General features: G+C 49.0%; 47 protein-coding genes and 2 pseudogenes (2 of these 49 cut by a window edge). 27 read left to right on the plus strand and 22 right to left on the minus strand.

Features of this window, described 5'->3' with window-relative positions:
- The 5 genes and pseudogenes from EYB48_RS07595 to EYB48_RS07615 all read right to left on the minus strand — a co-directional run.
- Positions 1-1025 carry the 5' portion of a DUF1800 domain-containing protein gene (locus tag EYB48_RS07595; protein WP_162019726.1) on the minus strand. 490 nt of this gene lie to the left of the window's left edge, so only the first 1025 of its 1515 coding nucleotides appear in the window; its start codon is at positions 1023-1025; its stop codon lies beyond the left edge, outside the window.
- 309 nt (positions 1026-1334) lie between these two features.
- Complete coding sequence (locus EYB48_RS07600) at positions 1335-2045, minus strand: DUF2076 family protein (RefSeq protein WP_162019727.1); 711 nt, start codon at positions 2043-2045, stop codon at positions 1335-1337.
- A 55-nt stretch (positions 2046-2100) separates the two neighbouring features.
- Positions 2101-2757: pseudogene (locus EYB48_RS07605) on the minus strand (ATP-binding protein); the annotation flags it as partial.
- Positions 2758-3251: 494 nt separating this feature from the next.
- Positions 3252-5573 carry an ATP-binding protein gene (locus EYB48_RS07610; RefSeq protein ID WP_162019728.1) on the minus strand — a complete coding sequence of 774 codons (2322 nt, stop codon included), beginning with the start codon at positions 5571-5573 and terminating at the stop codon, positions 3252-3254.
- Entirely contained in the window at positions 5570-7042 is a 1473-nt protein-coding gene (locus EYB48_RS07615; protein ID WP_162019729.1) for a metallophosphoesterase family protein, read from the minus strand. Before EYB48_RS07615 ends, EYB48_RS07610 begins: the two co-directional genes overlap by 4 nt.
- A 329-nt stretch (positions 7043-7371) precedes the next feature.
- On the opposite strand from EYB48_RS07615, the gene EYB48_RS07620 reads away from it, so the two are divergent.
- The 8 genes from EYB48_RS07620 (at position 7372) to EYB48_RS07655 (ending at position 17603) form a co-directional block, all read left to right on the plus strand.
- On the plus strand, positions 7372-8079 hold the full coding sequence (locus EYB48_RS07620) for a TnsA endonuclease N-terminal domain-containing protein (protein WP_162019730.1): 708 nt from the start codon (positions 7372-7374) through the stop codon (positions 8077-8079).
- Positions 8051-10075 carry a Mu transposase C-terminal domain-containing protein gene (locus EYB48_RS07625; RefSeq protein WP_162019731.1) on the plus strand — a complete coding sequence of 675 codons (2025 nt, stop codon included), beginning with the start codon at positions 8051-8053 and terminating at the stop codon, positions 10073-10075. The genes EYB48_RS07620 and EYB48_RS07625 overlap by 29 nt, the downstream gene beginning before the upstream one ends.
- On the plus strand, positions 10065-10952 hold the full coding sequence (locus EYB48_RS07630; protein WP_162019732.1) for a TniB family NTP-binding protein: 888 nt from the start codon (positions 10065-10067) through the stop codon (positions 10950-10952). Before EYB48_RS07625 ends, EYB48_RS07630 begins: the two co-directional genes overlap by 11 nt.
- Before the next feature lie 7 nt (positions 10953-10959).
- The gene (locus EYB48_RS07635) at positions 10960-11976 is read left to right on the plus strand and encodes a TniQ family protein (RefSeq protein ID WP_162019733.1); all 1017 of its coding nucleotides are present in this window, start codon (positions 10960-10962) and stop codon (positions 11974-11976) included.
- Positions 11977-12095: 119 nt separating this feature from the next.
- Positions 12096-13769, plus strand: a complete 1674-nt coding sequence (locus EYB48_RS07640) for a hypothetical protein (protein ID WP_162019734.1) — start codon at positions 12096-12098, stop codon at positions 13767-13769.
- A gap of 266 nt (positions 13770-14035) precedes the next feature.
- Complete coding sequence (locus EYB48_RS07645; RefSeq protein ID WP_162019735.1) at positions 14036-15172, plus strand: caspase family protein; 1137 nt, start codon at positions 14036-14038, stop codon at positions 15170-15172.
- On the plus strand, positions 15169-16554 hold the full coding sequence (locus tag EYB48_RS07650) for a hypothetical protein (protein WP_162019736.1): 1386 nt from the start codon (positions 15169-15171) through the stop codon (positions 16552-16554). Before EYB48_RS07645 ends, EYB48_RS07650 begins: the two co-directional genes overlap by 4 nt.
- Positions 16551-17603: a ComEC/Rec2 family competence protein gene (locus tag EYB48_RS07655; RefSeq protein WP_162019737.1), complete on the plus strand. Its 1053-nt coding sequence runs from the start codon at positions 16551-16553 to the stop codon at positions 17601-17603. Before EYB48_RS07650 ends, EYB48_RS07655 begins: the two co-directional genes overlap by 4 nt.
- Before the next feature lies 1 nt (position 17604).
- Here EYB48_RS07655 and dcd read toward each other — a convergent pair whose 3' ends face one another.
- The 5 genes from dcd to EYB48_RS07680 all read right to left on the minus strand — a co-directional run bounded on the left by dcd (position 17605) and on the right by EYB48_RS07680 (position 23420).
- Entirely contained in the window at positions 17605-18228 is a 624-nt protein-coding gene (gene dcd, locus EYB48_RS07660) for a dCTP deaminase (RefSeq protein ID WP_162019738.1), read from the minus strand.
- Positions 18206-19309: a hypothetical protein gene (locus EYB48_RS07665; protein WP_162019739.1), complete on the minus strand. Its 1104-nt coding sequence runs from the start codon at positions 19307-19309 to the stop codon at positions 18206-18208. The genes dcd and EYB48_RS07665 overlap by 23 nt, the downstream gene beginning before the upstream one ends.
- On the minus strand, positions 19296-19619 hold the full coding sequence (locus tag EYB48_RS07670; RefSeq protein ID WP_162019740.1) for a hypothetical protein: 324 nt from the start codon (positions 19617-19619) through the stop codon (positions 19296-19298). The genes EYB48_RS07665 and EYB48_RS07670 overlap by 14 nt, the downstream gene beginning before the upstream one ends.
- 117 nt (positions 19620-19736) lie before the next feature.
- Complete coding sequence (locus EYB48_RS07675; protein ID WP_162019741.1) at positions 19737-22232, minus strand: S8 family peptidase; 2496 nt, start codon at positions 22230-22232, stop codon at positions 19737-19739.
- A gap of 12 nt (positions 22233-22244) precedes the next feature.
- Positions 22245-23420, minus strand: a complete 1176-nt coding sequence (locus EYB48_RS07680) for an AAA family ATPase (protein ID WP_162019742.1) — start codon at positions 23418-23420, stop codon at positions 22245-22247.
- A gap of 432 nt (positions 23421-23852) precedes the next feature.
- Here EYB48_RS07680 and EYB48_RS07685 point away from each other — a divergent pair, with 432 nt between their 5' ends.
- Together EYB48_RS07685 and EYB48_RS07690 are read left to right on the plus strand one after the other, a co-directional pair.
- The gene (locus tag EYB48_RS07685; protein WP_162019743.1) at positions 23853-25304 is read left to right on the plus strand and encodes an RES family NAD+ phosphorylase; all 1452 of its coding nucleotides are present in this window, start codon (positions 23853-23855) and stop codon (positions 25302-25304) included.
- 195 nt (positions 25305-25499) lie between these two features.
- Positions 25500-26900: an HNH endonuclease gene (locus EYB48_RS07690; protein ID WP_162019744.1), complete on the plus strand. Its 1401-nt coding sequence runs from the start codon at positions 25500-25502 to the stop codon at positions 26898-26900.
- A gap of 94 nt (positions 26901-26994) precedes the next feature.
- Here EYB48_RS07690 and EYB48_RS07695 read toward each other — a convergent pair whose 3' ends face one another.
- The gene (locus EYB48_RS07695; protein ID WP_162019745.1) at positions 26995-27297 is read right to left on the minus strand and encodes a DUF3761 domain-containing protein; all 303 of its coding nucleotides are present in this window, start codon (positions 27295-27297) and stop codon (positions 26995-26997) included.
- Between the two features lie 398 nt (positions 27298-27695).
- On the opposite strand from EYB48_RS07695, the gene EYB48_RS07700 reads away from it, so the two are divergent.
- Positions 27696-28142: an HAD domain-containing protein gene (locus tag EYB48_RS07700; protein WP_162019746.1), complete on the plus strand. Its 447-nt coding sequence runs from the start codon at positions 27696-27698 to the stop codon at positions 28140-28142.
- Between the two features lie 238 nt (positions 28143-28380).
- Here the strand turns inward: EYB48_RS07700 and EYB48_RS07705 are convergent, their stop codons facing one another.
- The 3 genes from EYB48_RS07705 to EYB48_RS07715 form a co-directional block, all read right to left on the minus strand.
- Positions 28381-30387, minus strand: coding sequence for a restriction endonuclease (locus EYB48_RS07705; RefSeq protein ID WP_162019747.1), 2007 nt, complete (start codon positions 30385-30387; stop codon positions 28381-28383).
- 225 nt (positions 30388-30612) lie between these two features.
- Entirely contained in the window at positions 30613-31419 is an 807-nt protein-coding gene (locus tag EYB48_RS07710; RefSeq protein ID WP_235934957.1) for a hypothetical protein, read from the minus strand.
- Positions 31420-31553: 134 nt separating this feature from the next.
- Positions 31554-31865: a DUF3761 domain-containing protein gene (locus EYB48_RS07715; protein ID WP_162019749.1), complete on the minus strand. Its 312-nt coding sequence runs from the start codon at positions 31863-31865 to the stop codon at positions 31554-31556.
- Positions 31866-32215: 350 nt separating this feature from the next.
- Between EYB48_RS07715 and EYB48_RS07720 the strand changes: the two genes are divergently transcribed.
- From EYB48_RS07720 to EYB48_RS07770, 11 genes are all read left to right on the plus strand, one after another.
- Entirely contained in the window at positions 32216-32935 is a 720-nt protein-coding gene (locus EYB48_RS07720; protein WP_162019750.1) for a DNA/RNA non-specific endonuclease, read from the plus strand.
- A 480-nt stretch (positions 32936-33415) separates the two neighbouring features.
- Positions 33416-33607, plus strand: a complete 192-nt coding sequence (locus EYB48_RS07725) for a hypothetical protein (RefSeq protein WP_162019751.1) — start codon at positions 33416-33418, stop codon at positions 33605-33607.
- An 88-nt stretch (positions 33608-33695) separates the two neighbouring features.
- Positions 33696-36377, plus strand: a complete 2682-nt coding sequence (lanKC, locus tag EYB48_RS07730) for a class III lanthionine synthetase LanKC (RefSeq protein WP_162019752.1) — start codon at positions 33696-33698, stop codon at positions 36375-36377.
- 2 nt (positions 36378-36379) lie between these two features.
- Positions 36380-37120: a hypothetical protein gene (locus tag EYB48_RS07735; protein WP_162019753.1), complete on the plus strand. Its 741-nt coding sequence runs from the start codon at positions 36380-36382 to the stop codon at positions 37118-37120.
- A gap of 245 nt (positions 37121-37365) precedes the next feature.
- Positions 37366-38667 (plus strand): HlyD family secretion protein, encoded by a 1302-nt coding sequence (locus EYB48_RS07740; protein ID WP_162019754.1) that lies wholly within the window; start codon positions 37366-37368, stop codon positions 38665-38667.
- A 47-nt stretch (positions 38668-38714) separates the two neighbouring features.
- The gene (locus tag EYB48_RS07745) at positions 38715-40859 is read left to right on the plus strand and encodes a peptidase domain-containing ABC transporter (RefSeq protein ID WP_162019755.1); all 2145 of its coding nucleotides are present in this window, start codon (positions 38715-38717) and stop codon (positions 40857-40859) included.
- A 316-nt stretch (positions 40860-41175) separates the two neighbouring features.
- Positions 41176-41457 (plus strand): transposase, encoded by a 282-nt coding sequence (locus EYB48_RS07750; protein ID WP_162019756.1) that lies wholly within the window; start codon positions 41176-41178, stop codon positions 41455-41457.
- 76 nt (positions 41458-41533) lie between these two features.
- Positions 41534-42781 (plus strand): RES family NAD+ phosphorylase, encoded by a 1248-nt coding sequence (locus EYB48_RS07755; RefSeq protein WP_162019757.1) that lies wholly within the window; start codon positions 41534-41536, stop codon positions 42779-42781.
- Between the two features lie 449 nt (positions 42782-43230).
- Positions 43231-43587: a hypothetical protein gene (locus EYB48_RS07760; protein ID WP_162019758.1), complete on the plus strand. Its 357-nt coding sequence runs from the start codon at positions 43231-43233 to the stop codon at positions 43585-43587.
- Between the two features lie 476 nt (positions 43588-44063).
- On the plus strand, positions 44064-45617 hold the full coding sequence (locus tag EYB48_RS07765; RefSeq protein ID WP_162019759.1) for an LA2681 family HEPN domain-containing protein: 1554 nt from the start codon (positions 44064-44066) through the stop codon (positions 45615-45617).
- Positions 45618-45780: 163 nt separating this feature from the next.
- On the plus strand, positions 45781-46653 hold the full coding sequence (locus EYB48_RS07770; RefSeq protein ID WP_162019760.1) for a hypothetical protein: 873 nt from the start codon (positions 45781-45783) through the stop codon (positions 46651-46653).
- Here EYB48_RS07770 and EYB48_RS07775 read toward each other — a convergent pair.
- Complete coding sequence (locus EYB48_RS07775; RefSeq protein ID WP_162019761.1) at positions 46616-46870, minus strand: helix-turn-helix domain-containing protein; 255 nt, start codon at positions 46868-46870, stop codon at positions 46616-46618. The two genes, EYB48_RS07770 and EYB48_RS07775, sit on opposite strands and share 38 nt — an antisense overlap.
- Positions 46871-46944: 74 nt before the next feature.
- Entirely contained in the window at positions 46945-47199 is a 255-nt protein-coding gene (locus EYB48_RS07780) for a hypothetical protein (protein WP_162019762.1), read from the minus strand.
- 239 nt (positions 47200-47438) lie between these two features.
- Between EYB48_RS07780 and EYB48_RS07785 the strand changes: the two genes are divergently transcribed.
- Complete coding sequence (locus EYB48_RS07785) at positions 47439-47945, plus strand: hypothetical protein (protein ID WP_162019763.1); 507 nt, start codon at positions 47439-47441, stop codon at positions 47943-47945.
- 138 nt (positions 47946-48083) lie between these two features.
- Here EYB48_RS07785 and EYB48_RS07790 read toward each other — a convergent pair.
- Together EYB48_RS07790 and EYB48_RS07795 are read right to left on the minus strand one after the other, a co-directional pair.
- Positions 48084-48947 (minus strand): annotated as a pseudogene (locus EYB48_RS07790) (YifB family Mg chelatase-like AAA ATPase); the annotation flags it as partial.
- Between the two features lie 16 nt (positions 48948-48963).
- Entirely contained in the window at positions 48964-49206 is a 243-nt protein-coding gene (locus EYB48_RS07795) for an accessory factor UbiK family protein (protein ID WP_162019764.1), read from the minus strand.
- Between the two features lie 515 nt (positions 49207-49721).
- Here EYB48_RS07795 and EYB48_RS07800 point away from each other — a divergent pair.
- From EYB48_RS07800 to EYB48_RS07810, 3 genes are read left to right on the plus strand one after another with little or no spacing between them, the layout of a single operon-like run.
- Positions 49722-50468 (plus strand): TorF family putative porin, encoded by a 747-nt coding sequence (locus EYB48_RS07800; protein WP_162019908.1) that lies wholly within the window; start codon positions 49722-49724, stop codon positions 50466-50468.
- 13 nt (positions 50469-50481) lie between these two features.
- Positions 50482-50820: a P-II family nitrogen regulator gene (locus tag EYB48_RS07805; protein WP_162019765.1), complete on the plus strand. Its 339-nt coding sequence runs from the start codon at positions 50482-50484 to the stop codon at positions 50818-50820.
- A gap of 21 nt (positions 50821-50841) precedes the next feature.
- The gene (locus EYB48_RS07810; RefSeq protein WP_162019766.1) at positions 50842-52422 is read left to right on the plus strand and encodes an ammonium transporter; all 1581 of its coding nucleotides are present in this window, start codon (positions 50842-50844) and stop codon (positions 52420-52422) included.
- A gap of 233 nt (positions 52423-52655) precedes the next feature.
- On the opposite strand, the gene EYB48_RS07815 is transcribed toward EYB48_RS07810, so the two are convergent.
- The 3 genes from EYB48_RS07815 to EYB48_RS07825 all read right to left on the minus strand — a co-directional run bounded on the left by EYB48_RS07815 (position 52656) and on the right by EYB48_RS07825 (position 55184).
- Positions 52656-53924: a tetratricopeptide repeat protein gene (locus EYB48_RS07815; protein WP_162019767.1), complete on the minus strand. Its 1269-nt coding sequence runs from the start codon at positions 53922-53924 to the stop codon at positions 52656-52658.
- 174 nt (positions 53925-54098) lie between these two features.
- Positions 54099-54734, minus strand: coding sequence for a hypothetical protein (locus EYB48_RS19170; protein ID WP_235934959.1), 636 nt, complete (start codon positions 54732-54734; stop codon positions 54099-54101).
- Between the two features lie 144 nt (positions 54735-54878).
- Entirely contained in the window at positions 54879-55184 is a 306-nt protein-coding gene (locus tag EYB48_RS07825; protein ID WP_162019768.1) for a DUF2288 domain-containing protein, read from the minus strand.
- A gap of 183 nt (positions 55185-55367) precedes the next feature.
- On the opposite strand from EYB48_RS07825, the gene EYB48_RS07830 reads away from it, so the two are divergent.
- Entirely contained in the window at positions 55368-57332 is a 1965-nt protein-coding gene (locus EYB48_RS07830; RefSeq protein WP_162019769.1) for a bifunctional diguanylate cyclase/phosphodiesterase, read from the plus strand.
- Between the two features lie 34 nt (positions 57333-57366).
- Here EYB48_RS07830 and EYB48_RS07835 read toward each other — a convergent pair whose 3' ends face one another.
- Positions 57367-57671 carry the final stretch of a transglutaminase-like cysteine peptidase gene (locus tag EYB48_RS07835; protein WP_202927718.1) on the minus strand. Its footprint extends 436 nt past the window's final position, so the window shows 305 of its 741 coding nt (coding positions 437-741); its start codon lies beyond the right edge, outside the window; its stop codon occupies positions 57367-57369.

Consider the following 57671-nt stretch of genomic DNA (forward strand, 5'->3'; position numbering starts at 1 on the left):
GCAATATCGCCATCGCTGCTCAGGAAGCTTTGCGCCATCGCGTTGATCAGGACTTCCGAAGGCTGGTCAGAGACAAAGAAATTAGCCAATTTTTGACTGATGAAATGCGCAGTCGCTGGTTGTCTGACCAGCAGGTCCAGCACGTCATCCACTTCTTTCAGACCCTTGCCTTTGATCGTGCTGCCCAGCAGTTGTTTATCGCCAAAGTCATGCCGCTGCGGATTGAATTCAAACAAACCGCGTCTGACATATAAATGGCTGATTTCATGCTTAATTTTCGGCGCATCGTTACTCAGATTGACTCCAACGCCGGTCAGTACCCGCGCCAGTTCCTGTACGTCACGCTGGCTGTAGCCGCCATTGACGCCCATGGTATGCAACTCCATCAGCTCACGCGCATAGTTTTCGTTAATGCGGTTGACCGCATTGTATTCATTGTCCAGATAGCGCAGCATGGCCGGATGAAATACCGTGGCGCGTAATAAATCGCGGAAATTGCCGAGCGCATTAGGGCGTACCGCATGCTCTTCAAAATCACTTATCATGACACGCAGATTGTGTTTGCTATTGTGCATGTTGAAGTGATTCATCCAGAACCACGTCAATTGTTCATGCAATTGATTGCTGGCGTAAATCTGTCGTAACAGCGTGCGGCTGGCAGCTTCTTTGGCGAGCCGGTTCATCTCTTGCTGATATTCTTTGCGCAACGTGTCGTCAGTGCCTTTTTGCTGTTCAGAGGCGATACGTTTTGCCTCCATTTGGCGCACCAGACTTTCAAATGAATTCTGAGAAATCGTCAGCGCATTGATCTGATTCTGTATCGCTGGTGGCACCACACTGGTTTGACCACGCAGTTGCTGATCCAGATAGCGATCCAGCCCGACTGCCTGCACTTGTTGTTTGGTGCTGAAGTTACTGCCCCAGGTAATGCGGTTCAGTAATGCTTCAGGCGTTACACCCGCTTTGACAAAGGTATTGGATGGCGGTGGCAAGGCTGGACGTTTGTTTTCACTCTGTGGAGACATCAGAGATTGACATGCGGATAAACCGCAGAGGGCAGCGATGCTGAGAATTTTTTGCAGTCTTGTTGCGGTAAACATGAGCTCTCTTTTTCTTCAGGTACGTGGCACAACATGGTGATGATTGCACGTGAGCATACAACGAATCCAGTCCGGTTTGGACGACAGATTTTAAAAGTAGTTCGTCGCAGAAATGTATGGCTATGTTGCGCTTTGTATCGTCTGCCTACGCCTGACTATGTGTGGCTGCACTAAAAAGAAAAAGCCCCGCCGGAATGGGATTCCTGTGCGGGGCCGGACTGAGCTGTGGGTGTTTCAGATCAGATCCATGTCACTGCTGTCTAAACCTGCGCTGTCGTCCAGTGACTGTACGCTGTCCTGATCCAGACTCTCCAGTGGTGAACTGAGCGGCTGATTCTGATCGAAATAGCCAGGTTGTAGTCCGCCATCGTTATTGCTCAGACTGGCGGCACCGGATGGGGCGGAAGCCAGCCCCTGTTGAGCCGTGCCGCCCATCATATGACTGATACCCTGATACAGAAAGGCACCGGCTGCTACGCCAGCCGCTGTTGCTGCGACTGTGCCCAACATCGAACCGGACTGACCGAACAGGCCAGAACCCGCTGCCGGAGCGGGATTCCAGGCTGGAGTGGATGGCGTCGCAGGTGGATAAGAGCTTGCCGCCATGGCGGATGTCGCTGCCGGGCGCGTCACTGCGCTATTCCCCCAGCCTGTATTGCCTGCATCCAGAAAACGCGGTGATGTCTGGCTATTGGTCTGTTGATTCAATTGATTGAGTGCTTTTTGCTCACGTAAATCCGCTTGTAATGCGGCGATCTGGCTGTTAGCGTCTGCCAGCGCCTGTTCCAGCAGCAATGCACGCTGCACCAGCAGATAACTGGCGTGCTGTTGTTTGCTGACCGCCTGCTGTATCAGTGTTTGTGCCTGCGGGTCGGGGTTCACAGCGCTGACCTGAACTAACTGGTCCAGAAAATTCTGCAATACCTGGGTTTCTTGTGGGGACATGATGGACTCCTGAGGAAGACAGTACTTCCCCTATGTGGTCATGTCTGCGCTGATTTCAATGCTCTGCCAGCGCGCGCCGGTATTGTATGGCTTCGGCGATATGGGGTGGTTGTATCAGCTCACTGCCAGCCAGATCAGCGATGGTGCGTGCCAGTTTGAGCACGCGGTGGTAGGCGCGGGCTGACCAGCTGAACTTTTGCATGGCTTGCTGCAGCAGTGCTTCGCCGCGCTGGTCAGCGCGGCAATAGGTGTCGATGGCACGGGTATTGAGGAAGCTATTGGCATAGCCCTGGCGCTGCAATTGACGTGCAAACGCGGCCTCCACCCGCGCATGGATGGCGGCACTGGGTTCGCCATCGGCCTGACGGGTTAAATCTGCCTGGGGCAGTGCCCCAACCTGAATCTGCACATCGATACGGTCTGCCAGCGGGCCGGAAATCTTGCCCTGATAACGCGCGATCAGATCCGGCGAACAGCGACATTTACCATTCGGATGACCCAGATAGCCGCAGGGACAGGGATTCATTGCGGCGATCAGTTGAAACGCCGCCGGGAATTCTGCCTGACGCGCTGCGCGTGAAATATGAATGCGACCTGACTCCATCGGTTCGCGCAGGACTTCTAATACCTTGCGGTCAAACTCAGGCAATTCATCCAGAAACAGCACGCCACGATGGGCCAGTGAAATCTCACCTGGTCGCGGTGTGCTGCCACTGGTCAAATTATCGCTATTTAAGAATTTCACAAAATTACTTAAGAAAATTACCCAGTTTTTGGGAGATATTTTCTAAATTGCTATTAAGTCTAGTTGGTCACGCTAAATTGTCCGCTGGGTCGCAGGCCCGTGTCCGGAGAACTGGCAGAACAAAACATGAAGATCAACTGTATCCGAATCTCGTATGTCCCGAACTACGCTCATTACAAAAATAATAGCGACAATTTGCACGCTTCTGGCAAGAGCTTGCACATTAAGGTGTTATTTACCAACGATACAAAAGTGTTAAATGTTATTTAATAATTTATTGCAATGATTTGTATTTTCCCCTTCCTTGCACCATGGCTCAGTTGCTTGCACAGTGCATGGAAGGGGCATCGTACAGGTCCTTCCGATCGGTTCTTGCTTAGAAAATCTGCGGAAGTCATGATATGCATGGTGTGCGCATTCTGTCAGCTTTTATCATGCTTAACGGGAGATTAGGCTTACATCTATTTTCCATCCACGCGCAGGAGATCGCAACGTACCTCGAAGCGCTTTCTCTCGCCTCCCGAAGGAATGAAGCTACCTTCAATCTCCTCAGGCACAGGAATATAGATAGCGTTCTTCAATACCATCGTCGAAGTCTGATAAGTCTTACCACCGGAATGCTGTGAAATTGAATCGCGCGTTTGCAGGTCGTAGTACAGCCCAAACTCACCCGAGTGGTGTAGGAAAATGAAGAGGACTTTTTGGCCGCCCCACACAATAGACGTTTTGTGCGGCTGCAAGAAAAAGTCACCCATTTCATTCCGGACCTTTTCAGTAAGCGCAATGAAGCAGCGATATCCGCGAAGCGCAGGCTGATCACGGGGAATTGTTAGTAGCTTCATAGAACTTGATACATCTGTTCGCATAATAGCTGGCAATGCCTCCAGTGTAGCGATCTCGTCATCGCTGATATTCCGCATCGCTTCTTCATTTCGGACAACATCTGGAACAACATCGGCCACTTGGCCTGCAGTTCCAGCTTCGACAACTTGAATGGAGCTGCGAACCGCCGATTTAGATTGGTTCACCGCTTCGCTAAGTGAAATCTTGCCTTCAGCATAATTGCTCCAAATCAGCGACAGATTCGACGTATCGGTTTCTTCGTACTCAAAGATCTCACGTGGCTTCCGTATTGCCCTCAAAAAAGCTTCAGCGCCTTGTCGTGTGCTACTCGGCACTTTGTCGGCGACCTTCGGGAAAACTGCGTTACGTACGAAATCTTTTACCATACTTCCAAAAGCACCATATTCAGTGTGGTAAAGGCCAAGAATGGTTGCCACTGCTGGACCTGCAGGGTCGAGCACAATTTTTGTTGTTTCAATCTTTGACTCCACAAGCATCGTCAGTCCATGAGAGACCGTTCCGAAGATGACATGAGGGCTGTTTAAGAAATAATCGGTCTCCAAAACTGCCACAATACGAAAAGCCAATGCACTTTGGGCGCTAGTCCACTCTGTTTCCGGTATGAGCTTATCAATTCGAGGAGCATTGTCGACGGTCTGTACTTTGCAGTATCGCTGTAGGTAATTCAATTCACATTGCTTACGTGGGTTGTTCCTCGCAAGTATAAGAAGAGGCTTATCGTCAGTGGAAAAGCTAGCAATAATTGTTTGGTCGGCACCGTCATACACTGGCATTGGAGCGGTCACAGTCCTTGCTTTGATTTCCTCAAGCGGTTCCCGTTCTCCGGGGTGCATGGAAATTTTGAGTTGGCCACAAAGTTCATAGCGCCCATGCGCGCACACCCATTGCATGAAGGGTGTGCTGGAATCAGCCTCGGGACGAGTTGCCAACAGAAGCGAAATGTAGGCATCAATTTCGGTGATCACATTTTGTAGAAGTTGCATGCTGTCAGTGGTCAGTGCCTCTCGTCCAGCAGTAGGCTGGAAACCTTGTATATCTGCAACTCCACCGAACTGGTAGCTAGATCCGACGGAAACTGTAGCGAGTCCGAAGCCGCTTCGGAATGTCCTTATGGTAGGAACGCCACTGCGGAGTAACAGCCGACCACTCAATGGAGTGTCGTTCCATCTCATGTTATTAGTAATTAAACTAATATCAGCGTTATTCGAGAGTCTAAGTTCAAGGTCTGCGACAAAGCGTGGGCCAATTTGCACTCCGATTTTCTCTTCACTCCATGCGACGCTAACAGGTGGTACCAGATTGGCTATTTGCTGCCCACTTACGCACTCACCGTTTACGGTCACTCGCGTCTCCAGTAGTGCAACGAACTCGGCAACGTAAGCCTTCACTTGATTTATATCCAAGGGTGTACCAGGGATGATGCTCGCAACAATTTCAGTTCCTGGGCGACCGGTTGATGGAAGCCCTTCTGTGGCGATACAGTCCTGATTGAAAACAAGCTCGTCACGTTTTGCAACGCATCGTGTTCGCTCTCCAGTAATCGCGCTTTCCGTAGTCACTTCCAGCGTATCTGCGATACCAAAGTTCGCCATTGCGCCAATCCCGAATGTCCCAACAACGCCGGCTTGACGTGCTTCTTCTGTATTCTTGCTGCTGCTACCCGCTTGCCAAAAATGACGCGCGAGATCGTCCGGAGTCATCCCGATTCCATTGTCGCGAACCATCACTCGCTGCGGTGTCACTTCAATCTCAATAAGAGGCTCATACTGTTGGTCGCGGTACTTGCGAAGCAATGTTGCATCGAACGCGTTCTGTGTATTTTCACGCAACAATGCAAGCGGCGACTGATAAATCTGCTTAGCCAGAAGCTCCAGTACACGCGATGTGTCAACAGCGAATGGAATGAATGCAGTGCTCAATTACTTCTCCTCATTATCTTTTTAAAGTCAAGTTTTGACCATAGGCTATTCTGGGTGCCGACATCAATCCCGAATTCATTGGCTCTGCTTAGTAGTGCCTCAGCTTCACTCAGCATATTTGCAGAAAAATAAGCACCGATAAGTACAACAAATTCGTCAATACTTTGTGGTGGCTGTAAGAGTGAGATTAACTTTTCCGTTTGAGAGCTTTTTTGCGCCGCCTCGATGAACAATTTTCGTGCGTAACCCTCGATGTCCGCTCCAAGAGATTCTAGGAGCTCCAGCGCCGTATCCACGTTACCTTCTTGCAGCGCTTTTTCTGCCCTCAGAACTGTCGTTGCTGCAAAACTACGGTGGTCCAGGGGGGCGGCCCCAGCACGTCCGGCCGGCAAACTCCAGCGCAGCTTTGAAAAGCCATCAACTCGAAATACACCACGGCCGCATCGGCCAAAATGGTTGCCTTGCGTCATTTCCCGCACGTGTATTCGAGCGCTAGTATAGGAGTCGTCAATCACTACAATATTGTATTCGCGGTTTGTCCCTTGAGGAAGCTCGCGCGAGCCAGCGCAAAGGGATCCTGCGCTGGAAATCGCCATAGATAACTCGTCAGGAAGATGGATCGAATATGCGCTAGCGTCTGCCTGATGTTGGTGTCCATGAAACCCTAGCCTGAAACCACACCCCACCATCTCTTGTACCGCCACGATATCCATATAGTCGTCGCCGTGTGGCGGTCCTTGGAAACTATGATGCCACGCCGCCATGCGTAAGATTGGTTGTTGTGGAAGGTCGCGAATACTTAGAGAACATGCTCCTAGCACGCCACGTTTTATGGCACCTTGACGACAAAAGCAATCGTTGCCATGCACCGACTCGAGTGCTGCTATGACGATTCGCCCGCCATCGAGCTCAAATAAATTAAAACCGCGCTCCCTGTCGATAGGATGTTTGAGATCAACGCCCTCATAGAATCGTTCAACGAATGTCCAGTAGGAATCTAAGCGTTTCTTGTAAATGTTAGAATCATTAATATCGAAGATCGTTCGAGATGACCAGTCCCAACGTAGGTTGTTGGAAGCCTTAAATAGCTCTGCATAGGCTTTGATTGGTGGCTCCTCTGGGTCAAGCTCCCTCATAGCATCTCGCGCAGTGTTCCAACACACATCGTGATTACCTGGAACAATTACAATGCGGCTACGATCCCCACCAAAAAAACGCTCGGCCACTGAGCACAGGAACTCATATGCGACATCGTACTGCTGTGCCAGTTCGTTAGCGTAATTTGGAGTACCAAGCTTCACGCCTTGGATAATGTCGCCACTGATGATCGCTGCATCCGGTTTTGGAACCTCAGGTTTTTCAACAATGTATCGATCTAGGTCGGCAAGCAGCGCATCAATTAAGGATGTATTTTCAATTGGATCGTGTGGCGATCTATGTAAGTCTGATAAGTGAAGCAGCGAGAACACGTTAACCTCGAAGAATTAAAGCCGCCCAATAGAAGGGGAGGAGCTCTGAATTTTTAAATTTTATCGTAATATTAACATGTGGTCGCACAGGTGACCTCGAAATAACATAGTTTTCAACCTCATTTCGATGGTGCTAATTTCTGTTCTTTGAGTTCGTGTCAAACCACTGCAGCACAGGAAACTGGCTCCAATATAATGCGCAGCTAACGTGCACCAGTATTTAAGATTGTTCACCTATGACCCCAGAGGCCCTTGACCGAAAAATCAGATCATCGCTTTCGCCTTTCTTATCGATTCGAAGACTTTGCCTATTTATAGGAGTACGATGAATGCCAACCCGAAAAATCACCCGAAGCCCCGTCAAAGTCACTGGCACTACCCCGGATGACCAGCAATTCGAGTCGACGCTAGAAGAAGATTTTCTGGTACTGATGCGTTTCAACCGCCTGGTCGACAGCGAGCGAATAGAGACGCAGTCGGTCAAGGTAGATTGGCAAGACGACGCTGGCAAGATGCGCACCTATACCCCCGACGTGCTGGTTCATTTCCGCAAGGATCTGACCGAATCCAGGGATCTGCCCTCAAGGCTATGCGAGATCAAACCGAACCTCGATGAGGACAACAAGAAAGATCGCCCCTATCCTCCTCGCACCGAAAATGCAGCAGAAAATAAACTCAAATGGGCCGCCGCCTCGCGCCTTGCGGCGATGCGCGGCTGGGAATTTTCCATCGTGTACGAGCGCGAGATACGTACGCCCTATCTCGACAATGCCAAGTTCCTGATGCGCTACCTGGAGCACACTCCTGCCAGCCAGATCGACGCTCAAATGCTGGCTTGCCTGACGCAGGAGGGGCCGATCAGTCTGGAGGAATTTATCAAAAAATTTGCCAAAAATTTGGAATCTCGCGCTAAAATATTTCCGAATTGCTATCGACTGATTGCAACTCAACAGATCCATGTCGATTTAACGAAGCGCCTTACTTTACAGACGATCCTGACTTCAATTGATGCAGGTAACCAGCCTCCCTCTTCGTGAAGGTTCCATAGTCAACTGCGCAGACGCGCAGTGGCGCATCGTCTGGATTGAAGGATTCGACAGGGTTCTGGCGGAGCGCGTGGTGGACAGCCACAGGGAATATTTGGCGATCCCTGACCTGAAAGTGGTCGAATGGAATGCCAATTCCCTGGCCAAAACGCTTGACACTGAGCCATCACCTCCAACCTCGCTGGCAACCAGCATATATGCAGTCCGCCTCAAGCAGCGTCAAGTACGAGCCCAACCAGTCGAACGTGATCTGTCGGATACGCAAAAGCAAGATAGCGTAACGACCTCTGATGAATTCCAGTTCGCGCAAATGGTGCTTGCTGCACGACGGCAAGACAGGCGTAAGCTGATCGCCGAGATGGCCGAGCGATTCGGCTACAGCACGCCAAGCGTCTATCGTCGGCTTAAGATCCTCAAGCAACACAACAGCGCTGACGCTCTGCACCGCGCCGTGCGTTCCGATGCCGGTGTCAAACGGTTGTCCAAGGAAGTGCTTGATCTAGCGGAGGAATATCTGAGGAGGTATCGTTTCATCGAAACACCCAAGTCGATGAGGGATGTCATTGAGCTCCTCAATGGAAAATGCCGGGAGCTCGGTTTGCCGGAAATTAGCCAGTCGACCGTTTACAGCATCGAGCAACGCACCCCACTCAAAAAGCGCCTACAGTTTCAAGGCCGCAAGAACCAGGTGCGCGACCAGTATCGGCCCAAGGCCGGCCATCTACCAGGCAACGACTACCCTCTTGCGATTGTTCAGGTCGACCACACACCCTGCCAAATTTGTTTTGTCGACGAGATTGATCGCCAGCCGATCGGCGACGCTTGGCTAACCATCGTGATTGATACGTATAGCCGAATGATCCTGGGTTACTACGTGACATTTGAGGCACCGTCCACGTTGTCGACTAGCATGGCATTGGCACACGCCTTTCTTCCGAAAGAAAAATACTTGCGTGACCTGGGTATCTCCGGAGAATGGCCTTGCTGGGGTTTCCCAGACCTCATTCACGTCGACAATGGTGGAGATTTGAATGGCCGCATGATGCATGGTGCTAGGCGAAAATATCGTTTTAATATTCGCAATCGGCCGGTCGGCGGTCCCAACTTTGGCGGCCACGTCGAAAGCGCGTTCCGTACTTTCATGTTCGAGATCAAGAGCTTGCCCGGCACCAAATTCTCTAATCCTACCGAACGGGCGGAATACGACTCCGAGGGGCGGGCAGTCATGACACTGGCGGAATTTGACCGTCTTTTCGCGGACTTCCTCGTTAATGACTATCACCTGGATGAACATTCTGGGGATGGCATGAACAAGATGACGCCTTTGCAGCGCTGGCGTAAGGGGATTTTTGAAGGTGACGTCATGCCGCCTAGAGGATTGCCTGAGCGACCCGTCGACGAATTATCCCTGCGGCTGTCCCTGATGCCATTCGAGATGCGCACCGTACGCCAAGGGCAAGTCAAAATCCTAGGCGAGGAGTACTACAGCGGGGCTCTGACGCTCCTGAGCGACAGCATCGACCTCACCAAGCCGCTATCGGATCGCAAGTTTGAGGTGCACTACGATCCGCGCAACATATCAAAGGTTTGGCTCTACGACGATACTTCGTCCGCCTATATAGAGGTACCGTTTGCCGATCTGCGCAAGTCCCCTATCAGTAAATGGGAAAACGACGCGCGCAAGCGCCGGCGCGGTAACCCAGCGGAGGAATTCAAGGAAGAGCGCTATCAGAGCAAGATCCGTCGACTGGAAATGGTGGAAGAATCGGCGAAGAAGACCAAACAGACCCGGCGCGAAACTGAAAAAGCCGCTCGTCGCGAACGAACTGCCCTAGTACAGCCTCCTCCGGTGCCGAAGCCGTCGGCCACCACCACGGTCAAAAAGCAAGGGCTTGATCCAACACGCCTGGCTAGGTTGAAAAATTTGGTTAGGGAGGCACCAATTCCAAACGACATAATAGAGGGGACACATAAAGATGACACGTGAGGAGCGCTACCCACATCTCCATCCCAACGTTGCCCGTATGGCGGAGCAGTCAAACGAGAGGCGAATCAAGTACATCGAGCAAGATCGATTTGTTGTACATCGCCGTGCCGAGGAAATTTTAACTGAGCTTGAAACTCTTTATCGCATGGAAGACTCCGTGCGTCCGCAAGGGAGATTGATCGTTGGCCGATCCTTAATGGGAAAGAGTGCTGTCATCGATCAGTTCATGAAAAATCACCGTGCCACAGATAATCCGGACGGGCCAGCTGCACTCGTACCGGTTCTGTCGATTCAATATCCGGATACGGCCAAGGAAGGTATCTACCCTGAAATACTGAGGAAATTGAACGCTGTCCCGTCTTCGAACGCCAAACCACATCAAGTTCGCGCGGACGCAATCAGCCTTGTTCAAACTGTAGGCTGTCGGATTATCATTATTGATGAGATTCACAATCTGTTGGAAGGTAGTGCGACGGCGCAGAGAAAGGGATTGAATTCCATCAAATATTTAATGAACGAGTTGAGGCGTCCAATCGTAGCGGCCGGCACCGCCGAAGCAGTTAATGCCGTGCGCGCAGACGAACAAATTTCGAGCAGGCTCAAGCAGTTGCCATTAAAGCGATTCAAGGACGATGAAGATTTCATGGAGCTACTCGCGGGATTTGAAATGTTATTGCCGTTACGACGGCCATCCGCACTAGATGACTCTAGTCTCGCATCGCTAATTCATCGCGCGACGTTAGGTGTCACCGGAAACGTATCTGATTTATTGAACAAGGCCGCCATTACCGCTATCAAATCCGGCAACGAACTGATCTCCGAAGAGGAAATTACGCAATGCATTGGCGAGGAGATTGCTGACATCGCCGATCTCTAAAATCATCATGACCAGGATTTACGGTTTAACCGGACGTCGGTTGCCAATTCATCCGCAGCCGCTCCCAGACGAGCTCTTTACCCATTGGTTTACGCGTCTTTCGCATTCGAATGGATTAAAAGTGCAGACACTGGCGGATCGCCTTTTCGGGTACCCCAGCTCTTTTTGGGCGCGAGATCAAGATAAGCTGGCGAGTCAACAGGCGATCGACGCACTTGCCGAAGTGACAGGTCAAGTACCAGAAGATCTATTGCGACTGACGCTGAGGCCTTACGGTGACTATCTCTATGCAAAACACAATCCTTTTGGTAACACGCGCTGGATTTTGCCACTTGGGGTGTATCACCGTACTCGCAGACACGGTCTGCAATTCTGTCCACTATGCTTGCGTTCGGATGTACCGTACTTTAGGCGGTGCTGGCGGCTGTCCTTCTACGTTGAGTGCGATCACCACCATGTTTTGATGCTGGATGCTTGTCCCAATTGCAAAGCACCTGTGATGTTTCATCGAGCAGAACTGGGGCATCGACATCGCCGTGGGTATCCTCCTACCGTCAATTGTTATCGCTGTTGCTTCAACTTGAGTTGGGCCAGCGCACAAACCTATGACTGGGCTGACCAGCAAGCGATGCTAGCTGCACAGGCAGCCATATTTTGTCACTTTCGACACAGTGCCTTCTTGCATGAGCGTACCTTCGAATCGGCACAAACTTTTTTCGATGTGCTCTACCTACTGTGCAATCGTATTGGCTCATCACGCCGTACTGGTGAATTATATGACTGGGTTCAAGAGCAGATCAGGCCACACGAGACGCGGCAGATCAATCGCCGCGTCAACAAGTTCGATGATCGGCCAATATGGGAAAGAGCACGCATCTTGGAGGCGGCATTTTGGTTACTGTGCGACTGGCCGTATCGCCTGAATAGCGCGATAAGGGAGCTGAACATCTACCCATGTTTATTGACGCCTGAGCAAGGCGAAAGAAATACATGGCTATTAGAAGCGATGCCATTGTTCGACTGATGCGCTAAATGGTATCGAAGCGTCTTATATTGGCATTACTTTTACCGCAATTATTAGATGTTAGATATATGGTTCGTATTTGATCCGAACCATATTTACGAAAACCTTTCTGTATTTTTTTGAATATGCCGATCGTACTCAAAGCTTTGAAAGATCTCGGGAGCGCTTATTTCAGAATCGACTGGATAGGCAATGTTGTTTCACGAAGTCTAAAGGCTGCAGCAACCCCTTCTGTCAACATCGTTGTCTCAGTTAGGTCATCTCTACACGATACGCTGCCCGGCGATGGTTTTGTCCAGGTCGAGCTGGCTATTCCTGTGGCCTATCTCCGGTTGCTGAGAATTGGAGACATGTGGCGATACGGGCGGCGCGTAAACGGTGGCGATGGCGAGCAGCTAAGCTTTTCAAATATTGAGATCAATAGCGAAACAGTCGATGTAAAACCGGTAGGGTTACCTATTGCTGTAGATGATGAGATTCGCTTCTTGCTCCCGTTTGACCAATATTGTTCGCACCGTCGGCACACAGGGTCGTATGCAGCGCGTGTTCGTATCGATGAGAAGACATTTATATTAGTACCCTGTATGGAGTTGATTCGTTTTTATTTCGGATCAAGCGGCGCGCTCCTTGCACGTTTGTTTTCCGGTCCGATACGCGGACACGATCTTTACGAATCTGCGAAAACAAACTTAATGGGCGTAGCACACGTAAGACTTTCAGCGGGAATCCCAGGAATAGCAGCAGCGACCGTCGCGCGTATCGCGCTGGATCGTCATGCGGCGAGTGCTGCAAATTGGATTGTCAAATCAGGAGTGAGTGCGGCAGCGAATGGAGCTTCACACTATCCGGCCACTAAATTTCCATTCGTTGGACGCACTACACTCACGGCGGTAGGAAGGTGGGTCAATGCGCAAGGTTATGACGTCTTTGTCGTGGATCGAATGGTGTCTTGCACTTACCCCTTTCCTTTTCGATCCCTGTTCTATGAGCTTCATCCAAGCGAAAAAAAATCCAACTCAAAAGGAATGATGTCCGCAACCAGTATCCAGTCTCGCCGGCAGGCGACCAGCATGACGGGCGACGATGAATTGAATGAGGGCGCTGTCAAGTCAACCTGGGCAACTGCGACAATTAATTTCGAAGAGAGTCTTGAAGCATTTCCGGATCTAAGTGGTAAATTAATTCGGCGAAAAATGGTGGCGGATTCCGTGGTAGCTTCTGTTGGGGGCGCTAAACGTACTTCGTTGGCAGTGGGGCCGAGAGAAGCTAGCGGCACCTACAGAAAAGTCGATATTTCGGCGGCTCCGGAACATAACGTGGAAAATTCCAAGTCAGGGCCGATCGCAATATTGGAGGCGATAGAAATCCTGCGAAACAAGCATACTATAGATGTCTGTCTTGCCCCACTCCAAGGTTTATTGCCAATAACGGTCGAACCTTTTAAGCAGATCAGGTACGTTGGGCTGTTAGATCAGCGGAAATTCCCGATCATGGTCGGTGCCCGATTCCTAGTTGGAAATGGCAGTCAGTTGAGAGAGTTTCTTCTGCTTACTTATGTATCTCTGCCACACGAACAGAGCCGGCATACTGCCATTATCGTCGGCATGCCTTGCGTTCCAGCGCATCGCACTGACCAATATTGGTCGCTGTTTTCGCTTTGGGTTGTAGCAAGGCACTTTGCTGGTATTTATCCAATCGACGATGCGAATTCAATCGGTGTGAGCCGCCTGATTTCAGCAAAAGAGGCCAATAATCCGCAATCGCTAGCGGAAGTTCTCTCGACTTTCATATAGAGCAACTCGTCCGTTGCGCAGACTGCATTCGGATCTTGTTGCTATGGTCTTGTACCTAGTATCAACGAAGTCGGAGCCGGAGTTTTAATTCAAGAGGTGCGATACCTTCTTGAAAGGCGCTACATGGTCCGCCAGTCTGATCTGCTTAGGAGTGCTGCAGGCCCTTTATATTTGTTGCGCGGTTATCAGTTTCAGCGGAATGCATAGTTGCCAAATTATTGCTAACCTGATAATGTGTTTGTCTTCAGAGTAAGTGGGGTGGACGTATGTCGCTCATTTGGGAAAATAGACAAAACGATATGCCGGGAACACATGTTTTGATTGTGGGAGCCGGTCATTACCCACACTTCCCAGGCCATACTGCCCAGAAGCCACTAGGCCAGGTAAATATGTGTGCACACAGTGCCCTGGATCTGGCGCAGTGGATGATCGGGAGCCTTCAAAACCCAGCCGCTCCGCTACAGAGTGTGCGTCTGCTTATTTCGGACGCAAACGTATCCCTCCAAGCACAACAGCAATACGACCACGAAATTAGGCCTGCCACAGTGGGCCAGGTGCGTGCTGCGTTCCGTGATTGGAAACGAGATTTGGCTGCGGTTCCTGGCAGCGTAGCGGTTTTCTATTTTGCCGGTCATGGCTTCGGTAATGGTGAGAATCAGTGCCTATTGATGGAGGATTACAACCTCGATGATGCCGCTGCTCTCGATGGTGCAATCAACTATACAAATTTGTCCCAGAGCGTGAATGCAATAACGAACCTAAGTGGCGCCTGGTTCTTCATCGACGCATGTCGTGATGCGACCGTTGAGCAGACAGCAAGGGACAACTGGGGTTTAAAGCTCGATCATAAAGTACCATTCCTCGCCACTTCAGTACCCTGCTTCCAGCTGTTCGCAGCAGCAAGCGGTCGTCAGGCATTGGGCGTTGATGGTCAGCCAACTTTCTTCGCTCGGGCACTGAAAAAGGCGCTGAGCGAAAATGGCTACGCTGAATCTCCAGATGGCTGGGCCGTGAAGGCATTTGCACTGCACGGTGCAGTGGCTGGGAATCTGGAGTTAATCAGTGAAGAGGCGAAGATTCCGAAATCCAAGCGTCAGCGAGCCGAGGCCCGCACTCCAGAGCCGAATCAGCCTCTGCATTTCCGCAGTGCCGATAACCCGCCGGCGTTTCTGGTGAAGGTTACGTGCCAGCCGGAAGAGCATAACGCCTGTCATACTTTCAGCTACGAAATTCAAGGGTCTAATAACTGGGTGAGCCGCGAGCCGGATGCGGCGGCATGGTATGCGAACGTACCGCCCGGTTTTTATCAGTTCAAAGCCGTAAACGGAGCTGGGAAAGCCACCCATGCTGAGAAGATCATCCAGCTACATTTTGTTGAAGTGTATTTGAAGGGGGTGGTATGACGATCACTAACATTTATCTGATTGATTCACGCCTTAGCCCCAAACGAGCGTTAGATGTTGAAGTTAAGCTGTTTCCTGTCGATGGGGGGAAGGTGAAACTTGAACCTGCTTACGCCATCTTCGCGGCACTTACATCGACTTTTTCTAGCTCTTCGCCTTTGCAATTGGAGCTCTCTTTGGGCGATTGGATTTTGGAATTCGTTTCATCCCAAGGCAACCCTGTTGCGATCCTCCTTCGTGTTTCTAATGATTCGAACAATCATGAGATCGACGCAGCTGTGATTGAGGGCTATATTCCACCTCCAACGGCCAGACGCTTGCACTATGAACCGCTCATCAAACATGACGAATACAGTGATAAGACTGCCAGAAGATTTAGCCCTAGTAGTGCAAATACTCCGAGAGTCGAGCATCTGCGACATCCAAGAAATATGGGTGTCATTTCAAAACTCCAAGTCAAATGCGAGACATTTGAATTGCGCTCGGACATCGTGCTGATGCCTGAGCACGAAAGAAGTTTTGAAGACTGCAAGTCATTTGACGATAAATTCGAATATTGGCTTGACGGTTGGCACTCTGTCGATGAGCAGAATACTTTCAACTTAAATTTGGACATCATTCCTGGCAAAGAATTTTGTACCGGAAGGTTGAGTTTGAAGAATTCGTTCAGGCGACCCCGTAAGAAAGTTTTGTACATTACGTTCTCTGAAGAACGTTACTTCTTCGTTATTCCGTGCAAGGTGTCTGCAGATCTGCAATCAGATATCGATGTTGAGTTCGACTTTTATGACACGTCTGAGTTCTTGAACAATGGGCGAATCTTGCAAGTGCGTGTATTTACTAATGATTCCGCATTTAACGGAGTGATGCAGCAACTAAGCAAAGGAAACCTTTACTCTGCCAAGCAGCTTTCTATGCGACATGCCGAGCGATTGCTACAACAAAAGTACTTCGATCCAATTGGTGCCGCCGCAGGGGCACTTGTACTCGTACAGCCGGACGTTTCGGGGAGTGTGGCGTACTTGTCGGAGCACAAACATGTCTTACGCTGGATTGATAATCTCCTCGATGATTTTGAATGGATTTCTGAAGGTGCAATTTGCTCAGCATGGGTGCTTGCGATTGCCGGCGAATTGGGAATTATTAGTGAGGCGAAAGATGAGGATGAACTACGTTCGGAGATCGCTTTGTTACTCACTGAGGCTGTGCGTCGAGGCTTACCTATTTATACCGAGTCGTTGAATATGCTTAGCAAGGGTGTCAATTGGGCCGCTAAAGAAATCCCTGTGGATCTGCATCTGGCGGTGCAATGGTTGACCCTACACTCGCTCAATGCCGGACCGTTTGTGCTCTTGCGCGATCGATCTGAGGCAGCGTCATGAGCGTTAAGGTAGTGTTTTTTCCTGCTAAATGTGGGGATTGCTTTCTACTGGAATGCTCTGTCAACGATGGCATATTCAGAATCTTAATCGATGGCGGTACGCCCGCGACCGCAGATGTCGTACTCGCTTATTTGAAAAAAGACGGTAAGTGTCCTGTAATTGATTTGGTGGTGGTGACTCACATCGATAACGACCACATTGGGGGTGTCATCAGGCTGCTCAAGGATACGGAGTTCAATGCGGCCGTCAAAGAGATCTGGTTCAATGGCATTAGTAGGATCGCGAAACTTCCATCGGGGGTTAAGTCTCTCAGTGTGACGCAAGGCGTCAAGTTGGAAGAAATGCTGCACGATGACGCTCGTTGGAACGCATATTTTGGTGGCGCTGCGGTTAGCATCAATGCTGATGGAAGCCCCTACAATGCACGCATAGCCGATGGGCTCGTGTTGGATATTCTGTCACCCGGCACCGCAGAGCTGGCAGAACTTAAGCGCAATTGGAGCATGCTGGCCGTCGCGCCCGATCCGTCAGATGAAGAAAAAGACAAGTTACCAGCTGGCGTTCAAAGTTTGAGCGTAGGCAAAGATGTCTATGCGTTGGCTGAATCTAAATTCGATCCAGATAAAGCGTACGCAAATGGTTCGAGCATCGCATTTCTGTTGGAAATTGACCTTAAATTTTTGTTATTTACTGGTGACGCTTTTCCTGATGTTATTACCGACGCGGCTGAGCTATTGCAGGCTGGACCGATCAGAGTCAATGTGTTCAAAGTCTCCCATCACGGTTCGGCCGGCAATACGAATGAGCGGATCGTCAGGAAGTTTCCGGCCGACTACTACCTCATTTCAACCGATGGAACACACGATCATCCTCATGATGAAGCCATTGGTCGCATCCTAGTATATGCAGACAATCCAAAGTCTTTGATCTTCAATTATCCCGATACAATGTCAACATGGCGAGGAACGGACTTCGAAGGTGCCTGGTCCGTGCGCGTCCAATCGCATGACGGCAAAACCCCGATTGAGCTCGACCTGGGAGGCGCCTGACTTATCGGTTGTCGATGTTTTCGCGAATATGCGTCAAGCGAATGAGTTCTTCGTCGACGGAAGCTTTAGACACTGCTGGTCGAACCTGGCCATAGTATTTGCGCGGCTGAGACTGCGCATGATAATCGGTGTCTTCTGCAATGCGAGTTAGCCTCATTTGGCAGATGCGTGCACCGACTGTGAGTCTGACTGGGACATTGCCATGATTGAGCAGTTCAAGCGGAACGCAGCCGCGGTATCCAGGCTGTAACATGGCATAGAGCCCCACACCTAGCTTCGAATAACTGCTTCGTGGCATAACGTCCGCGTAGCAGTTAGCGGGTAGACCAACGTACTCTAGTGTGGTGGCTAACACTAGCTGGTCAGGATACAGAATAAATGTGTCGCCGAGCCGACGCCTGGTTTCATCAAAGTGCGACGCGAGGCTCGCTCCGCCTTGCTGTTGTTCGGCCGAGACGTCGATGAATGCGGCTCGGGTGTGCACCGATACAAGGAAGTCATACCCTAGACGCAAGTCAACGCTAACCTCGTTGACCTGGTCTGTGGATATCAGCGGCGCTACGCTCAGGCCGCTATCCGGATCGCTTAAAGCTTTGATGATTTCAGGCTTGGTCCAGAGGCTCATCCCAGGCATTCCTAATCATAAAATTCCGTATGGACTTTTCGGTGAGATCATTCACTGCAAGGATCAAGTCGTCATCATTGGGGAACGCCCTTCTTTTGGCAGGGTCAGCAATTGAACTCTTAAGCTGTTTCAGCGCGGCAGGGAAGACACCATGCATTTGGGCGATGCTTGTAATTTCACATGGCCGGCTATCAGAATAGAATTTTTCAACCTCCGGTTCATCGAACCGCTTAATCAACAGCGGCTTGCCCGCATTGTCGAGTGCAGTATTTTGCAACATATTGATGAAGTCTCCATGGCCCTCGTTGAGGAATTCCTCGATCACCGCGATGCGCGCCATCGTTGATGGATGTGTATCGTTGGCAGGTTGGTCAGGTGCCCATTCCTCGATATAGAAACAGGCAGCTGAACCCACATAGCTCGCGGCAAAGGTGTCGCAGAAGTGTTCTGTGATGAGGTTGAGCGCCACTTTGCGTCGCTTTGTTCTATCATCAATGCCGTTGACGTAGGCAGCGTCAGGCAAGCATTCAAGCCAAGCTTGGTCATTCGAGGTGAGCGCCCCAGTCACGAGGCGTTTACGTTCTTCAACGTAGTGCCCAATTTCATGATAAAGCGGCGTGCAGAAAAGCGGCGTGTGCTGGAAGATCTCGGGTAATGCGATCTGAACCAGCTCGAACTTCATTTTCGTTTCCAGCAACTGCTCGATCGGATCATTTGGCGCCGAGTGGACTCGTTCACAGAGGAATTCGGAAGACTGCAGTAGAGAGGTGGTTACCACGCAATCGTCCAGTCCCCAGTCGATGAGCGAATTGCGCAGCGCGAAGACAAGTTCGTAGGGCACCCTGTTTGAAGTGCTACCGGCGAGATATTGGGTTGCACGCCAAATTGACTCGACTACCAATTGAAGTGCGTCAGGAGGTAAGGCGGAACTCGCCCCGTCACGATAGTCAGCGCGAAGCTTGCTGAGCAAGGCCTGCAATTCGGCTACATACTCACTGAGGTTTTTCGAGAAAAAATGATTCTGGGCGAGCTTATCAAGCCGCCCAGATAAGAGACGCAGAATCGTACTATGCAGCAGCAAATCGCTGCAGGCCGTCCAGCAAACGCTGCGCCACTTGAGGATTGAAGGCTTTGGGCGAAGTCATGCCGCTAAGTTCATCGACCAGCTCGAGTTCATCCGCAATTTCAAACGCCATCTCCACAACCTCTGGACGAAGGTTTGGGTTATGGTGCTTTTGCTGAACGAAAATAGCAGCCCCTCGCGCGACGTCATACAGGTACGTCTGCAGCTCTGGAGAGAGGTCTTGCTGATTTGTTGATAGCACTCTTACCAAAGCACGAACAAACGCGAGCGACGATGCTGGCCGCGTGGTGTTTGCATATATGCTCATAATATTCCTAAGATTGGTGTGAGGATCGAACAACCCAACATTATGCCAAGAATATAATACCCTGTCGATGTTGCCAAGGATTAATTATGGAATTGCCAAATTGATACACTGCTATCTTCAGCTGCGTCGATTTTGGATTCGTGCCTCGGAAAGCAGGTGTATATCCTCAGTTTGCACCGATCCGCTGGAAAGTGACGCACGCATGTCCTGATATACAGGTTCTTCTTGCTCTAGATCTGAAATACTGAGAACGATGGCAAACGGAACCCCTTCAGGTGGGAAAGGTTCTTCAGCTCGCTCCAGGTATTTAAGGCTGACCTGCCATTGCGATGATTGTCCCACGCCGCCTTTGGAAGAGAACTGAACTTTCTTCACGTTGTTCCACTTCTGGCTCTCTTGAATGAGATCTTGTTCCGTCTCATGTTTAGAGGAGCTGCCAGTCTTGAACACGTTCTTCGACTTGACATCGAACTTACCGGTTCTCACATTGCGCTGGTGCAGAGCTACTACCATATCGACCCGGATCAGCTCAGCTCCAAATGCATCGTTGACTGGTGGCGTGTACACCAAGGTGGCCCAAGCCTTGCCTCGGCAACTACCAGAGTCGTTGAGGCAGGCTGGCCAATCAAATTCGAAGAACATATCTTTTTTGGGTTGGAGTGTGTCTATGAACACCAGGGTTGCACTGCTAGGGTTTCCATTGAGAAATTCCTGCGCAGCCGGTGGCACACCATAACCAATAAGATCTTTTCGAATCCTATCGAATACTTTGGCCGACAGAGGTTTGGACTCAGATGTACCGTGGATACATAGTGCAATGAGCGCTTCTCTGGAGAGCTTGCCCTCAGTGAGTTGATCAATTCTCGCCATCGTCTTCGCAACGATAGGCGCTGCAAAACTGGTCCCACAGTTCCAAATAATACTGCTGTCGGTAGTTACCACCTTTAGCTCGGTGCTGGCGCCCGCTGCGGCGCCATGACCTCCGTAGTGCACTACATCGGGCTTGATGTGACCTTTAAAGCCAGGGCCGCGACGAGAGTATCGCGCAGGTGCTTCCGCAATATGCATAGTGCAGCTACGAGGGTTGAGCGCGCCGACACTCAGACTGAACAGCGAATCACCAGGAGCAGTTACTCGATCATCAAATGAGGTCGCCAGATCGCTGAGCACGTCGGTATGAGATGCTTTCCATTCGGGGCGATGCGCCCCCGGAGGGAGATTGCCGGCAGAGACGACAAACACTACATCGTTAGCGACTGCAATCTGATCTAGTCCCATCGAGAACTCATCATACGTTGCAGAAGGAAGCAGCTCTTTTACATTGTGTGCGAAGCAAAACACGCGAGCGCCGGCAGACTCCTTGGCGCGCCGAACTTCATCGTTGAGCGCAAGCAGAAAATCTTGTTGGTCGCCGTAGTACAGCGAGAAAGTGTCCTCAGTCGGCATGAGGCCAATATCGACCAGAAAACAGCCATCTGGCTCCGCACACAGTAACGGGCCGTTGATAGCCTGACCATCGACCAGTAGGCTACCAATTTCCGTGCCATGATCTTCATTCGTATGGTGGCGCGGCACTGCAACCACCTGGCTTGAGATCCAGTCGCTCAGAACATTGCTGATGCCGCCGTCGATGACCGCTACAGTTGGATATTGCGCGTTATTAATCGGCTTAGAAAACGTGTGAACACCCGCACTTACACTCTTCCCAGCAGATGAGCCTAGTGTGAATGCGCTTGGCAGTCCGATCCTGCGCACCAGGTGGCTTTGATCCAGGAATGCGAGTAAAGATTCGTGGCGGAGAACAGCAAGATCCACATCGTCGAATACCCGTCTCGATCGACCTTGCCATTGACTTATAGACTGGATCGACATGTCTTTCATCAGCCAAAGATAGAGGCGTGTGACCCGGCCTTTTTTATGCAGCAGTGCGTAATAACCTCCGCCCAAAGCCTGCCCTAAATTTCTGAAAAAAGAATCGTATGATCCCGCCGATGCCAGAGATCTGGCGACACGCTTGTCTTGCGGCTCAATGAAGTCAAACAGATCGATACGATAGCGCAGCGCCAGTTTCTTGTCTGCGGCCCATTTAGTCGCCTGTTGAGCTGAAAACGAACGTTTGTCGGCCGCAGACCAAACTGACACTCCTGCGACCGCGCTCGCTTCAACCCGACTTGTCGTTGGTGCGGGCATGTCTTCGTACTCGCCCGTTTTTTTATTGACTTTTTCTTTAGTCGCGACCTCGACCTCAGCATTGAGCACTTTTTCTGCGGTCGTGATTAACTGCGATGAGGTTGCCTGAACAATGAGTTCGCCACTGTCTTCGAGTCCGACCACAGGTGTTGCGCGTGAGGGAAACAGCGTCGACGTTGGACGATGAGACTTCGCATGTGCATCGGCGTGCATTTTTACTTTTATGTACCCGAGCTCAGACGGATTGCGCGCAAGTACACCAGACGCTGCTTTTAATGACGCTGCTAACGCGTTACGATGCCTGGCGAAAGCTTCATTGGCCCCCGCAAAAAAATCAGTACCGCCGCCGCCAGGGGAGCGATCCCTGTTATCCTGATAGGTTCGCACGTCCAGTACTACCTCAATTGGCGAATAGCCGCTCATAAGTCCTCCTAATTATTTAGTTTTACGCGAGACTGTTGACTTACCTTTGCGAACGATCTTCGAGGTATCGCTCAAGCTGAGTTCAAAATAGTCGTTATGGCGTAGCCAACCCATGAGCTCGGTGTCACTCTGGAAAAGCACTGCGCGAAGCGGAGAGGACAGCCTGCCGCTGTTGAGTGTTGCGATATCGCGTAGCGCTGCCAATGGAGATGGGGCGGCAGGAGGCAAGACGCAGCGTTTCTTATAAGCGATCAAGAAATCCTCAATCTCCGCCCCGGAGCAGCCATCAAGTAGTGCAGCGATAAACTTCAACTCGGGCTCAGAAATTTCCAGTGGCTGCGAATACAGCTTTGCGATCACCAAACGTGTTTTGAAGTCTGGCAACGGCACTTCAATTTGCGCGCTGAATCTGCGCCAGACGGCCGTATCAAGCAGTTTGGGGTGATTCGTAATCCCAATGGTGACGCCCGAGTCTTTTCTATTGTCCAGATTCTGCAGCAGCGCATTGACTACGCGTTTGATTTCCCCGACCTCGTTAGGGTCGTCACGCATCTTGGCAAGCGAGTCGAACTCATCTAAAACCAAAATGCACCGGAAGCGATTGGCGAAAGAAAACACCTGGGCGATATTTCGCGCAGATGTCCCCAAAAATGACGACATCATCGCATCGATGCGTGCGAGTACGACAGGCAAACCGAGTTGGCCGGCAAGCCAGTAAGCAAGCGATGTCTTGCCAGTACCTGGGGGGCCTACAAGTAGACAGGAACTGGTTGGCAGAATCCCCAGCTTACTCAACTCTTCACCGTTTCTCCATTCGTTTACTACCTGTGTCATGGCGCGTACGAACTCATCTGGGAAGATCGGCAACTCAGTAGACAGTTGGTCAGGGAAAATTACTTCGACCAATCTTGCTCCTGTTTCTTTATCCGCTGGCAGGTGAGTCGATGGAAGAAGCACCTCTCCAGGCAGGCTGCGCGCGCGCGAGGGCACAAGTTTTCGTGGTGCCATCTCCGAGGAGCGTTCCGCCTTCATAAGTAAGGCGCGTAGGCTCTTGGATTCCGGCGTAAGCCCGCCTTCTTCCAGTGCTTTTTGTAATCGCTCAATCTGAAATAACAATGCCTCACTAGGCGAGGCGAGTGCTACGCGACAAATTGCGCTGATGATTGTAAAGTGCTTTGAGACGTTCATTGCATAAGTCCCTTAAAGATTCCCAAAAAAACTAAAAATTTCCCAAAATAACGGAGAATCGCTTCAACATTTCGGTCATTATTGCATATTGGCGTAATTTTCGCCTAGACATATAAATTTAAAAAAATCCTATGAAAACAACGGTTTTATGTACGTCGGCTCTTGTATTAGGATGATAATTACTGTATTTATGTACAGTATTATTAGTGGCGGAAACTTTTTGGATTGTCTATAAGAGCACCTATTGCGATAGCTGCAGCTATCGCAATAGGTGCTCTCATCAAATGCGTTGGTATCTAGATAGTCGGCTGATGGGTCGTCTATCGCCTCTATGAGACTCTTTGCATAACATGAGATACTTTGCTCATGAATGGGGGCGACGACTTAGCGCCCTACATCTGCAAAAAATCATGACATGAGGAAACCGTCATCATGGCCGACATCGAGAACGACGAGACAACGATCAAACGCATCTGTTATTGCTGCATCAGCGAGACCTATCTCGCCAGCGAGATCAGATCGTCCGGCGTCGAAGCCGAATGTGACTATTGCGGTAAGAGCGAACCGTCAATTGGCATCGACGTGCTAGCGGAATGGATCGAGGAGGCGTTTTCCGATTACTACACACGCACTGCGGACCAGCCGAAAACATGGCAGGAACGTCTCATGGCCGACAGTGAGTCGTACTATAACTGGGATCGCGAGGGCATGCCGGTCAACGAGGCGATCCAAGAGGCTGCCGGCATTGACGAGGAGCCTGCAGCCGATGTCCTCGAAATCCTTGAAGAAAGGCACGCGCCGTACCCGGATAAGGACAATATCGGTGAAGAGAGTGAGTTCTCTTCGGATTCGTACTACGAGTGCGGCCATCCGACCTTTATTGGACTTCACATGGAATGGCACGAGTTTGAACAATCCCTCAAGACCAAGGCGCGCTTCTTCAGTCGTACGGCGGAAAAACTCCTCGCCCAGGTTTTTGGGGGCATCGACAGGCTCAAGACTCGAGCAGGTCGCTCACTGGTCGTAAATGCAGGTCCCGGGGCGCAGCTCGATCATCTTTATCGTTCGCGTGTTTTTCAGGCGGAAGACTTGCTTAAGGAGGCGCTGTGTCGTCCTGACGCCCACATCGGTTCACCGCCCCCCAAAATGGCGCGCGCCGGTCGAATGAACGCACAAGGAATCTCGGTCTTCTATGGCGCGACAAAGGTGAATGTTGCCATTGCCGAAGTCCGGCCGCCCGTCGGAAGCCGCGTGGTCGCAGCCAGATTCGACATCACGCGGGAGCTACGGCTACTTGATCTCACTGCGGCGAATGATGTGCACGAAGAGGGCAGCATTTTCGATCCTTCTTTTAAGGAACGTTTGCACCGCGCCGAATTTCTGCGCTCACTAGGGTTGCGCATGGCGCGTCCCGTGATGCCGGATGACGAAGGGATCGATTATTTGCCGACGCAGGCTGTCGCCGACTTCCTAGCAACGGCCAATGACCCGCGCCTCGACGGAATCATCTTTCCGTCCGCGCAGGTGGAGAAAGGGTGCAACGTTGTCCTTTTCCACGAATCGGCGAGAGTCGCGGAAGAGACAATTCCAGAAGGGACGGAGATCAAGGTTAGTACCGGTCACGACTCCGAAGATGGCTGGGAAGTCGACTATTCCGTGACTGAGACAGTCCCCCTACCGGAAGCCCCGAGACCAGACGATAAAGACGATGGATTTCTGGGAACCTTTCTGCACTTCATTCGACCGCTGGACGACGACCGCCAGGAAACGCTTCGCCTTCTCACCACCTCAGTCGAGGTTCACCACGTAACCTTGGTCAAAGTCAGCACTGAGTCCCATTCTGTTCACCGCTATCAACGCGAGAATCGCCCGTCCGGATACTGAACCAACCTGTCCGATTGGATTAGTAGTAGGGAGAGTCGTGACGATTCTCCATCACTTTTAATAGCAACCCGTGTCAATCATGGAGTTGCCGAATCATGTATGAAGCTTCAAAAGATAGCCGCTGGTTCGTTCTGGAAGTGCTTAATGAAACCGATAAAAAGTAATCAATTGACAGCTTGATCAAGGATGGTATCGATGAATCGTGTGTTCCAAATTGACGCCTTTGGGCGCTTCAACAGCTTTTATGGGAAACCAGAATGCCGTTTTGTCGTGCTAAATCTGTACAAGGGTATCTGCCAGTCCTGTGACGCAAAGATCGTTGGCGACGCCTATCACGTTGCGCATATCATCTCGCGCACGCACCCAACGCTCATGGAGAAGTATTTTCCCGGATTAGATGTCGACAATCTCCTGAATTTGCAGCTGTCGTGTCCGTCGTGCAACCTCAAGGTAAGCAACTTTGTACTCGATACACCGCTTCTTTTGCATACTTTTACCTGTTCTGCTCGAGCTATTTCGCTGCGATTGAGTTCGGTCATGGCGCGCCTATGCAGTGAGAGCAAACCGGTTCAGATGAGTGGCGTCGATCCTAAAATATGCACCGACGTGCTTCACATTAGCATGGGAGAACTTTACGACATTTCGACGGATTGGCATGGCGCTGTCGTGATTTCGAATGACAAGCTGAAGGATCGCATTCGCCAAGAAATGACACTGGCACTCGGATATGAACCCGACGACTGGGCTGTATATTCAACGTTGACGGAAGCTATTGGCAATTTCAAGGATCTCATTCAGGTGAACGGAAGCCGCATGTCTTGGATAGGAGTGAAGAAGCCTGAATGGTGGACCGAGGCATACGCGCGGCGCTACAGTCGCGATGGAAGCGATATTCCCAATTCGACCAACAAGGATGGTTCCATTATCACAGATGACCTTGCAGACGGCATTTATCTTGATCAGGATGAACTCAATGGGCGCCAAGGCCTCTGGATTCCATTGCGTACAGAAACACAACGGTGGTTTTGCGACGTGATTGGTACCATCGTTCGCACTAGACGTAAACTTGAGACTCAAACTGATCACAAGCGTTACGTCGTCTTGGATGAGGACGCATGGCATAGTCTGTGTGATTGTTTCGAGCAGCTGACCTATGTGGAATCCGGCCTCGGAATATCAGCCAAGCGGTTAAAAGCGCCTGAAGCATTCATGCATTTTGCCGTTACTGATGGCGAACTCTACATGCACGATGAAGGTCGTGTAATTCCGGAAGAGGTCATACGGCTATGCCGTGTGGCAGGTGAAACGACAATTTGGGGTGATGGAATCGTGCTGCGATGGACTAAGATCAAGTCGTGGCTCGAGCACGGTTTCGCCTTGGCCGAACTCGGTGCACAGAAGGCCGTCGGACCGCACTTGGTTCGGATTAATGATGAGCGTCTTCAATGGAGATGGGTTCCGCAGCTACCGCGGACCATAGGAAAGACACGAGATCAAGTCCAAAGGGAAGCCGAGGCAGAAACAATGCTTCACTCGAAAAGGGGAAGACGCCGGATCAACAAGGCCTTCGTTTGGGTGTCGCCGGTGGTTGTCTAGGCTTGAATGGCCATGAAGATCGACAAGTAAATAAACGCACCGTAGTCAAAATTAAGACAGCGAGACAATGGTCCGAGATAGCTCCATTTCATTGTTACAGCCACCTTGTCACGCCACCGTGATGAGAGCAAGTGCCACGGTGGTTTCTGCTGAAACTGTAAGTCCCATCACGGCATTTTGCACTGGCACCATTGGGAACCTTGTCATCTATTGATTTTGACGGAGCATGCACGTTTTGACCGGCTTTGTCGGTGTAATGCTTGTGCGACGTCAGTTTGGATTCATCTGGTTCGGATTTTTGCGTGGATGGCGGCGGCTGCAGCTGCGCATAGGCCGGAGCCAACGGTGAAATGGCGACAATTGCTGCTAAAACGAAACTAACGATACGCACGCTCATTCCTTTCAATACCCCGCCCCAGTGCTAGCAACCCCTGCTTGGCGACGCGTTAGATAGTAAAAAGATGAGTATAAAAGAAATAATTTAAATAGGGCAATATTGCAATTTAAAACTCTGCACTAGTGCGTCCATAAGTGCTCGTATGGGGTGGGCTGCGACGTAGTTTGTTTAAGTCTGTGTTCAAACACGTTGATCAAGCTGTTAACTTTTCGTCGCAGCTAATCGATAGACTAAATTTACTAATCATTTCTCACTAATCAAAATGCGACGGAGATTTGTAGATTTGATCACTGGCAGCGCCACTACGTCGTTTGCCGAACATGGCACTAATTTGATCAAAGGGCTCCCGACAGCGTATTGGAAGGCGAGAACGCACCGATCCAATGTATGATGAGGGAATGATTGTCTTTCTCGACATTGATGGCGTGTTGCACCCTGAGCCGTGCTATGACAAGGCTCAATTTTTTATTTTTCTGCCTCGCTTGGAGCGCGTTCTGCGCGAATTCCCACAAGTTCAAATCGTCATCAGCAGTACATGGCGTCACAACAGGACTTTGGAACAACTACGAGAGATATTTTCACCGGACATTGCTGTACGAGTTGTTGATGTCACGCCGCGTTGGTCCATGCTTCCGGATTTGATGGAGAGCATCGGTTATCAGCGTCATGTGGAAATTGAAGGCTGGATCAGGAGAACCGGTGAGCCGTGGCAGCCTTGGGTGGCGATCGACGATAAGCCTTATCTTTACAAACCTTTTCTGAAGAATTTGATAAAGACGGATTCACTGACCGGTTTCGATGAGATTGCCGAAAATCTGCTTCGTCAAAAGCTGATGCTGAAGTAAATGGAGTGCTATCGAACTAAAACCAAGCAAGTTACGGAGCCGAGAATTGCTTGTGTGTTCGATTGTTAATTGAGTAATTTTTCTTAAATAGCGATAATTGCACCAACAGAAGCAATGGTTCAGCACTAAATTGTCCCAGCCCTTCATTGGAAAAACCGTAGTCATTACCTATATGGCGCCGTCAATACGATCGGTGGCAGAAAAATATGCGGCTGATTTATGACGTCGCAATCGCATTTTACAGCCATCGTGAGTGCCGCTCAAAGAGTTGCTCAATATCTTGGTGATACATTAACGGTTTAAGCGCCAAATAAATTAATTCGACGTCAGGCACGTCTAGCCAATCATCATTATCATTCAGACCTTCCAGCATTGCACTCAGCAAGCACCGAATGGAGTACGCCGACGGAGAGGACAGATCTCCGAGAACACGCTGTTTCAAAGCTTGAATGATGTCTTGGTGTGAATTGCATTCACGGCCCAAGCCAAGATTGGAGGAAATGTAAGGAATGTAGCCACGCTCACCCTGCATTATTTTTGCTACCCCTATATACAATGCATGCATTTCTTTAGGCGTTAAATATAGCTGCGGCGCACCGTTTCCTAGGCCCGACTGTAGTTCTTTTATTGTGGCTACTAACCCAATAGAACGGTAGCGTTCATCCGGCAGCAGTGGCAATTGGCGGTGTTCCCATATATCCGTCTGCTGCGCCCATAACTGGGCAAGTGCCTTGCGTTGCGCTGGCCGTCGCCACGGCCAGCTTGCTCGAAGCTCGCGCTCGATTAACCATTGTCCGACAGCTGGGATGAGTCTGTCGCGTAACCATGAGAGTGTTTCCGCGCAATACATCCAATGCCGTGGGCCCAGTTCAAAGTTTTTAAAGGAATTGGGTGGGTCCCAAGTTAGGACAACGCTATCTCCATAGGAAAGTCCCTCTAAATCACTGCGTGCCCGGATGAAGGCGTGGTAGCCCAACTCAAAATCGGGATGTGGCTTCGTTGTATAGACCTTCACGTAGTGCTGATTAGCATCGAAGATATCCCAGTTACTACTGCCAGCATCTGCATCGTGCTCGTTAACGAACTCGAGAATTTGGCTCCACAGGCGCGTCGGTATGCTGCAGATTGCGACGACCGTGTCGTCACCGTGGCCGACGAAGGGAAAGTCTTCGGCTCCCCAGTGCTGACTCAGTGCGTGCAATGCATCTATGTACACCGGGGTAAGCTTGTCGAGTGCCCTACACATCGCTTCTACACCCTCGGGCGGAATCTGCAGACGGGCGCTATGGAGGTCAATGGTGATTTCTGAATCAGGACGTGAAGAAGTTGGTCCGTAGATAAACGGGCGATAGGTATTCTCGGCTGGTGCCCCAGTATGCGCAAAAAGATTTTTCAATAGCCACTCTTGAGAAAGGGCAACAGTGAGTCCAGAAGTGGTTTGTTTTTTGACGACGATGCCGACAGATCCTGAAAAGAATCGCTTGTTCGGTAGCAGCGCATCAATATGGACCCAAGGACTATCAATGCTCCAGCTATTCTCGTACGCATGAATATTCTCCAGCTCAAACTCAATTGCTTCGTCGTGACTCTCTTGCCCGAGAAACTTGTGTGCTAGCCTTCTTACAGTAGGACGCTCGTCAACCAGCGCCTTCTGCAGCTGCATCCAGAAGTCTACACGGCGCATCCATTCGTTACAGTATATGTTCGTTGCGACGTCAGGGAAAAATCGACTCAGAATATCCGGATGAAGCCTGACGCGCTCTGTTAGATGCACCCCCGTCCACAGTTCGCCGATAATTTCTCGAGCCCTTAGCTCCTCGCGCGCGTTATGCCACGCTCTAGCGAATTGTTCAGTGCTTTGCTGTGCGACGATCAATACAAATCGGGTGCCAGGCGTTGCCCACGGTCCCGCTAGAAAAAGTGTAATTGCACTTCCTAGCGTGGAAGAGTTGAAGCTTTTCCAGCATTTGCATTCAAAGACAATAAGCTGTGCTTTGTCATTGTGCGCATAACCAAATAGATCAATGCCACCTTGTGAGCGCCCAGTCCCGCCAATTAGCTGGCAACCTTCGATGTCATAGTCTCGTTGCAACAACCACCAGCAGAATTGTTCAAACTGCGGTGCATGCATGTTCTCAAATTGCAATGGATGATTGCCTAGCGGTGCGGAACCGGATAACGGTTCACTGGGTGCGAGCAGATCTAGATGGGGTGGAAAGTCTTGTGGGAGACGTTGTTTTGGCATGCAAGGAAAGCAAGTGTAGAAATTAATTTATATATAATAATGCTGCACGTAAATGCAGTCACTGTTTTATCCAAACGTCATGATTCGGTATTCACAGCTGATGTTATTTGTTACTCCACACGCTATTCTTGCGCTAAACGAATAGAAATTGAGCGAAATGCATCGGGTGAGCTATTCATTGCTCGGTTCCTGATAGTTTATTGGGTATCGCTAGATGGACGTAACTTAACCTAGCTCCGAAATAGATTTTCGCCATTTCCTAAAAGTGAATTTGTCGTTACGTTTAATTTTCTTTTTAATCGTTGAGGGTTTACGCCCGAGGATTGGTGCTATTTCGAGCGCAGACATATTGAAGTCCATCAGCATGACTCTCAATTTTTCGAGATCAACGAGTTCCCATTTTTTGCCCGAATTTGGATAGCGTTCTAAGCTGATTTGACGTTTCTTTTGCTGCGCAAGTTTATCGTGCCAGCGCCGCGAAATTACCTCCGATAGTTGCTGAGCCGCCTTATCTTTTGCCTCCGATGGGATAATTTTATCCCCAAGGGATTTAAAGATTATTTGGCTTGCATCATCAACATCAGGCACATTTTCAAACGCATGCTTTACTCGAATTAGGCTGTTATTAAATTCAATCTTTCCGAGTATAGATAGCTGTTTGTGATTAAACATATAGCCGAGTTCGAAAAGCTTTACCAGCCTTTGCTGTATCGCACTTTCTATCGATACCGCCATTTTCGGTAAATATGGATCCAGTTTAAGAACCCAAACGCCAATAGCTGGCAAATAACTGGACTTGACGAATTGCTGCCAAGGTTCATCAAAAACTTTCTCAGCTGCCAACAGATTTTTGGGATCTAGTTGTTCGATTGTAGTATTAGCCCAAACTAAATCGGCCTCTGCCAATTTTTTAAAGTGTGCGAGATCACTACTTAGATGCCAGGTACTCATCAAAGTATAGATATCTTCTGTTTCTGAGATTTTCCAGACTGACCGGTTTCCTCTTAAATAACCGTGTAAATGCTGGAGCATTCTCCTGCCTAGGTTATTGGTTGTACCCACGTACACCACTCGGTTATATAAGCCATGGTGCACAAGCAAATAAACACAGCCATAGTCAAAATTTGGACAATGTGACAAACGTCCAAGGTAGGTCCAACTCAAATTCATAACCATCTTGCTACACCACCGAGATGGGAACACGTGCCTCTATGGGTTTTGCTGAAACTGTACGTTCCATCAACGCATTTTGCACTAACACCATTTGGAACTTTGTAATCAATTGATTTTGAAGGCGAATGTATATTTCTCCCAGCTTTGTTAATGTAATGCTTGTGCGATGAGAGTTTCGATTCTTCCAGATCTGATTTTTGAGTACTTTGGTTTAAGATGGTTGGTTGTAGCTGAGCATATGCGGGCAGCATCAATGATGTCGCGGGTATTGCTGCCAAAAAGAAACTTATTATTCTCATGTTCATTCCTTTCAATTGACCGCTTTCTGCCCCCAAAGCTGGCTAGCATTTGGTTTGATAGGACGAAGAGTATAAAAGAAATGATTTAATTATTGCAATAATATGATTGTATATGGCAAAAATAGAACTAGTGATAATTCGATTTACAGAAAGCTATTTCATTTTCTTAAATAAAGTTATTTTCATATTTAATTTTGTGCGTTTCTAAATTAGCGATAATCGCACCGCCCAGCTTCAGAAATACAGGCCGAAGTAGTAAAAACAAACCGACAGGTCAAACGTCAAAGCTTTCTCTTTTAGTCGCTGACTTATTGATTATCCCGTCATTTCACACAGTAAAAGGAACTTCCTATTTTATGTCACGCATTACCTTCGCTTTATTGTTTCTGATTTCCAGTATCTCTAATGCATTTGCTGCCCAGGATTTTGCTGAATGCAAACAATTCTTCGTTAATGGCGCTGTACCGGTTGCCAGCAACCATCCCAATACCAGAGCACTGTGCTTTGATGAATTTGCCGTCCTCCACTCAGGACAAAGTAAAACACCTGTGTATGTCGCAGAACGCTTAAGCAAAGAAAAAATTGACTCCAAAGTCAAGCGTGCAAAGAAATTCTTTGCAGATGCCCGGCTACCAAGAACAGAAAGAGCAGAACTCGACGACTACAAATCTTCTGGATATGATCGCGGACATATGGCGCCGGCTGGAGACATGTCCACAAACAATGGAATGGCCCAGTGCTTTTCGTTAGCCAACATGGTGCCGCAGAATCCCAAGAATAATCAAAAAATGTGGAACAGCATTGAAGTTGCTACCAGAAAATATATACAACGCGCAGCAAGTGATGTCTACGTCATCACAGGCCCGGTATTTGATCGTTCACCAGAAACGATAGGCCAGAATCATGTCTGGGTGCCAACATACCTTTACAAATTAGTCTACGATCCTACGACTAAAAAAGCGTGGGCACACTGGATAGAAAATACGGATACAGCACGAGTAACGCCACCGATCAGCTATGAAGAACTGGTGAAGAGGACAGGGATACGGTTTTTACCTGATGGGAGCGTTTTGTAACTAGAACAAATACGGGGATGTACCGACTATTTTCTTTGTATTTCATCAATGTGGTCCATTGTAAGCGTTCCTCACGCTAACTTTTTTCCTTCGAATGATTTGGCAGCGGGTTCTCAATCGCAACAAATTTGCCTTCCAAAAACCAATTGCCCTGCAGCTGGACTGCCGGATACGGATAGTCACCATCTCGAACAAGTCATCGGTGCTGATAACAATAGCGTAACGGCCGCAGACGGCAGCAGTCTCCGGTCCGATAGGGGCATCGCCAAGGGATACGGGATACGATTTTTTGTGGTCGAAGAAATGCACGATGATAGATCATAAATTACGACAAAGTGCATTTTTGGTAATTAAATTCTTGATATTATTAGTACTTTATTGTTAAGATAAAACTGCTGATTCGTATCAGCGTATTTTCCTGCTGTAGTAATTTATCAGGAAAATAAATTGCTTTTTAATTTAATAAATAAGGAAATTGGCATGAAATCTGTAAGCGAAATAAAAATGATGGTGTTGGACCTGCAATCTATTGAGCATGTTAGCGGTGGCTATGTTGGTGATATGGAAATTGCCGTGCAAAGTACAGAGAGTATTAGCTGCGGAACTGTAACGGCAAATGAACTTAGTACGAAAAGCAACGGATGCCCACGTGAGACTAAAGCTTTTGGTTAAGGTCGTTTAATAAGAGAGACACAAATGTCCCATAACATTTGTGTCTCTCTATTTTTGCTTCAGAATAAATCGTGGTGTTGAAATAAAAATGAATAATCGTTCAGAAATATATATCCCAGCCTCCGCAAGAAAACCAGATCAACAATACTTTGAATGTGCACGGAAACACCTCCCTGACATTTGGCGTTTAAAGCAGGAATATTTCTGGACTTATGCGATACCACCTATTCATAAGCAAATGATTCAAGGCTGGAAAATTCATATTTCGGCCACACCAGAATCCGCACTTAGAATTCTAAATAAAGTAATTCCTGTACTAGTTAAATTTGGTTTGGATTTCAAATTTGCGAGTGATGTTTCGATTTTACGGGATTTACTGAGCAAAAACTGTGCGCGCCAATTAAGCGGTAAATTTATAACTATCTATCCCAAGAGTGTCTCTTCTTTTAAAGAAGCTTTGGAGAACCTACATTCCATTCTAGAAGACGAAGTAGGTCCTTATATATTATCTGATAGGCAATATAAAAATTCTAAAGTCATCTTCTATAGATATGGTGGCTTTCAATCTTTGACTGAACTTAATGTTGATGGATCAAAAAAACATTGCATATTAAACGATAGCTTCCAGTACGTAGAGGATGTCAGATCAGCCAGCTTTTGTCTTCCAGATTTTATCAACGACGACCTTATAGAAGACGTACCAAAAAATGATTCAGAGATAAAAGAAGATTATCTTTTTGGAAGCAAGTATAAGATTTCAGCGGTAATAAAACACTCAAATGCCGGGGGAGTTTATCTTGCTGAAGATTTTTTTTCCAAACAAACTACTCTTATTAAAGAGGCAAGGCCTTTTATTGGAATTAATAAGTTTGGAACAGATGCGGTAAAACGCTTAAAGAAAGAATTCCGAATACTTACAAAGGTTTCAGGGCAAGGTATTGCACCAGAGCCATATGGTTTATTTCAAGAATGGGATCACTATTTTCTTGCTCAAGAATTTCTTGAAGGGGTAGATTTACGCAGTTTTTCTATGCAGGCGCACCCTTTTTTGAAAGTTGAGACATCAGTAAAAGCAATGAAAATCTGGTTAGAGAATTTTGTAAAAATTTCTATCCAACTAATTGAAAAAACTATTCTTCTTCACAAAAATAATATCGTATTTGGAGATATTTCTTTAAATAATGTTATTGTAAATAAGGAATCTTTGGATATTAAATTCATAGATTTTGAAGGTGCTTATGAAGCAGGTGTCGATGAACCAATTAATATGTTCACTCCTGGATTTGGTAGTTTGTCGCGTGCAGATAGAGAAACTATTGGGGTAGCAGATGATTACTTTGCGCTGGGTTCAGCAATGCTGGCAATGCTTGCACCAAATTTTCACTTAATAGAGATCAAAGATGATTTCGTTGAATGTTTTCTTGCTGAGTTGCAACGAGATATCGGATTGCCCAGATCAATTGCTGAATGCATCATGCATTTATATTCATCAGATTGCATGGATTTAGATTATCCCCTGCAAAAATTACGAGCAACTACTTTTAATCAGGTACACGAATGTAAAAACGAATCCTCTACTTCTGCAACCATTGTCGAATACTGCACAAGAGTAATTGACGAGTTATTTGAATATAAATCTAATGTTATAGACATGACCGCAGATGCTCGTTTATTTCCTGTTGGTGCTAATTTAAATTATCCATTAGCGTTAAATAATGGAATGTTAGGTATTGCTTATGCGTGGAAAAAGATCAAGAGTGAAATCCCGCAAGAGTTCGAGATGTGGATTCAGAAAAAATTGAATGTAAATTGTGATCTCCCTGGGCTACTGAATGGGAATACAGGTGTTGCGTGGATATTGGCTGAATTAGGAAATAAAACTGCGGCGTGTAGTGCTTTAAGGGCAGCATCAGAAAATAGGTTACTTTTTCAAAAGATGAACCTTGGGTATGGTGCTGCTGGTTACGGACTCTGTAACTTGATGTTTTGGCGAAAATATAATGATGATTTATACCTAGACGAGGCAAAGAAAATTGCTGACTACATTTGTGAGATAAAAATTTCGGATGAAAGGGGTTGTACTTGGGAAGATATCAATAGCATTGATGGCGCAGGAATCGGACTATACGAGGGTAGTAGTGGTATCGCCTTATTTCTACTCTATATGTATTGTGCATGCTTAAACGAAACATATCTAAAGGTTGGTGCGGCAGCACTGAATTTCGACATTAGCCATCAAGTTAGTACTAAAGGGGCTATAAGTTTTCCGAGACGATCAAGTAAAAAATCCAAAATAATTTATCCATATTTAGCATATGGCACTGCTGGTATTGCCTCTGTTGCACTTCGCTATTATGCAGTCACGCAGCATCAACAGTATCTACAATGTGTTAATGACTTTAAATCAGGCATAAGTCACAAATACACGATTGGAGCTGGGCTATTTTTAGGCTTAGCTGGCTTGGGGAATTATATGTTAGACGCATACCAATTCTTAGGCGATAGTTCATATTTGACTCTTGCATACCGAGTGTGCGACGGAATTCGTCTATTTGAAATATCCAAAGAAAAGGATCAAATTTACTTCCCGATGCTAATCGATAACAAAGCTAATACAGACTATTCAGATGGTTCTTCTGGGATAGCGTTGTTTCTAAATCGGCTATTGACGAATGGGGGGAATTTCAACTTTATGATGGATGATTTAGTGCATGAAGTTGTTAGCTCTAAAAAAGATACACATTTGCAGTCGAGTAATTGGGAGCATTAAAGATGTCTAAATTAAGTATTTTTTCCGCTGGATCCTTTACCACTATTCTCGGTGGTCTTGCCGTGTTTATGTTAACAGGTGCAAAAATGCCTATCGGGAATGGAGAGTTTAATGAAATTACTGTACATAGAATAAATGTTGTAGAACCTGACGGTACTAAGCGCTTAATTATTTCAAATCGAGCTCAGTTTCCAGGGGAGTTTGATCAAGGCAAGGAGGTAGCTAGAGAAGACCGAAATTCATTTGCTGGAATATTATTTCTTGATGAAGAAGGCAATGAAAATGGTGGACTTATTCAAAAAGGACAACAAACAAGCGACGGTAAAATTAGTGCTGGGCTCTCGCTTACTTTTGATCGTTACAAGCAGGATCAAGCATTGCAGCTAGTGCATCAAAATAGTGAATCCCATTCCTTGGCTTCTGTAAAAATTAATGATGTGCCTAGCTACAAGGTAACTTCAATGGAAGACATAAGGCGATTTAAAGCTGAAGCGAATAAACTTTCCATAGATCAACAAAAGGCTTTTTGGCAGCGCTTATCTGAGGAAGGTCGTTTATCTGAAAATAGAATCTATATGGGAACAACCCTAGACAAAGCGTCAGCATTAAGTTTAAAAGATGCTCAGGGTAGAACCAGAATGTTACTTCTTGTCAGTGCTGATGGCGTTGCCGAAATTCGTATGCTTAACGAAGATGGCAAAGTAATTAAAAAAATATTAAGTTCAAGTTCTGACACTAACTAGCAATTGTGGAATTTAGAGACAGACGGTTATATCTATTTTGCGCATTTCCCACCAAATGAAATTACTGTCAGTGTTTTTCTACTAACTCATCAAGCCTGATGGTTAGGTTTTGATCCAGTTTTATCTTGTTCTACAAAGTTTGTAACGTGCAAAATTCTCTTTGAGTCAATCATAGAGCACATCTATTAGCACGGTTATTTCTCGCAGTAAGATAGTTTTTGAATTTACAATCAGAGCCCATAAAGATGACTAGTGACAAAGCTTCCCAGAAGGTCGCACAATCCTCACCATTGACATCTTCTTCGCTATTTCGCCGCCAAGCAATCGATCATATTTCCAACCGCAAATACGGTAGCGTTCTTCTTGCAACACCGCTGAGCCATCGTTTTTTGACGCTATTGTTTGTTTCGATTGCCTTGTCGATCATAGTCTTCTTTGCATTTTTTAGCACTACTCGCAAAGCTCACTGTAGCGGCGTGTTACTTCCGAGTCTCGGTGTTATTCGCGTGCTTCCAACGCAGGCTGGTGTTGTGCTCGCCAAGCACATTGTCGAAGGCCAGATTGTACATGCAGGGGATGTGCTGTTTGTTTTATCGAGCGAACGCAGTGCAGTGGCTGGTGATGCGCAAAAGACGATTTCGTCATTGCTGATTAATCGCAGGAATAGCTTTACGGCAGATCAAACCCAGCTACTTGCGCAAAGCCGTACAAGGCTTGAAGCGTTGCGCCGTCGCGCATCTGATCTAGTCAGCGAAATCGCAAAAATCGATGGACAAATCATACTGCAAAAGCAGCGCGTACAGTTGGCCGAAAAGGCGTATCAACGCTACAGCGATTTGCAAGCGACCAGTTTTATCTCGGCGGCACAGCTACAAGACAAGCAGGCTGAATTAATTGATCAGCAGCAACGACTGGCCGAACTTGTACGAATCAAATCGGCAAACGGACGTGATCTGACAACAGCTAATGCTGATATCGTGGATTTACAATTGCAAACGCAAAGAGACGCAGCAGCTGTACAACGAAATGTTAGCACGGTCGAACAGGATCTTACTGAGAACGAAGCGCGCCGAGAACTAGTTGTAAGAGCACCACAAGATGGTACTGTCACTACGATAACTGCTGCGGTAGGGCAAACAGTAACGCCTAGTACAGCAATTGCATCATTAATTCCTGCAGGTTCGCAATTGGAAGCTGAAATTTATGCTCCGTCGCGCTCAGCTGGTTTCCTTCAGCCTGGTATGCAGGTACTCATACGCTATCAGGCGTATCCGTATCAAAAGTTTGGTCAATATCGAGCTACTGTTAAAGAGGTTGCTAACAATGCGCTGCGGCCAGAAGAGTTGCCGCTGGGGCCACAATCCGCAAACAGCAATGAAGCGCTTTACCGTATTCGCGTTACATTGAATCAGCAAAATGTAACTGCTTATGGTCGTCAATTGCCACTCAAATCCGGCATGGCACTTGACGCAAGCATTTTGCTCGAGCAACGCCGCCTATATGAATGGGTGTTGGAGCCTTTGTATAGCATTTCCGGCCGAGTTTAGTTGTGTGAAGCTTCATCACTCCTGATTCATATCAATTTTGGAATTTTATGTCCCGTACTGCGTTTCCCGAGCTGCGCTTCTGGCGTCGCCGTCACATACCGACTTTACTGCAAACTGAAGCGGCTGAATGCGGCTTAGCATGCCTGTGTATGGTGTCTAGTTTTTGGGGACACAAAATCGATTTAGCAAGCATACGTCGCAGTTTTTCGGTTTCGTTGAAAGGTGCGACTTTAAAAGGCTTGATGACGATGGCCGAAGGCTTGGGTTTGCAAACCCGTGCGTTGAAACTCGAAATGCAGCATCTGCCCGAATTAAAGCTTCCATGCATTCTGCACTGGGACTTAAATCACTTCGTCGTTCTCAAAAAAGTCTCGACCAGGCAAGCCGTTGTACTAGATCCGGCTGTAGGCGAGCGCACACTGGTGTTGGAGGAGTTTGCTAAACATTTCACTGGTGTTGCACTTGAGCTCACGCCTAGTGCGAATTTTAAAAAAGCCGAAGAAGTACAGAAGTTCACGTTATTGTCGTTGATGGGACAAGTGTATGGCTTAAAAACGAGCTTGTTACAGATTTTGTTGCTTGGACTAGCATTGCAAGTATGCGTTTTAGTCGCACCGTTTTATATGCAATGGATTGTCGACGAAGCTTTGCTCGCCGCCGACAAAGATTTAGTGACTGTACTAGCTATAGGTTTCTTATTGTTGGTATTCGTTCAAACTGCAATTACGTCGGTACGCTCATGGGTCACTACGGTTCTCGCGACGAATTTGAATTTTCAGTGGCTGGGTAACGCATTTGCGCATTTGATGCGCTTGCCGTTACCATATTTTGAGAAAAGGCACACTGGAGATATTATCTCGCGTTTCGGCTCAATACAAACGATACAGCACAGCTTGACTACACAATTCGTTGAGGGCGTGATCGATGGTGTGATGGTGCTTGGTACGCTGATCGTAATGCTGTTGTATAGCCCGCAGCTAACGGCTGTCGCATGCGTAGCTGTTATTTTATATGCCTTGCTGCGCTGGACCATCTTCCGGCAATTGCGTGAAGCTACTGCCGAGCAGATTATCCATACGGCAAAGCAGCAGACGCATTTCATGGAATCGGTACGCGGCGTGCAAAGCGTGCGCTTGTTTAGCCGAGTTGAAGAGAGGCGCACTGGATGGATGAATAATCTGACCGACCAGTTCAATGCTGAATTGCGTGTTTCTCGGTTATCTCTCACGTATCAAACTGCGAATACACTGCTATTCAATACCGAACGGGTGATTGTGATCTGGATGGCTGCACTGGCAGTGCTAGATACCCGCTTTTCCATAGGTATGCTATTTGCCTTCATCAGTTACAAAGATCAGTTCAGCACACGACTCGCGGCATTAATTGATAAGCTGTTTGAGCTACGTATGTTGAAGTTACATGGCGAACGAGTAGCTGATATCGTTTTGACTGAAGCCGAATACGATGAACAAACTACTGAAGTCGCCCCCGAAAGTATAGAAGCACATATCGAAATAAAACGTCTCAGTTTCCGCTATTCAGACAGTGAACCATTGGTCATTAAAGCATTAAATTTAAAAATTCCCGTTGGCCAGTGTATCGCGATTACAGGTCCATCTGGCTGTGGCAAGACTACTTTATTAAAACTATTGCTGGGACTACTGGAGCCTACCGAAGGAGAGATTTTGGTTGGAGGCGTACCATTGAAGCTGTTGGGCCTGCACAATTACCGCCAACTATTAGGGACCGTGATGCAGGATGACCAATTATTTGCAGGTTCGATTGCAGATAATATTTGTTTCTTCGATCCAATGCCGGATCAGCAAAAAATCATCAATTGCGCGCAACAGGCGGCGATCTATCAGGAAATTGCCGCGATGCCGATGGGCTTTCACACTCTGGTCGGAGATATTGGCAGCGGTTTATCCGGCGGGCAAAGGCAAAGGATCTTGTTGGCTCGAGCTTTGTATAAACAACCGCGGTTACTAGTCCTCGACGAAGCAACAAGCCATCTCGATATTTTGAATGAAAAGGCAGTAAACGCTGCAATCATGCAATTAGATTTGACTCGTATCATTGTAGCGCATCGGCCTGAAACGATCGCTATGGCGCAGCGGGTGATTGTTCTTGAAGGCGGGGCTGTGGCGGAGGATGTTGTGAAGTCAAATCAAGGGGCGGAACAAAGCAGTTAAATATCGAAAACTTATCAACTGTATTTTTCAAGCTATTTAAAGTGGCTTATGTAAATTTGCTTAATATGTTTCTACCTTATCGCTAAGTAAAGCGCAGATGGTAACTGATGCTTTGGCAGTTGCGCCAAAAAAAGTGCGGCCATAAGTGTAAGAAACAGAGTTTCCTAATCAATCGATTCAAATTCCCTGACAGGCTTGCCTTCGTTAGTTTATAAATATTTTTTCCTTTTCGAAAGTAAGCACCCGGTGAAGTCATCTTGAGGTTAAGAGCGTAAGCGCAGATGATCGTGTCCACTTAATAAGTGTACACTTGTACATGATGGACGATGGAATCAATACGCCAAGACGGCGTCGGCAGCACAGTGCCGAATTCAAGGCTCAGGTCATTCAAGCCTGCAAACAACCGGGAGTTTCCATTGCCGCCACGGCTTTGCGTTACCAGTTGAACGCCAATCAGGTCCGTATCTGGATCAAGGCGCATGAGCAATTGGCAATACCGTCGATGCAAATTGCACCGATTACCACAGTTCCCGAATTCATTCCCATTCCGTTGCCTGCGCCGACCGCAGTTAAGAAAGCCGATAAACTTGAGAGTTAGGAACTTATGATAATCCGAAGTATCTATAAAGGATTAGCTGAGTATTTTTCGAGGTTAACCGGATTGAGATATCTAAATGGCTGTAACGATTGAGCAATTGCGACAACGTGAGCTGGAAAGCGAAGATCAGCAGAGAGACTTTGTATGTTCCGACTGCATCCAAGACCCATTTCTCCAGCCTCATATGCGCCACTTGTACGCCCCTCGCGTATGTATCGGCTGCGGAGTTTCAACAAGGCGAGCAATTACGTCGAGAGGGCTGGCCGCGCTTGTCGGGCCTGTTCTCCCGAGACACTTCGAGATTGATCAAGGCCATTTTCCCGGTTACGAATTTACGCTAGTAGTAATCGTTGGTAAGGCGCTTTCTTGTAGTACGCGGCGGGTATTGGAATCGGTAGCAAGTTGGCTTGAACTTTCAGATGCTGAAGAAGATGAATTGGAGGTCGAGAGCGATCACTTCTATGCCAATGGTCAAGCATATCAATGGTCAGATTGTCCTTTTGACGACGAGGACCATGAGCGATGGTATGTGGTTGGCGATTGGCACTACGCCGCAAAACAGCTAACTCACGGTCGCAGGTTCTTTAACGAGAAAGTTCGTGAACTCTTCGAAGGTATTTTACACGAGGCACTTGAGGCAGAAGACTTCGATGGAGATGGTCTTGGCCCGATCATCAAAGAAGTGCAGGTTGGATTTGAATTCTTTCGTGCACGCGTGGCCAAGAATTTTGATGAAGAGCAGACGATTTCGGCCAACCCGGCGACTCAATTAGGCGCGCCTCCAAAGGAGTGCGCAACGAACGGACGAATGAGCCCTGCAGGAATACCCTTCATGTACTTAGCCGGTGACCCAGATACTTGCGTTGCGGAAGTTCGCCCCTCTATTGGCGACACCGTTGTAATTGGCAAATTTCGTGCCTCTAAGCGTTTGAAGATATTTGACCTGATGGCTCTCTCGGGGCGACTGTCCCATCAACCGTTGAGCTTTTTTGATCCGTCTTTCGAAATTCGGAGTCAAAGGCGCACTTTACTCAGATATCTGCACGGAGAAATAAGTCGACCAACCAAAACAACTGACACCGATTACCTGATGACACAGGCATTCACAGAGTACATTCGATTTGATTGCAGAGAGAAGTTCGATGGTGTCGCGTTTCGCTCGGTGCAACGAGGAGACGGGATCAATTATGTTCTTTTCGACGTCATGAGTGATGAAGAGCGTGCTCCTCAAGATTGGAATCCAAGATTTGACGTCGAAATATCCACCTCGGACGTATTCGTCGTCGAGGTGAACGCTGTTGAATACTCCACGGTACGAAAGTAAACATTTATTCGTCATGATTACATAGAATAGTTTTCACATTCGGGACTGTTTGTATTCGCACCACCACTCCATATTCTCATAGGGCGCAACCACCACATCGCGTAGAAGCCGACACAATCTGTCATCTGGAGATGGACATGGTCAAAGAGCGCCAATCTTCAGTACGAACGCAAAGCCTTAAGTGTTTAACGACATATGTCGAACTAAGATTGGACCAGATGCATTGCCGTTATTGATGGTAGGGATTCAAAGCGATTTTCTCCTGCCTCTGTCCTACATCCAAAGGGGGCTGCGGCCTCCTTAAGAATCCCTAGGATAACGTTGAGTACATCAGTACTTGAAGCACATTAGTAGTAAGCGCGAATTTCCCCGCACATAGCGCAAGAGCGTAAAGAAGAGGAACATAGGTGTCCACTTATGGAGGTGGTCACCTATGCAAGAGAATCAGAATGAGTCAGCGTTGCGCCTTATCGTCACCGGCACCCGACGTGATGGCCGGCATGGCGCTCAAACAAGGTGTCAATGCCAACCTGCTGCGCAAATGGGTGGTTGGCTATCAACTCGCCTGCGATGCTGCTGCCTTACCATTGCTTCCAATCACAGATGATGCCGATGCGTTCGTGCCAGTGATCTTGACCCGTGGCACCGCCACGCCAGTCAACCAGCACCGCGACATCCCGATGAGGACGACCGTCCAGAAGGCGGCACCCGTGCCCCCTCCGCCGCACTACGGGCACAACTGTCCAACGGCGTCACGCTCGATTTCAACTGTACCGATCGGGACACCGTATGGCTGTCTGCGATGATCGAAACGCTGGGGCACTGCGATTCAGCTCATTGAATGAGCCTGCGAAAGCATTATGCAATGGAGCGCATGTAAAGAAAAGCAATATATTTTTTACGAACTTCCACGAAAAGCTCATCTGGCGAGCTTCGGCTGTGCAATATGGTACGCAGGAAGTCACACGGCTGCCTTCAACCCATATCGTTAGGAGTCGCTGTGAAAACTAGACCCTTTTGCAAATGAGTTAGGGTTTGCACCATTGAGACCGGAAAATCCAAGAGTCAAGTTTCCGACGAAGTTCAGTAGACCTTTTGCGAAACTACTATCGCGATCGGACCGACCGAGCATCGTCAGATAATTTTAGTCCAGCTTGGAGATATGCTGTCATTTTCCCGTTGGTATCGGGGATTGTCGTCGCTGGAAGGGCTATGCAATAGTTAGCTATCCTGCTCGCAACGGGTTAATTTTTGTTCTATTTGAAGCGTAAGGAGTCAAATTATGCAGTCGTTGCTGGACAGATTCTACGAGCGGTCCAATCATCTTGAAACTTTACTGAATAACGATCCTGCTGAGGCAGTTAGGCAGGCTCGGGAGATTGATCTTGATAAGCCGGATTGCTTTAATATGATGAGCCTGCGGGCGGCGATCCTGGTAGACGGTGGAGCCTTGACTGAACAACCGGGTGCAATCGAAGAAGGGATCACGTTGATTCGCGAGCTTCTTAGTCGATTTCCAAAGGTTGAACTCGCCTACAATTTGGCAAACGGGCTTATCGCCATGGTTGGCTTTCCTCCTAGAGATGCAAGTTGGTTGGATCATCAAGAGCGGACTAGGGAGCACCGTGCTGAAATTCGACAACACCTCTGGAATGTAGCCCAAAACTCCGATTCTGCTTCGCCACTGCGAACTCAAGCGTGGACCAACCTTGGTAACCAGTTCAGTAACAGCTACCGGTTTGGAGAGGCCCATGACGCCTGGCTTGCGGCACTAGCGATCGATCCTGAGAATGGAGTTGCTGCAGCCGCTGCATCGCGTAATTTACTATGGCTCTATAACCAAGATACTTGTTCCGACATTACGCGTATGGAAGCGGCAATATTGGCCAAGATCGCCCATAGACACCCCGAAAGAGTTTTTCAATACGCGGGTGCGCAGGCAGCAAAACAAATCGCTGAGTTTGCCAAAGAATTTGAGGATCCAGCACCGCGCACATTACACCAAGACCCCTTCATCGCCTGGATCGAGCGAGAGCGTTTGACGCTGTCACCTGCCGTCGAACTAATTGATCTTACATTGGGAAAGCTAGACTGGATTATGCTTCCTGGGATTATGGAGCGCGAATCGGGGGCGAGCGGGATGCCGCCGCCAGTGTTTGCCATGTTCAATATACTCAAGGGCGACTTCATCCTCGCGCGTGATTTGGCATGGAGATCTATCGATGAGAAAATCTGGCCCTCGACGGGAAGATTTGCAGATACCCTTGATTTCGCCACCTACGGCCCAGACACATCGGCACTTATCTTGGCACACCGGACTGCACTCGATTTGCTCGATAAGGTTGCTGTAACGGCAAATCATTACTTCGAGATTGGGCAAGCCCCAGATAAAGTCTACTTCGGAAAACTATGGCGAGGGGGGCTGGATAAAGTGACTGGTGCTCGCCCGCTAAACGAAAAGGTTGAGAAGGTAATTCGCGGAGGCGCCAATGCATTGTATGGCCTTGTGGAGCTTGCCGAGGACTATGAAAGCAGCGCGGGTATTTTACGTGCTCAAAAAAATCTTCGTAATGCGGGTACGCACCGATTTGTGGTATTGCATGATTTAGGGGATCCAGCACATAGCAGGAAGGCTCCTGAAGTCGAACATCATCACCGCGAGCAGTTTGTTCAGGAGGTTTTGCGTGCATTGCGTGTCGCTCGGTCGGCGATCCAAATGCTCGCACTTTCGATCGCTCAGCATGAACAAGCTTGTGCGCGGCGGGTACCAGGCCTTGTCGGTACACTGATTGTCCCCGATCACGACTGGATTCGCGGGCGGGATGAGGATGTTTGAATCTACATACTGCCAGAAAGGCGACTTGGCCACGAGCCACTCACATTAGTCGGCTTGGCCGCGTACTGCAGCGGCGTCCGGTGCCGACTATGCATTGTCGACGCGCGTTTGAAGTGCTATGGGAATATAGTGTTACATCTAAAGACTTGATAGGAACTAAAAGATGGGGCAGGCAAAAATAAAGCGCAGTGAAAATTTTCCAGTCCAACTTATCGAAGAATGGGAAGCTGACGATTGCGTTAACTTCGCAGTTGCATTGGCGCGCATAACAGGTTGGTTACTACACGTCGACTGGTGGACGACCTCTCCACCAGGCGCAGAAATTTCTGTTGATCAACTCAAGCCGCTAAGAGTTTACGTCGCTGATAATCGGGATAAAATTTTTGATGTTCGCGGCGTCAAAACGATTTACGAATTTAACCAAAGCACAATCATTAAAATTGCCAATAAAGTGGGCACAGGGATGGGTGGAATTCTCACTCGATATTATAACGAAGAAAGGTTGCCATCACTGCCTTTACGGAGCCAGCCGGATGAGACTAAAGTGGCAGCAGCCATGGAAGTGATCAAGGAAAATCCCGCTTATCTCGCGGCCATCCCCAAAAGAGCGATGCGATGTATTCCTGCGTATGACGCTGCTCGTTATACTTTCGGCCGCTGTTCGGCTTTTGCTGAAGCCATGCATGAACTGACTGGGTTGCCACCGGTTGCCCTATTGGCGACGAAATTTTCTCGGCAGTTTGCCGCAACCAAACGTGCAGAAAATGGCTACTTCCACAGCTTAGTGCTGCATCCAGACGGCACGGGGGAAGATGCCTGGGGTAAAGCCTCGATTGAAGATATTGCTGGTCGTTTCGGTGCCATCGAATTTCAGACTAGCGACAAAGTCCATCGCCAAGTAATCGAGAATATGTTGCGGTCATCGAAGGATATTTATGAAGAAGAATTTACCCGAGCGTTGGGTATTATTCGTGAATATCGGGATAAGCAGAACACTGCTACAGCAGGGCTGTTTCCTGATAAGAAAGCCGATTGAGCCATATGTGTTGCAACACAGAGAGTTTGAATTCGGCACTGTAGTGGCTGTATTTTTTATCTAAGCCATCGGCACCACGCAACTGAAACCGGCGTACCCAGTGACGAACGATGGAATGATCGATGCCAAACTGCCTGGCTACCAGAGCGCAGCCAGCGCTCTCCTGCAGATAGCACTCAATAACCTGTAGTTTGAATTGCTTTGTATATTTACTCATGAAAACACCCCAAAAGTATGGACGGGTGTCCAACTTTTGGGGTGCAGTTCAAAAATAGCAGGGGCTTTTTTTACTTACATTGTGTTGGCCTCCTCATAACCTAAATCAGTCAAACGCAAAAATCGTCCACCCATCAGTATTTCGATACAGGTGTCTTTTTCGAGTTTTAGTAATGCCTCGTTGAAGTAACCATTGGTATATACCGTCCTCTCGTTCATGAAAGCATGAATATTGACCGCCGACTCAGGAGCAATATTCTTTTTACGGAAGACGTCGAGTATTGCTGTGCGAGCTTTGAGCAAATGCATAGGATTGAGTTCGTGGTGCATGGTAAATCTCCTTAGTTAGCCTTGAAATTGCACACCATGTGCAAAACAGGTCAGCGTATTTACTAGACTGCTTTTTCAAGGCGACGTGAAATTGGTATCTGCAGGAGAAAATCACTGGTTTTTGGTAAATATATTTTTTAATCGATTTATTTTATTCGATAGCTTTTATATTTGTTATTGAAAACATATTTTATCGATAGTAAATTATCGGCGTTATGAATGTGATAAGGAGTTCTCACATGCTAGAAAAAACTCAACGAGCAGATCGATTGGCAGAGATTTGTATGCAGATAGGATTTGCTCTCTGGCAGCTACAGGAGTTAGAGGGCTGTACAGCCATTTATTTTGTTCTCCTGACGCAAGCAAGCAAAGGAATGGGCAGGAGTATTGGTGAGGCATTGGTTGAGAAAGCGCAAAGTAAGACGTTTGGTGCCACCATCAAGCAATTGGAAAAAGCCAATTTATTACCTACAGATTTGGCGAAACGCTACATATCGTTATTGGAGGAACGCAACTGGCTTGTTCATCGGTCACGCATCGATAGCCGGGGGGCAATTCACCATGAGCTTATTGCGCAAAAACTCCTCCTACGACTTGACGCCATCGCAGATGAAGCGGCTGCGTTGCTTAAGATGATCGGACTGAAGATGGAGAGTTTTGCTCAGGAAAATGGTGTATCAAATGACCAGATCGAATTGCAGAGCGCGCGTCTGTTAAGAGAATGGCAAACAAATAGTGACGATTGACACTATTCAACCATTGGCTGATATACCGATGTCGGCATGCCCCTTATGCGTGTTAAATTGTTAATTAAGTAATTTTTCTTAAATAGCGATAATTCTTAATTAATTTTGTGAAATTCTTAAATAGCGATAATTGCACCAGCCACCGCCGACCAGGGCCACCGCTGAAGCGGTATGGTGTGGCGAGCGGAATGGGCGTGCTTTCCAGCGCTCTATAGAAAAGCCGGAGGTCAGGGATTGCACCGCTGCCGATTCCAGCGCCTCCTGATCGGTCATACCGGGCAGAATGCCGGGAAAACGGGCAGCCAGCATGGATTTACCGGTACCGGGCGGGCCCAGCATCAGTACCGAATGACCGCCCGCAGCGGCCACTTCCAGTGCGCGCTTGGCGGGTAACTGACCTTTGACATCAGAAAAATCCGGATAGGCAGGACGTACTGCCTGTAAGTCAGGGCGATAGCGACTCAACTTACTGTCTTCGCCGACTGCGGCGAAGTGCGCGCAAACATCGAGCAGTGAGCGGGCCGGATAAATGGCGGCGTCGCTGACCAGTGCGGCTTCGGCAGCATTGGCTTGCGGCAGGATAAAGGCAGCTTGCGTCGCGTGATGACTCTGACAAATCGCGAAGGTCATAGCGAGCGCGCCACGGATAGGACGCAGTTCGCCGGACAGGGATAATTCACCGGCAAATTCATAGGCGTCCAGCGCATCGGCTGGAATCTGGCCTGAGGCTGCCAGGATGCCGAGTGCAATCGGCAGATCGAAACGGCCTGACTCTTTTGGTAAGTCGGCCGGCGCCAGATTGACCGTGATTCTTTGTGCCGGAAAATCAAAGCGCGCATTTTGTAAGGCGGCGCGCACCCGGTCTTTGGACTCTTTGACTTCTGTTTCCGGTAGTCCCACGATGGTGAAAGCCGGTAAGCCGTTGGCCAGGTGCACTTCAACTGTGACCTGAGGTGCATCCATGCCGTTCAATGCCCGGCTTTTCAGAACGGCCAGCGACATAGCGCTACAGGCTGAATTACTTCTGACTCAATTGCGCTTCCAGCGCCGCCACACGCGCTTCCAGCGTTTCCAGTCGTGCACGGGTTTTGGCTAATACCTGTGCCTGGATGTCGAATTCTTCACGTGTGACCAGATCCAGTTTGGAAAAGCCCTGGGTCATCATCGCTTTGACGTTTTTTTCCAGGTCTTTAGCGGGTGAGTTTTCCAGTGCAGCACTGAATTTAGCCTGCATGTCATTAAAAAAATTTTGCTTATCCATCTTGATCTCCATAACTGAGAGGGCGGCCATACCAGCTGACCCGGCAAACCACCACATGCGACAGCAGCTTGCAGACCACACTAAAAAAATTGCACATAACTGGTGCGTTAATCCTATGCTGTAGTTGCAGTCTGGGGATGCGCGTCAAATTGGTGCAGATTTTTGTGGCCGTCCGCGTCTCTGTGCTTGCTGATTTTGTCGAAAGAGAAATCATACTCCAAAGCGCAGGGAGTGGCGAATGCACTGTTCAGATGTTTATATGCGTAAATGAATGGAGCGGATTCGGGAGCGCACTCGTATCTTAGCTTGCGTATGCAAAAAGCGAATAATTTCCGGACTGGGCGGGGTGCTGGCACGACTCCTGCTAATAACCCGGTAACTCTCGATTTCCAACTTCATTTCTAACAAAGCCGCGAATGATCTTCCGGTTTTGTCTACCGGTGGTTCACGAAGTGAGTTCAGTTTTAGTTTTTTATTCAATCTCAATGTTTGACATACATATCAGGAGAAGCATGATGAAAAAATTAGTACTCGCCGCTGCAGTTGCCACTACGTTTGTCAGTGGATTTGCTTTAGCAGAAGAAGCTAAGCCGGAGCATGAAGTCAGTTTTAATGTCGGTGTCGCCAGCGAATACCGCTATCGCGCGATTTCTCAGTCACGTCTGGATCCTGCGCTGCAGGGCGGTGCTGATTACACCCATAATCCTAGTGGCTTCTATGCCGGAACCTGGCTGTCGACCATTAAATGGACCAAAGATGCCGGTGGTGGTGGTGATGTTGAGTGGGATATCTATGCTGGTAAAAAAGGCGAAATTACTAAGGACGTCAGCTACGACGTCGGTGTGCTGACTTATGTCTATCCATCCAATGGCCTGGACAAGGTGACTGGTTTTGCGAATGCAAACACCACGGAAATCTACGGTCAGATCGGAACTGGCCCGGTGTATGCGAAATATTCCCATGCAGTGACTAACCTGTTCGGTTTCGTTGATAGCAAAAACAGTGGCTACCTGGATTTGGGTGCCAATCTGGAACTCAAAGACGGCTATACCCTGAACCTGCATGCGGGTCGTCAGATCGTGAAAAATAATTCTGCTGCTTCTTACAGCGACTGGAAAGTCGGCGTCAGCAAAGAATTTTTCGGTGTGAATTTCAGTCTTGCCGCATTGGGCACTAATGCAGACAAAACCGTTTATGTCACACCATCCGGCAAATTTACAGGCAAAACCACTCTGGTGCTGACTGCAGTCAAAACCTTCTGAACCCGAGGATAGTATGAAACTCATTACCGCGATTATTAAACCCTTCAAACTGGATGAAGTCCGTGAAGCACTGTCCGAAATGGGCGTGCAGGGTATTACCGTGACCGAAGTCAAAGGCTTCGGCCGTCAGAAAGGCCATACCGAGTTGTACCGCGGCGCCGAGTATGTAGTGGATTTTCTGCCTAAGACTAAGATCGAAGCGGCGGTGGACGATGCGATCGTTGACCGGGCGATAGAAGCGATTGAAGGTGCGGCACGTACCGGGAAAATCGGCGATGGCAAAATCTTCGTCTACGACCTGCAACAAGTAGTGCGTATCCGCACCGGTGAAACCGGCAACGACGCCCTTTGATACGCGAAGCGAGGACTTGATATGAAACGGATATTGAAAAGCGTAATACTGGCCAGTGCCTTATTGCTGGGTGCTGGCAGCAGTCAGATGGTGATGGCAGATGATGTGAAACCAGCGGTGGTGGCGGCTGAGCCTGCATCCGCTCCTGCAGCGGCGCCAGACAGCGCTGCCGCATCCACTGGCGCAGCACCGGCCGCAACAGTCGCCGCTGCACCAGCCAGCGCGCCAGTTGCTGAGGCGGCACCTGCTTCTGCGGCTGCCGCACCTGCTGCAGTTCCCAACAAAGGGGACACGGCCTGGATGCTGGTTGCTACCTTACTGGTAATACTAATGACTCTGCCTGGCCTGGCACTGTTTTATGGTGGCCTGGTACGCACCAAAAACATGCTGTCTGTATTGATGCAGGTATTCATGATTTTTGCGGTAATTATCGTCTTATGGTGCATTTACGGCTATTCACTGGCATTTACTGAAGGTGGTAATTTTATCGGCTCTTTTGACCGTGTCTTCCTTAAAGGAATTTGGGACCCGGCTAAAGCCAGCTTCACCACTGCTGCCACATTCAGCAAGGGCGTTGTGATACCTGAGTTCGTGTATGTCGCATTCCAGGCAACTTTCGCAGCCATCACTTGCGGCCTGATCATCGGCGCATTTGCTGAACGTGCCAAGTTTTCTGCGGTGCTGGCATTTGTCGTGATCTGGTTCACCTTCAGCTATCTGCCGATTGCGCACATGGTCTGGTTCTGGACGGGTCCGGATGCGATCAAAGATGCGGCCACACTGGCTACGGAAACTGCCAAAGCCGGTTATCTGTGGCAAAAAGGTGCGCTCGATTTCGCTGGCGGTACGGTAGTGCATATCAATGCTGCGATTGCCGGTCTGGTTGGTGCGATCATGATAGGCAAACGGGTGGGTTATGGCAGAGAAGCGATGGCGCCTCACTCGCTGACGATGACGATGATTGGTGCTTCCTTGCTGTGGGTGGGCTGGTTCGGTTTCAATGCTGGCTCTGCACTGGAAGCAGGCGATGTGGCAGCACTGGCATTCGTGAATACCTTGCTGGCGACTGCCGCAGCGACTGTGTCCTGGGTGTTTGGTGAATGGATGTCCAAAGGTAAGCCATCTATGCTGGGTGGTGCTTCCGGTGCGGTGGCTGGTCTGGTCGCGATTACGCCAGCTTGCGGTTATGTCGGTCCTATGGGCGCATTGATGATCGGTCTGATCGCTGGTGTGGTTTGTCTGTGGGGCGTGAATGGCCTGAAACGCCTGATCGGTGCAGATGATTCGCTCGATGTATTCGGTGTACATGGCGTAGGCGGTATTTTGGGTGCCTTGCTGACAGGTGTGTTTGCCGCACCTTCTCTGGGTGGTCAGGGCATCTTCGACTACGTGACGAATAAAATGTCGGCGGATCCGTATTCAATTTACGCTCAGGTCACTACCCAGGCCACCGCAGTCGGTGTCACCATCATCTGGTCGGCTGTGGTCTCAGTGATTGCCTACAAGTTGGTTGATCTTGTGATTGGACTGCGTGTTCCTGAAGATGAGGAACGTGAAGGTCTGGATATCACCAGCCACGGCGAGTCGGCTTATCATTCCTGACCGGAGTGGAGTGCAAGTAGTATCCTCAGTACGTGTATAGAGCGCATAGTGCTGAATTCACAGGTGGTTTTGCGAAAGCAGAACCACCTTTTTTTTCGTGGTTTCTGCTTGATTCGCATACACCTGCCTGCCACCCTGTACTCAACGCAAAATCCGTAACCGGCCGCCAGCGCGTCTGCGCAGCAAAAAAAAACCAGACCCGCAGGTCTGGTTTTGATGGAGACTGGCTGTAATTACTTGTCAGCCAGCGGACGTACCAGCAGCCACAAACGGCCTATATCTGCTGCACCGTCATTGCCTTGCAGTGACTGGAATACTTCTTTCGCCTTGTCGCGGTTACCCGATTTCAGATACGCCATGCCCAGATGCAGCTTGGCTTCATCGGCAGATTTCAGGCCACCTTTGGCAATACCCTGTTCCATCAGCGGTATGCCTTTATCAGCCTGACCATTGATCACATAGTTGTAGCCGATGTTAACCAGACCGGTACCGGTTTTTGCGGTTTTCGCAGAAGCTTCACCTGCATCCAGTGTTTTCAGATCTTCAGTGGCCTGTTTGTTCACGCGGTCGCGTAATTGCTTATGCTTGGCGCCTTCTTTACCAGTGCCGAGCAGATTCGCTGCATAGCCTGCATCCATCGCGGTTTTTGCTTCTGCCGGCAGACCGGCCAGCAATGCCAGCTCAGCCATTTCTACGTACTGACCTGCATCATCCATATTGCCAGTTGCAATCATCAGGCGATAAAGATCCAGGCGCAGACGGTCAGAGAAACCGGCTTTGTGTTCGGTGCGGTAAATCATGTCGCCCCAGTATTCGCGCGTCGGATAATGCGCAACCATGCGTTCTAACACAGTGGTGTAACCAGCGTTATCTTTCAGATGCTGGTAGCAGCTGGCCAGCAGACGCAGGCTTTCTTCGGTGGGTGCACGTTTCGCTGCATCGTCCAGTGCCAGAATCTCATTGATCTTTTTGATCGAAGCCGGGTAATCCTGTTTCAGATAATAGGCTTTGGCGATCAGATTATGGGTTTGCAAATTGGATGGATCTTTTTCCAGCATACGATTGGCCCACTGAATCGCTTCATCGTATTTTTTCTCGTTGTAAAAGGTGCCCGCCAGGCCTTCCATCAGACGCAGTTTTTCATTGTCTTTCAGGAATTCAGAGCTGATCATGGCAGAAAACGATGCCGCCAGTAAGGGTGTGTTGTTGGTGCTGGAAGCAACGATGGCACGCATGCGGTGCAGTGCGAATTCCTCGTAAGGCGTTTTTTTATCCATAGCATCCAGTACAGCGATTTTTTCCATCGCTTGTGGATATTGTTTTTCATCCAGTAATTTCTGAATGTCAGGCAAAGCCACACCGAATTCTTTACGGACTGTATTTTTTGGTTTTTCCGCGGATTCGTCCGCACGTGCATGAACACTGGAAATGCTGACAGGGCTGAAGCCTGAGCCGAGTGCTGCAACTAACATTGCAGCGAACAGGAAAGACGTTTTTTTCATGAATGATCCGCTAAAAAAGTTGGATGACCGTATCGTTACGGCTCTGCGCTGCATAACGCGCAGTCACCAGGGTCTGTTGACAGTGCTGGGGCCGAAGCGCGCATTATAACTGAGGCTTTCCGGCAGAGTTACGGCAAAACGCAGACTTGAAAAAGCGGAAAGAATTCTTCCTATTTACCATTTGCAACCTAAATCTGTCACTGTGCTGGCTGCCAGCGGAACCAGCGCCAGTAAGCCGAGTCCGGCAAATGCATTACGGCAATCTTTGCGCTCTGCTTTTTTCGTCCCTTTGGCCAGGTCGGTTTCCAGCGTATCTTTGCGCAGATGGCTGGCCTGGATTTGGGCTATCGTGCCTTTTTGCATTTCTTTATCGATTTGCAAGCCACTTTTGCGTAACTGATCCAGGCCAGGGCCGGTCACGGCACTGGCTTCCCCGGTAGTGAGGGGCTGTGCCGCTTCTGTTTCAGTGACGACCGGAAATACCGGACTGGTCTCAGTTTTGTTCGCGCTGGCAGGTTCAGTGCGGCTCTGAGAGTGGCTCGATGGCCTGGTTTTGACCGTAGTTGTTACTGCTGGTGTCGTGCTGGGCGGAATAGCTTTCACTGCGGGAATGGCGGCGGGTTTGACAGGATTCACCTGAAACAAGTCCAGATACTGCACCGTATCGGCTTGAGTTTGATGTTGCTGGCGCTGGCGCTGATGTTGCCATGCCTGCCAAAACAAAATATGAACTGCCAGCACCATTAACAAGGCTGGCATCTGACGCTGCGCCGGGAAACGCGGCTCAAATTGCGATGGAAAAACTTGCACGGGCTTATCCTTTCACAGCAGAACCAGGGCCACAGCTTAGGATGCTGGCTGCATCTGCGTCCTATTGTTGTCAATAAGCTTAGCAGTCTAGCGCAGATGCGTTCACCTCAGACATCCGGATTCAGAGCAGCGCAGGACGATGCTTTAGTGTGCGCGTTGCTGTACCAGTATCCAGGGTTTGACTACCACTGTCCATAACTGGGCGTTTTGTTCCAGCCAGAGTTGGGCCTGGCTGTCGCTGACTTTCGCTACCTGACCGGTTTGCAGCAGGGTGGCAAATTCGCTGGCACGGTCATCGGCCATCATGGCGGCGACTTCGACCAGGTCCAGATCACTCGCCACGGCGATCACTTGTCCGGTCGCGAACTGGCGCTGCAGTTCCTGCCAGGGATAGCTAGCGGTTTCCTGATTGATTTTTGTGCGTAATAAAGCGGATTCGGAAGTTGTCATGGTGTTTTTATGCGTACTAAGCAGTTTTGCTGCACGGGATGCGCAGCCACATGCTGCAATTTTGCCTCAACTTGCCCGAAAGCATAAAAAAAACCGGTTTTTTGGCGTAAAAATGGTATTTTCTTACTGCTGAGTATGGAATTCTCCACTCGCCCGTGTACCACTGTCTCCTTTACGCCCGTCATGACCTTACAACGCCAACTTCTGATTGCGATTTCCTTGCTGTTTCTGGTGGTTTTCCTGGTGGTGGAGGGCCTCAGTATTGTCACTACCCGCAATTATCTGCAGCAGCAACTGGCTTCGCATGCGCAGGATGCCGCGACTACGCTGTCCAAGTCCTTGGAAAAAGCCATGGCCAGCAAAGACCGCACCCTGGCTGAAGTGGAAATTGCCTCTATGTTTGACCGCGGCTATTACCAGAGTATGCAGGTACTCGATAACCAGGGCCGTCCATTTGTCAGCAAAGAATTGAGCAGTGACAGGGCGCAGACACCGGGCTGGTTGCCGGATTTACTCAATATCCGCTTGCCTGCGGCGGAAGCCTTTATCAGCTCAGGCTGGCGTCAGCTCGGTAAAGTGGTGGTGCTTAGTCATCCGGCTTATGCCTATGCTTATTTGTGGCAAAGTATGAAAACCATCGCGCTGTGGATGACAGTCATGTATCTGGTGGTGCTGGCGCTGAGCATGCTGATGCTCAGACTGATACTGAGTCCGCTGGAAAAAATTGAAGCGCTGGCGCATGCCGTGCAGGAAAAACGCTTCGAACCGATAGCGCTGCAACCGCGCGCACCTGAATTGCAAAAAGTCGTCACCGCGATGAATCAGATGGCGCAGCGTATCTCGCATGCACTGGATCAGGAGCGCGCAAATGCCGAGCAGTACCGGCGTGCCGCATTTCAGGATAGCGTGACCGGGCTGGAAAACCGTCAGGGCTTTGACCTGCGTCTGAACCAGTTGCTGGCGCAGGATGAGCGCAGTGATCAGACCTGGCTGGCTGTGTTTGAACTGGATGGGCTCAAGACCCTGAATCAACGCCAGGGTTACGCACGTGGTAATGACTTGCTGGTACAACTGGCGCAATGCCTGCAGCAACAGATGCATCCTGAACGCGATTTCGCCGGTCGCATGGGCGGTGCCGCAATCGCCTTGGTTTGCACTGGTGTGGATGCGGCGCAGATGCAGGAAAAGCGGGCGAAATGGCAGCAAGGCTTGCAGCAATTAGTGGCTGCAGTGGATGACAGCGTACAGCTGAGCGCCGCCATGCTGGCGTGTGCACCGGGTCAGAATCGTAAGGAATTGCTGAGTCAGGCCGATCTCTTGTTGGAACAATCGCGCCAACAGGGGCAAGGCAAGATCATCTGTGCTGAGGAAGTCCCCGGTACACGTATCGTTGAGGGCTCACAGGCCTGGCGTTTACTGATCGCCAATGCCTTACATGAAAATCGCTGGGTACTCTACACCCAGCCTGTGGTGCAACTGGACAGCCGCCAGCAAACCCAGCATGAATTGTATGTGCGTTTGCTGGATGAGAAAGGCCGTGTGCTGACTGCAGCGGAATTCATGCCTATGGCGGTGCGTCATCAGCTGACTGCTGAGATCGATCAGGCCGTAATCAGTCTGGCTTTGCAGGCGATTCAGGCTGAACCGCAGCGTTTCAAGGCGCTGGCCGTGAATGTGTCTATGGCTTCGGTCAGCCAGCCTGCATTCTGTCTGTGGCTGGCGCAAGCCTGTCAGGCGGCAGCGCCATTGCCTGTTCCCTTGTATCTGGAGCTCAGCGAATTTTCCTGTGTCAAACAGCGTGCAGATAGCCGTCAGTTCTTCCGTATGTTGCGTGAACTGGGGATAGGCTTTGGTCTGGATCATGTCGGGCTGGACCCGCTGGCCTTGCAACTGATCCGCGATAATCCGCCTGATTACATCAAGCTCGACAGCGGGCTGATTGCACAGATGGCGACGCAGCCTGACATCTTTGTCCACGTCGAGGCGCTGGTACGTTTTGCGCAGTCACTTGAGATTCCGTGTATCGCGCAGGGCATAGAGGATGAAGTGCTGATCGATTTACTCAGGCAGACGCAGGTGGAGGCGGGGCAGGGCTATGTGTTTGGCATGCCGGAGAAGCTGGAGCGCCGTTTTCAGCCTTATCTGTGAGTTTCAACGTGCTTGTGAACGCGCGCCGCATAGCCTACATGCGGCGTTCACGCTCCATTTTTTCTATCACTTCCTTCCACAAGCGCACGGTGGAAGCTGCGCCTTTGCGGTTATTCCCACCCAGCCATAAGTCATCATCATTGAAGCTGTAGACCGGGATCAGATCGCTGCGCTGGGATGCGGGCTGCACCTCATCGACCAGATTATCCAGTATCCAGGGGTCGGCATTCAGCGTCGGATAGTAGGCCAATACCATATGAGTTTCGCCGATCTGGGTAGCGCGTACATAGGTGATGCGCATTTTGTCTGCTGGCACACCGAGCTCCTTGAGCGTCATGT

Origin of the sequence: Cognatundibacterium crateris, from assembly GCF_010078235.1 — a bacterium.
GTDB classification, from domain to species: Bacteria; Pseudomonadota; Gammaproteobacteria; order Burkholderiales; family Burkholderiaceae_D; genus Undibacterium; species Undibacterium crateris.

What these genes read in the sequence shown, in the direction of transcription:
- EYB48_RS07600 (WP_162019727.1), bottom strand. Translation starts at nt 2,045, where the DNA reads ATGTCCCCACAAGAAACCCAGGTATTGCAGAATTTTCTGGACCAGTTA.
- EYB48_RS07620 (WP_162019730.1), top strand. Translation starts at nt 7,372, where the DNA reads ATGCCAACCCGAAAAATCACCCGAAGCCCCGTCAAAGTCACTGGCACT.
- EYB48_RS07625 (WP_162019731.1), top strand. Translation starts at nt 8,051, where the DNA reads ATGCAGGTAACCAGCCTCCCTCTTCGTGAAGGTTCCATAGTCAACTGC.
- EYB48_RS07630 (WP_162019732.1), top strand. Translation starts at nt 10,065, where the DNA reads ATGACACGTGAGGAGCGCTACCCACATCTCCATCCCAACGTTGCCCGT.
- EYB48_RS07635 (WP_162019733.1), top strand. Translation starts at nt 10,960, where the DNA reads ATGACCAGGATTTACGGTTTAACCGGACGTCGGTTGCCAATTCATCCG.
- EYB48_RS07645 (WP_162019735.1), top strand. Translation starts at nt 14,036, where the DNA reads ATGTCGCTCATTTGGGAAAATAGACAAAACGATATGCCGGGAACACAT.
- EYB48_RS07650 (WP_162019736.1), top strand. Translation starts at nt 15,169, where the DNA reads ATGACGATCACTAACATTTATCTGATTGATTCACGCCTTAGCCCCAAA.
- EYB48_RS07655 (WP_162019737.1), top strand. Translation starts at nt 16,551, where the DNA reads ATGAGCGTTAAGGTAGTGTTTTTTCCTGCTAAATGTGGGGATTGCTTT.
- dcd (WP_162019738.1), bottom strand. Translation starts at nt 18,228, where the DNA reads ATGAGCCTCTGGACCAAGCCTGAAATCATCAAAGCTTTAAGCGATCCG.
- EYB48_RS07670 (WP_162019740.1), bottom strand. Translation starts at nt 19,619, where the DNA reads ATGAGCATATATGCAAACACCACGCGGCCAGCATCGTCGCTCGCGTTT.
- EYB48_RS07675 (WP_162019741.1), bottom strand. Translation starts at nt 22,232, where the DNA reads ATGAGCGGCTATTCGCCAATTGAGGTAGTACTGGACGTGCGAACCTAT.
- EYB48_RS07680 (WP_162019742.1), bottom strand. Translation starts at nt 23,420, where the DNA reads ATGAACGTCTCAAAGCACTTTACAATCATCAGCGCAATTTGTCGCGTA.
- EYB48_RS07685 (WP_162019743.1), top strand. Translation starts at nt 23,853, where the DNA reads ATGGCCGACATCGAGAACGACGAGACAACGATCAAACGCATCTGTTAT.
- EYB48_RS07690 (WP_162019744.1), top strand. Translation starts at nt 25,500, where the DNA reads ATGAATCGTGTGTTCCAAATTGACGCCTTTGGGCGCTTCAACAGCTTT.
- EYB48_RS07695 (WP_162019745.1), bottom strand. Translation starts at nt 27,297, where the DNA reads ATGAGCGTGCGTATCGTTAGTTTCGTTTTAGCAGCAATTGTCGCCATT.
- EYB48_RS07700 (WP_162019746.1), top strand. Translation starts at nt 27,696, where the DNA reads ATGATTGTCTTTCTCGACATTGATGGCGTGTTGCACCCTGAGCCGTGC.
- EYB48_RS07705 (WP_162019747.1), bottom strand. Translation starts at nt 30,387, where the DNA reads ATGCCAAAACAACGTCTCCCACAAGACTTTCCACCCCATCTAGATCTG.
- EYB48_RS07710 (WP_235934957.1), bottom strand. Translation starts at nt 31,419, where the DNA reads ATGCTCCAGCATTTACACGGTTATTTAAGAGGAAACCGGTCAGTCTGG.
- EYB48_RS07715 (WP_162019749.1), bottom strand. Translation starts at nt 31,865, where the DNA reads ATGAACATGAGAATAATAAGTTTCTTTTTGGCAGCAATACCCGCGACA.
- EYB48_RS07720 (WP_162019750.1), top strand. Translation starts at nt 32,216, where the DNA reads ATGTCACGCATTACCTTCGCTTTATTGTTTCTGATTTCCAGTATCTCT.
- EYB48_RS07725 (WP_162019751.1), top strand. Translation starts at nt 33,416, where the DNA reads ATGAAATCTGTAAGCGAAATAAAAATGATGGTGTTGGACCTGCAATCT.
- lanKC (WP_162019752.1), top strand. Translation starts at nt 33,696, where the DNA reads ATGAATAATCGTTCAGAAATATATATCCCAGCCTCCGCAAGAAAACCA.
- EYB48_RS07735 (WP_162019753.1), top strand. Translation starts at nt 36,380, where the DNA reads ATGTCTAAATTAAGTATTTTTTCCGCTGGATCCTTTACCACTATTCTC.
- EYB48_RS07740 (WP_162019754.1), top strand. Translation starts at nt 37,366, where the DNA reads ATGACTAGTGACAAAGCTTCCCAGAAGGTCGCACAATCCTCACCATTG.
- EYB48_RS07745 (WP_162019755.1), top strand. Translation starts at nt 38,715, where the DNA reads ATGTCCCGTACTGCGTTTCCCGAGCTGCGCTTCTGGCGTCGCCGTCAC.
- EYB48_RS07750 (WP_162019756.1), top strand. Translation starts at nt 41,176, where the DNA reads ATGATGGACGATGGAATCAATACGCCAAGACGGCGTCGGCAGCACAGT.
- EYB48_RS07755 (WP_162019757.1), top strand. Translation starts at nt 41,534, where the DNA reads ATGGCTGTAACGATTGAGCAATTGCGACAACGTGAGCTGGAAAGCGAA.
- EYB48_RS07760 (WP_162019758.1), top strand. Translation starts at nt 43,231, where the DNA reads ATGAGTCAGCGTTGCGCCTTATCGTCACCGGCACCCGACGTGATGGCC.
- EYB48_RS07765 (WP_162019759.1), top strand. Translation starts at nt 44,064, where the DNA reads ATGCAGTCGTTGCTGGACAGATTCTACGAGCGGTCCAATCATCTTGAA.
- EYB48_RS07770 (WP_162019760.1), top strand. Translation starts at nt 45,781, where the DNA reads ATGGGGCAGGCAAAAATAAAGCGCAGTGAAAATTTTCCAGTCCAACTT.
- EYB48_RS07775 (WP_162019761.1), bottom strand. Translation starts at nt 46,870, where the DNA reads ATGAGTAAATATACAAAGCAATTCAAACTACAGGTTATTGAGTGCTAT.
- EYB48_RS07780 (WP_162019762.1), bottom strand. Translation starts at nt 47,199, where the DNA reads ATGCACCACGAACTCAATCCTATGCATTTGCTCAAAGCTCGCACAGCA.
- EYB48_RS07785 (WP_162019763.1), top strand. Translation starts at nt 47,439, where the DNA reads ATGCTAGAAAAAACTCAACGAGCAGATCGATTGGCAGAGATTTGTATG.
- EYB48_RS07795 (WP_162019764.1), bottom strand. Translation starts at nt 49,206, where the DNA reads ATGGATAAGCAAAATTTTTTTAATGACATGCAGGCTAAATTCAGTGCT.
- EYB48_RS07800 (WP_162019908.1), top strand. Translation starts at nt 49,722, where the DNA reads ATGAAAAAATTAGTACTCGCCGCTGCAGTTGCCACTACGTTTGTCAGT.
- EYB48_RS07805 (WP_162019765.1), top strand. Translation starts at nt 50,482, where the DNA reads ATGAAACTCATTACCGCGATTATTAAACCCTTCAAACTGGATGAAGTC.
- EYB48_RS07810 (WP_162019766.1), top strand. Translation starts at nt 50,842, where the DNA reads ATGAAACGGATATTGAAAAGCGTAATACTGGCCAGTGCCTTATTGCTG.
- EYB48_RS07815 (WP_162019767.1), bottom strand. Translation starts at nt 53,924, where the DNA reads ATGAAAAAAACGTCTTTCCTGTTCGCTGCAATGTTAGTTGCAGCACTC.
- EYB48_RS07825 (WP_162019768.1), bottom strand. Translation starts at nt 55,184, where the DNA reads ATGACAACTTCCGAATCCGCTTTATTACGCACAAAAATCAATCAGGAA.
- EYB48_RS07830 (WP_162019769.1), top strand. Translation starts at nt 55,368, where the DNA reads ATGACCTTACAACGCCAACTTCTGATTGCGATTTCCTTGCTGTTTCTG.